Source organism: Streptomyces sp. C36, assembly GCF_040932295.1.
Lineage (GTDB): Bacteria > Actinomycetota > Actinomycetes > Streptomycetales > Streptomycetaceae > Streptomyces > Streptomyces triculaminicus.
Window position 1 is genome coordinate 282,988 of the sequence record NZ_JBFQGI010000002.1, and the last position, 57,671, is coordinate 340,658.

Sequence of the window (57,671 nt, forward strand, 5' to 3'; positions counted from 1 at the left end):
GAGCAGCACTACGCCGAGCACGTCGGCCGTGAGTTCTACGAGCCGCTGATGGGCTTCATGTCCTCCGGCCCGGTCGTGGCCCTGGTCGTCGAGGGCGAGCGCGTCATCGAGGGCGTCCGGGCGCTGGCGGGTCCGACCGACCCCATCTCGGCCGCTCCCGGCTCCATCCGTGGTGACTTCGGCACCATCACGCGCGAGAACCTCATCCACGCCTCGGACTCCGAGGAGTCCGCACAGCGGGAAATCAAGATTTTCTTTCCCGGCCTTGCCTGATAGCGGATCAGGGGAACATCTATTCTGATCAGGGGCGACCGATTTCTTTTCGGTCGCCCTCTGGCATATGCCGCGCCGAAGGAGGGAACCTCTCACTCCGACACGACGTCACCATTACTGGGGGCGGCTCGTGTTCCGCCGACAATGGCGGAGGAACCCTCGCGCCACGTTCGAGTGGGCGAGACTACGATGAAGCTCCGCGCCCCGCAGCGCACCACACCTGCCGACCTCAAGTAAGCATTCGCTCAAACTGGGAAGGCCAGACGTATCCTCATGGGGAACAACATGTCGTTCATCGGCCGTGACATGGCTGTCGACCTCGGGACCGCCAACACGCTGGTGTACGTCAGAGGCCGCGGGATCGTCCTCAACGAGCCGTCAGTCGTCGCGATCAATACCAACACCGGCGGGATCCTCGCGGTCGGGGCGGAAGCCAAGAAGATGATCGGCCGGACCCCCGGCAACATCGTCGCGGTCCGCCCCCTCAAGGACGGCGTCATCGCCGACTTCGAGATCACCGAGCGGATGCTCCGCTACTTCATCCTCAAAATCCACAAGCGCCGCTGGATGGCCCGTCCGCGCGTCGTCGTCTGCGTGCCCTCCGGTATCACCGGGGTCGAGCGGCGTGCGGTGATCGAGGCCTCCACCCAGGCCGGCGCCCGGCAGGTGCACATCATCGAGGAGCCCATGGCCGCGGCCATCGGCTCGGGCCTGCCCGTCCACGAGGCGACCGGCAACATGGTCGTCGACATCGGCGGCGGCACCACCGAGGTCGCCGTGATCTCCCTCGGCGGCATCGTCACCGCGCAGTCCATCCGGGTCGCCGGCGACGAGCTCGACAACGCGATCATCCAGCACATCAAGAAGGAGTACTCCCTCCTGCTGGGCGAGCGCACCGCCGAACAAATCAAGATCACCATCGGTTCGGCCTACGACCTCGAGCAGGACGAGCACACCGAGATCCGCGGTCGTGACCTCGTCAGCGGCCTGCCCAAGACCGTCGTCATCTCGGCCGCCGAGGTCCGCAAGGCCATCGAGGAGCCCGTCAACTCCATCGTCGACGCGGTCAAGACCACCCTCGACAAGTGCCCGCCGGAGCTCTCCGGTGACGTGATGGACCGCGGGATCGTTCTCACCGGCGGCGGCGCTCTCCTGCGCGGCCTCGACGAGCGGCTGCGCCGCGAGACCGGCATGCCGATCCACATCGCCGAGGACCCGCTGGACTCCGTCGCCCTGGGGTCCGGCAAGTGCGTGGAGGAGTTCGAGGCCCTCCAGCAGGTGCTGGACGCCCAGCCCCGCCGGTAGGGCGCACGCCCCCGGCTCCCGGCGCGCCGATGGCGCCGGAACAACCTGATATACAGGCAGAACGCTTCCGATGACCGCCCGGTCCCGCAGCCGGGCGGTCCCACGAGAAGGGCCCGCCGCCGCACGTGAGGGACACACGAGAGAGCCGGCTGCTGCTGGTGCTGCTGATCGCGATCGCCTTCGCGCTGATCACGGTCGACATCCGTGGCGGTGAACAGTCCCCGCTCGACGGCCCCCGGCACGCGGCCGCCTCCGTCTTCGGCCCGGTGGAGGAGGGCGTCGCCGCCGCCGTGGACCCGTTCGGCGACGCCATCGCGGCCGTACGGGACTCGGGCGACCGCAGCAGCCGGATCTCCGAGCTCGAGCGCGAGAACACCGCCCTCAAGCAACGGCTGGGCAGCAGCGACCGCAACCGCGGCCGGCTGCGCGAGCTGGACGCCATGCTCAAGACGGCGGGCCGGGGCCAGTACGGCATCAAGGGCGCCCAGGTCATCGCCATAGGAGCCGCGCAGGGCTTCTCATGGACCGTCACCATCGACGTCGGCGCCAACGACGGCGTCAAGCGCGACATGACCGTGCTCAACGGCGACGGTCTCGTCGGACGCGTCACCACGGTCGGCCCCTCCACCGCCACCGTCCTGCTCGCCAGCGACCCCAAGTTCACCGTCGGCACCCGCATGGAGAAGACCGGCGAGATCGGCTTCGCCGGCGGCCAGGGAGACCGGCTGCTGCGCGTCGAACTCCTCAACGGCAAGGCCGTCGTCCACGAGGGCGACCGCCTGGTCACCTTCGGCTCCAGCAAGGACAAGCCCTTCGTCGCCGGCGTTCCCGTCGGCGAGGTCACCCGCGTCGAGCCCGCCGGCGGCGGCCTGACCCGCACCCTGCAGGTCCGCCCCTTCGTCGGCTTCAGCAAGCTCGACCTCGTCGGCGTCGTCGTCGAGGCGCCGCGCGAGGACCCGCGCGACACCGTCCTGCCGCCCAAACCCGAGGCCCCCAAGCCCACCCCCACCGTGACCGTCACCGTCACCCCCTCCCCGAGCGCCAAACCCCAGGACTGACCGATGCGCCTGAACCGGATCCTGCTCTCGGCCGTACTCGTGATGGTGGCCCTCGTGGTGCAGGTGAGCGTCTTCGCCCGCCTCCACCTCCCCGGCGCCGTCCCCGACCTGCTGCTGCTCGTCGTCGTCGGCCTCGGCCTGGTCTACGGCCACACCGCCGGCGCCCTCATCGGCTTCTGCGCGGGCCTGCTGGCCGACATCGCCCCGCCCGCCGACCACGCCACCGGGCGCTACGCCCTCGTGCTGTGCCTGATCGGCTATCTGGTGGGCCTGGCCCGCCCGGACAACGGCCAGCTGCGCTCGGCCACGGTGCCCATGCTGGCGGTCGTCGGCGCGGCCGTGGCCTCCACGCTGCTGTACGCGGGCGTCGGCTCCCTCGCCGGCGACACCGCGGCCCGCCATGTGGGCCTGACCGGGCTGGTGTCCACCGCGGCGCTGTACGACCTGCTGCTGGCGCCCTTCACGGTGCCGCTGATCATGGCGATCGCCCGGCGCACGGTCGCCGACCCGCTCACCGGTGACGGCACGGCCGTCGCGGCCGGCGGCGACGGCGCGTACAAGCGCGGGTCCGGCGGCTTCCGGATGGGCCGGATGAGCCGCCCGAAGCGCAGAAGCCGCCTGGGCGGCCGGACGAGCCGGATGGGCGCCCGGCGCACCGGCCTGATGCCCAGGCCCGCGAAGCGGATCAAGGGGGTCAAGCGCCTGTGAGCAACCTCCCGGAGACCGGGCGGACCTCGCGCATCACCATCCGGCTGGTCGTCATCCAGATCCTCGTCTTCTCGCTGCTGCTCACCCTCGGCGGGCGGCTGTGGTACCTGCAGATCCGCAACGGCGACCAGTACACCGCCGAAGCCGCCGACAACCACATCCAGCAGGTCGTCGCCCCCGCCACCCGCGGCTCGATCCTCGACGCCCGCGGTGTGCCGCTCGCCGACAACGAGACCCGCCTGGTGGTCTCCGCCAGCCGCACCGACCTGATGAAGATGAAGGACAGGGGCCGGGCCGTCCTGGCCCGCCTGGCCGGCGTCCTGGGCCTCAAGCCCGAGGAGGTCGCCGCCAAGGTCCGGCTGTGCGACGCCAAGACCCCCAAGCCCTGCTGGGCCGGCTCGCCCTACCAGCCCATCCCCATCACCGACGAGGCCACCACCCAGCAGGCGCTGCAGATCCGCGAGCGCCAGGAGGACTTCCCCGGCATCACGGCCGAGCCCACGGCCGTACGCCGCTACGCCGGCCCGGGCGGCTCCAACACCGCCCAGGTCCTCGGCTATCTCTCGCCCGTCACCGACGAGGAGATCGCCAAGGCCAAGAACGGCCGCTCCCCGCTGCTGCGCTCCGACCAGATCGGCCGCTCGGGGCTCGAGCGGCAGTACGACACCGAGCTGCGCGGCAAGGCCGGCGTCACCCGCTACGAGGTCGACAACCTCGGCCGCGTCATCGGCAAGGCCAAGAGCGACAAGGCCGTCCCCGGCGCCAACATCGTCACCAGCATCGACGCCCGGGTGCAGGCCATAGCGGAACGTGAGCTGGACCAGGCGATGAAGGACGCCCGCAAGGAGATCGACCGCAACACCGGCGTCCCCTACAAGGCCGACTCCGGCGCCGTCGTGGTGCTGGAGTCCAAGACCGGCCGCGTCGTCTCCATGGCCTCCAACCCCACCTACGACCCCAACGCCTGGGTGGGCGGCATCTCGGCCAAGGACTACCAGGACCTCACCGGCAAGGACTCCGACTACCCGCTGCTCAACCGCGCCATCCAGGGCCAGGCCGCCCCCGGCTCCATCTTCAAGGTCATCTCCACCACGGCGGCCGTCAACGCCGGGTACGACTTCAACGGCAGCTACAACTGCTCCAGCGCGTACAACATCGGCGGACAGGTCTTCAAGAACTTCGAGTCCAAGGGCTACGGGCCCATCAACCTCGGGCGGGCGCTGGAGGTCTCCTGCGACACCGTCTTCTACGACCTGGCCTACCGCCAGTGGCAGAAGGACGGCGGCAACAAGCCCAAGCACCCCGGCGACTGGTTCTACAAGACCGCCCACCAGTTCGGTCTCGCCAAGGAGACCGGCATCGACCTGCCCAACGAGGTCCGCGGCCGCGTCCCCGACCGCCAGTGGAAGAAGTCGTACTGGGAGGCCAACAAGGACATCTGGTGCAAGCAGGGCGGCAAGGACGACAGTTACGCCGGGAAGATCGCCAAGGAGAACTGCGAGTCGGGCATGCGGATGCGCGCCGGTGACTCCGTCAACTACTCCATCGGCCAGGGCGACACCCTCGTCACCCCCATCCAGATGGCCACCATCTACGCCGCCATCAGCAACGGCGGCACCCTCTACAACCCCACCGTCGGCAAGGCCGTCATCAGCCCCGACGGCCGCAGCGTCCACGAGATCAAGCCCACATCCCACGGCAAACTGCCGTTCGGCCCCGGGACGCGGGACCAGATCGACGCCGCCCTCGCCGGGGTCGCCACCCGGGGCACCGCCGCCTGGCGGTTCGAGGGCTGGCCGCAGAAAGAGATCCCCATGCACGCCAAGACCGGCACCGCCGAGGTCTACGGCAAGCAGACCACCTCGTGGATCGCCACCTACACCGCCGACTACACGATCATCATGACGATCTCCCAGGGCGGCACCGGCTCCGGCGCCTCCGGCCCCGCCGTCCGCAAGATCTACAACGCCCTCTACGGAGCCGACGACAAGGGCAAGATCGACGCGAAGAGGGCCCTGCTCCCGCACCCCGAGAGCAAGCTGCCCACCATCGAGAAGGACGGCACCATCGAGGCCCAGCCCATCGCCTCGCCCACGCCCACCCCCTCGGCCTCCGCCTCCGACGGCTCCTCCGCCCCGCCCTCGGACGCGCCGGCCTCGGACGCCCCGGCCTCGCCGGAGCAGTCCCCGTACCGGAAGGAGGACGACGACCGGTGAGCACCGCCGGCGGCTACCCCGTACGCCGCTTCACCCCCGAGCGCGGCACCTGGTCCCGCCTCACCGCCCGCGACTCCGTCCTGCGCCGCCTGGACTGGGTCATGCTGCTCGCCGCCCTCGCCCTGTCCGGCATCGGCACCCTGCTCGTGTACTCCGCCACCCGCAACCGCACCGAGCTCAACCAGGGCGACCCGTACTACTTCCTGCTGCGCAACATCCTCAACACCGGCATCGGCCTCGCCCTGGCCCTCGGCGCGGTCTGGGTCGGCCACCGGGCGCTGCGCGGCGCCGTGCCGATCCTCTACGGCATCTCCGTGCTCTTCATCCTCGCCGTGCTCACCCCGCTCGGCGCCACCATCAACGGCGCCCGCTCCTGGATCCAGCTCGGCGGCGGCTTCTCCATCCAGCCCTCCGAGTTCACGAAGATCACCATCATCCTGGGCATGGCCATGCTGCTGGCCGGCAAGGTCGACGCCGGCGACCGGCGCCAGCCCGACCACCGCACCGTCATGGAGGCCCTCGGCCTCGCCGCCCTGCCCATCGTGATCATCCTGCTGATGCCCGACCTCGGCTCGGTCATGGTCCTGGTGGTCATCGTGCTCGCCGTGCTGCTGGCCTCCGGCGCCTCCAACCGCTGGATCGCGGGCCTCATCGGAACGGGCGTCATCGGCTGCGTCCTGGTCTGGCAGCTCGGCGTCCTCGACGAGTACCAGATCAACCGCTTCGCCGCCTTCGCCAACCCCGCCCTCGACCCCGCCGGCGTCGGCTACAACACCAACCAGGCCCGCATCGCCATCGGCTCCGGCGGCCTCATGGGCTCCGGCCTCTTCCACGGCTCCCAGACCACCGGCCAGTTCGTGCCCGAACAGCAGACCGACTTCATCTTCACCGTGGCCGGCGAGGAACTCGGCTTCGTCGGCGCAGGCGCCATCATCTTCCTGATGGGCGTCGTCCTGTGGCGCGCCTGCCGCATCGCCCGCGAGACCACCGAGCTCTACGGCACCATCGTGGCCGCCGGGATCATCGCCTGGTTCGCCTTCCAGAGCTTCGAGAACATCGGCATGACGCTCGGGATCATGCCCGTCACCGGCCTCCCGCTGCCCTTCGTCTCCTACGGAGGATCGTCGATGTTCGCGGCCTGGATAGCGGTCGGACTCCTCCAGTCGATCAAGGTCCAGCGCCCGATGTCCGCCTGACCCCGGGGCCCGGCGACCAGGTCCCGAAAGCGACCTGGTCCGCCCGCCCTCCGCGCACTAGATTCGGCTTCATGGCGGACACCGTGAGGGAGATCGAGCGGAAGTACGAAGCCAGAGCCGGCGCCGGCGGCACGCCCCCGCTCCCCGACCTGAGCGCGGCCGCGCCCGTCGCGAGCGTCACCGACCGGGGCACGGCCGAACTCGACGCCGTCTACTACGACACCGCCGACCACCGCCTCGCCGCGGCCGGCATCACCCTCCGCCGCCGCACCGGCGGAACCGACGCCGGCTGGCACGTCAAACTGCCGGTCGCCCCCGGGGTGCGGGACGAAGTCCGCGCCCCCCTCTCCAACGGCGTCCCCCGCACACTCGCCGCCCTCGTCCGCTCCCGCACCCGCGGCGCCCCCCTGACACCGCTGATCCGCATCGTCTCCCGCCGCGAGGTGCGGCACCTGCTCGACGACCACGGCACGCTGCTCGCCGAGGCCAGCACCGACGACGTCACGGCCACCCTGATCACCGGCGCCGGAGGCACCGCCTCCTGGACCGAGTTCGAGGTCGAACTCGCCCCCGACGGCGACCCCGCCCTCCTCGACGCCCTCGAACCCCACCTGCGCGCGGCCGGCCTGCGCCCCTCCAAGGCACCGAGCAAACTCGCCCGGGCACTGAAGGAGACGGGCGCGGGCGCCCCCGCGCCCGCCCCCAGGAGGCCCTCCCGGAAGGCCGGCGCCGGCGACCACGTCCTCGCCTTCCTCCGCGAACAGGCCGAAGCCGTCGCCGCACTCGACCCCGGCGCCCGCCGCGGCACCGAGGACGCCGTCCACCAGATGCGCGTCGCCACCCGCCGGCTGCGCAGCGCCTTCCGTACGTACCGCAAGGTCCTCGACCGCCGCGTCACCGACCCCGTCGGCGAGGAGCTCAAGTGGCTGGCCGCCGAACTCGGCGTCGACCGCGACCGCGAAGTCCTCGCCGAACGACTGAACGAGCGCCTCGACGAGGTGTCGCCCGACCTCGTGCACGGCCCCGTCCACGCCCGGCTGCGCACCTGGTCCGGCGACGGCCGCACCGGCTCCCGCCGCCACCTGACCGCCGTCCTCGACGGCAAGCGCTATCTGCGCCTCCTCGACACCCTCACCGCCCTCCTCGCCGACCCGCCCCTGCGCCCCGCCGCCGACCACCCGGCCCGCCAGGTCCTGGCCAAGGCCGTGCTCTCCGACTACGCGCGCCTCGCCGGCCGCGTCGAGCACGCCCTGAGCACCGAAGCCGGCCACGACCGGGACGTCGCCCTGCACGACGCCCGCAAGGCGGCCAAGCGCGCCCGGTACGGCGCGGAGGCGGCCACGCCCGCGCTGGGCAAGGACGCCAAGCGCTTCGCCAAGCGGATGAAGGCGGTCCAGTCGCTGCTGGGCGAGCACCAGGACAGCGTCATGGCCCGCGACGCCCTGCGCGCCATCGCCGCCGACGCGGAGGCGGCGGGGGAGTCCGCGTTCACCTTCGGGGTGCTCCACGGCCGCGAGGAACAGTGCGCGGAACGCTACGAACGGGAGTTCCCGGCCCTGTGGGCGAAGGCGTCGGACGCGCGGTGGCGGAAGGGGCTGGAGGCGTGAGAGGCCATTTCCCGGGCCTGTGGGGGTAGGCAAGATCGCGTACGAGGGACGATTCGCGGCACGTTACGCTTGAGAGTCGTCCCTTGCCAGCTCACGAAAGTTCGCCGAGATGCCTGTCGAGTCGATCTTCCCCCGCCTGGAAGCGCTTCTCCCGCATGTCCAGAAGCCCATCCAGTACGTCGGTGGAGAGCTCAACTCCACTGTCAAAGAGTGGGACTCGTGCGATGTCCGCTGGTGCCTGATGTACCCGGACGCCTATGAGGTCGGGCTGCCCAACCAGGGCGTCATGATCCTGTACGAGGTCCTCAACGAGCGCGAGGGCGTCCTCGCCGAGCGCACGTACAGCGTGTGGCCGGACCTCGAGGAGCTCATGCGTGAGCACAAGGTGCCGCAGTTCACCGTGGACAGCCACCGGCCCGTCGGCGCGTTCGACGTCTTCGGCCTGAGCTTCTCCACCGAGCTGGGCTACACCAACATGCTCACGGCCCTGGACCTCGCCGGCATCCCGATGGAGTCCAAGGACCGCACCATCGACGACCCGATCGTCCTGGCCGGTGGTCACGCGGCGTTCAACCCCGAGCCCGTCGCCGACTTCATCGACTGCGCGGTGATCGGCGACGGCGAGCAGGCCGTCCTGGAGATGACCGAGATCATCCGGGCGTGGAAGGCCGAGGGCCGTCCCGGCGGTCGTGACGAGGTGCTGCTGCGCCTTGCCCGGACGGGTGGGGTGTACGTCCCGCGCTTCTACGACGTCGAGTACCTGCCCGACGGCCGGATCGGCCGTGTCGTGCCCAACCGCTCCGGCGTGCCGTGGCGCGTGTCCAAGCACACCGTCATGGACCTTGACGAGTGGCCCTACCCGAAGCAGCCGCTGGTCCCGCTCGCGGAGACCGTTCATGAGCGGATGTCGGTGGAGATCTTCCGCGGTTGCACGCGCGGTTGCCGTTTCTGCCAGGCCGGCATGATCACGCGCCCCGTGCGGGAGCGAAGCATCACCGGCATCGGCGAGATGGTGGACAAGGGTCTGAAGGCCACCGGCTTCGAGGAGGTCGGCCTGCTGTCGCTGTCCTCCGCGGACCACACCGAGATCGGTGACATCGCCAAGGGCCTGGCCGACCGGTACGAAGAGGACAAGATCGGTCTGTCCCTGCCCTCGACCCGTGTCGACGCGTTCAACGTCGATCTCGCGAACGAGCTGACCCGTAACGGCCGCCGTTCCGGTCTGACGTTCGCCCCCGAGGGCGGCTCCGAGCGCATGCGCAAGGTCATCAACAAGATGGTCTCGGAAGAGGACCTCATCCGGACCGTCTCCACGGCCTACGGCAACGGCTGGCGCCAGGTGAAGCTGTACTTCATGTGCGGCCTGCCGACCGAGACCGACGAGGACGTGCTGCAGATCGGCGACATGGCGGTCAACGTGATCGCCAAGGGCCGTGAGGTGTCGAAGTCCAACGACATCCGCTGCACCGTCTCCATCGGCGGCTTCGTGCCCAAGCCGCACACCCCCTTCCAGTGGGCGCCGCAGCTCTCCGCCGAGGAGACCGACGCCCGCCTGGAGAAGCTGCGCGACAAGATCCGCGGCGACAAGAAGTACGGGCGTTCGATCGGCTTCCGCTACCACGACGGCAAGCCCGGCATCATCGAGGGCCTGCTCTCGCGCGGCGACCGCCGCGTGGGCGCGGTCATCCGGGCGGTCTACGAGGACGGCGGCCGTTTCGACGGCTGGCGCGAGCACTTCAGCTACGACCGCTGGATGAAGTGCGCCGAGCAGACGCTGCCCGAGCAGGGCGTGGACGTCGCCTGGTACACGACGCGCGAGCGCACGTACGAGGAGGTCCTGCCCTGGGACCACCTGGACTCCGGTCTGGACAAGGACTGGCTCTGGGAGGACTGGCAGGACGCGCTCGACGAGACCGAGGTCGAGGACTGCCGCTGGACGCCGTGCTTCGACTGTGGCGTGTGTCCTCAGATGGACACCTCGATCCAGATCGGCCCGACCGGCAAGAAACTGCTGCCGCTGTCGGTCGTCAAGTAGCACGTGTGCTCAGGTGAGGGTCCCGCCGGGTTGGCGGGGCCCTCACTGCACGTACGCTAGGTAGCAGAACGACCGCACTCACGAAGGACTGAGACAAACTGGGCAAGCGACAGCCCGAAGGCCCGCCGCCCGCACCCGCGGTGCAGCGCATTCGTCTGCGTTACACCAAGCGCGGCCGCCTCCGGTTCACCAGCCACCGCGATTTCCAGCGTGCCTTCGAGCGGGCGCTGCGGCGTGCCGAGGTGCCCATGGCGTACTCGGCGGGCTTCACCCCGCACCCCAAGGTTTCCTACGCCAATGCCGCACCCACCGGCACGGGCAGTGAGGCCGAGTACCTGGAGATCCAGCTCGCCGCGGTGCGCGACCCCGCCGTTCTGCGCACGCTCCTCGACGAGTCGCTGCCGGACGGTCTGGACATCATCGACGCCGTCGAGGCGCACACCTCCTCCTTCGCCGACCGGCTGCAGGCCTCCGTGTGGGAGCTGCGGCTGGAGGGCGTCGAGCCGGAGGACGCCGAGAAGGCCGTCGCGGCGTTCATGGCGGCGGAGACGGTCGAGGTCCAGCGCCGGACGAAAAACGGGTTGCGGACCTTCGACGCGCGTGGCGCGGTGACCCGACTCGAGGCGCTCGCGGCTCCGGCCGATAGGCCCGGCGACGGTGCCTGTGCGATACTGCGGCTGGTTGTTCGGCATTTGACACCTGCCGTTCGACCCGACGACGTCCTGTCCGGTCTCCGCGTCACGGCCGACCTGGCGCCGCCGGTCCCCGCTGCGGTGACCAGGCTGGCGCAGGGGCTGCTCGACGATGAGACCGGCACGGTGACCGATCCGCTCGCGCCCGACCGCGACGCCGCCCCGGCCGCTTCTACCACGGCCGCCGGGCCGAGTGCCGCGCAGCAGGTGTCGGAAGGTTCCGCGTAAGGACGGCCGTCGACGCGCCGCCGCGCCACCAGGGAGCCACCCGGTCCGGCAGGCGCACTGACCAGGAGACTTTTCGCCGGTGCCGTGACACTCGGACCCGGCGAGCGAGACGACAGCTCCCGTGCGGCGACCGCGCCCCGGACGGCGGTACCGCGCTCATTACGCGGACCGGCGGGTCGGAACACGACGCGGCGCCCGGGAGCGTGACGGGAGAACCGCCCGCATGCTCGAATCCATTGAGCCCACCGAGCCCGGGGCCGCGCAGAGCGTCCCCGGCAACAACGCCGACGAGAGCCCCAGCGACACGCTGCCTCCGCGACGCCGCCGCCGTGTGGCGTCCCGTCCGGCGGGTCCGCCGGTCGGCGAGGCGGCCGTGACGGCCGCCGCCGACACCGCCTCCGGGCCGGCCGCCGAGGCCGAGGCCCCGGAGACCCCCGCGCGGCCGCGCCGCCGGGCCACTCGTAAGGCCGCCGCGCCCGCCGCCGCTGCCGTCGCTGAGACGGCCGTGGCGCCCGAGGCCGCCGCCGAGGCTCCGGCCGCGGCGGAGACCCCGGCACGTCCGCGTCGCCGGGCCACCCGTAAGGCCACCGCGCCCGCCGGTGCTCCGCAGGCCGCCGAGGCCGCTCCGGAGCCGACCGTCGAGGCTGCCGAGGCCGTCGAGGCCGCCGCTCCGGCGGAGGAGAAGCCCGCCCGTACGCGTCGCCGTGCCACCCGCAAGGCCACCGCGCCCGCCGGTGCCCCGCAGGCCGCGGAGCCGGTCGCCGAGGCCGCTCCCGAGGCCGTCGAGGTCGCCGCGGAGGAGGCCCCGGCCGCCGCCGCGGCGGAGACCCCGGCACGTCCGCGTCGTCGCGCCACCCGTAGGGCGTCCGCGCCCGCCGGTGCTCCGCAGGCCGCCGAGGCCGCTCCGGAGCCGGTCGTCGAGGCCGCCGCCGAGCAGGTCGAGGTCGTCGAGGCCGCTCCGGTGGAGGAGAAGCCCGCTCGTACGCGTCGTCGCGCCACCCGCAAGGCCACCGCCCCGGCGGGTCCGCCGCAGGCCGCCGAGAGCGTCGTGGAGCCGGTCGTCGAGGCCGAGGAGGAGGCCGAGGTCGAGGCCGAGGCCGCGCCCGAGGTTCCGGCCGCCAAGCCGGCCCGTACGCGTCGTCGTGCCACCCGTGCCGTGAGCGCCCCGACCGGTGAGCCGCTGGCCGCCGCGTCGCTCGTGGCCGAGGAGACGGCGGCGGTCGCCGACATGGCCGAGACCGCCCCCGCGATCGTTCCGGTCGAGGAGGCCGCCCCGGCGCCGGCCAAGCCGGCCCGTGGCCGTCGCCGCGCCACCCGTCCGGCGGGTTCCACCGTCGGTGAGAAGCCCGCCGCCGAGGCGGCCGCCGAGGCCCCCGTCGAGGAGGCCGCGGAGCCGGTCGCCGAGCCGCGTGCCCGTCGTACGCGCCGCCGTGCCGCCGCCGAGGCCGCCGCCCCGGAGGCCGCCGCCGAGCCGGCTGCCGCCGAGGCCCCGGCGCGCTCGCGTCGTCGTGCCGTGCGCCCGCCGACCGCCGTGTTCCAGGCCCCGGTGTTCACCGAGCCGATGTTCCAGACGCCCGAGACCGCTGCCGCCGCCGCGGCCGCCGCCGCCGAGGTGCGGGAGGAGCGCGAGGAGCCGGAGGAGCCCGCCGTGGAGGCGGCGCCCGCCGCCGGTGGCCGTCGCCGCCGCCGTCGCCGTGGCGAGGCCGCCGAGGCCGCCCCGGTCCAGGCCGAGGTCCCGGCCGAGGTCCCCGCCGAGGTCGAGGAGGAGCCGGAGGCCGCCGAGGAGCCCGAGGGCGCCGCGTTCGAGGACGAGGAGCAGGGCGAGCGCCCGTCGCGCCGTCGTCGTCGTGGTGGCCGCCGTCGTCGCCGTGGTGAGGCCGCCGAGGCCGAGCTGGAGGCCGGCGAGGAGGAGGCGGAGGCCGAGGAGGCCGCCGAGGAGCTCGAGGCCGAGGAGGAGGAGCCGGAGGCCGAGGAGGCCGCCGGTTCCGCGTCCGCGGGCAGCCGCCGTCGTCGCCGTCGCCGTCGCCGCAGTGGCGAGGCGCTGGAGACCGAGCCGGGTACGGACGAGCCGGAGCGTACGGTCGTCAAGGTCCGGGAGCCGCGTGAGCGCGCCGCCCGGATGGAGGGCGGCACGGGCTTCGACGAGGTCCAGTCCATCAAGGGCTCGACCCGTATGGAGGCGAAGAAGCAGCGCCGCCGTGAGGGGCGTGAGCAGGGCCGTCGCCGGGTGCCGATCATCACCGAGGCCGAGTTCCTGGCCCGCCGTGAGGCCGTCGAGCGGGTGATGGTGGTCCGTCAGAACGGTGACCGCACCCAGATCGGCGTGCTCGAGGACAACATCCTCGTGGAGCACTTCGTCAACAAGGAGCAGGCCACCAGCTACGTCGGCAACGTCTACCTGGGCAAGGTCCAGAACGTCCTGCCGTCGATGGAGGCCGCCTTCGTCGACATCGGCAAGGGCCGCAACGCCGTGCTGTACGCGGGCGAGGTCAACTTCGAGGCGCTCGGCATGGGCAACGGCCCGCGTCGCATCGAGGCCGCGCTGAAGTCCGGCCAGTCGGTGCTGGTGCAGGTCACCAAGGACCCGATCGGCCACAAGGGCGCCCGTCTGACCAGCCAGGTGTCCCTGCCGGGCCGCTACCTGGTCTACGTGCCCGAGGGCTCGATGACCGGCATCAGCCGCAAGCTGCCCGACACCGAGCGCGCGCGTCTGAAGCAGATCCTCAAGAAGATCGTCCCCGAGGACGCGGGCGTGATCGTCCGTACCGCCGCCGAGGGCGCCAGCGAGGACGAGCTGCGTCGTGACGTGGAGCGGCTGCAGGCGCAGTGGGAAGAGATCCAGAAGAAGTCGAAGCAGATCTCGACGAGCTCGCCGAGCCTGCTGTACGGCGAGCCGGACATGACCGTCCGCGTCGTGCGCGACATCTTCAACGAGGACTTCTCGAAGGTCATCGTCAGCGGTGACGGCGCCTGGGAGACCATCCACGGCTATGTCTCGCACGTGGCGCCCGACCTGGTCGACCGGCTGCAGAAGTGGACGTCGGACGTCGACGTCTTCGCCACGTACCGGATCGACGAGCAGCTGATGAAGGCGCTGGACCGCAAGGTCTGGCTGCCCAGCGGCGGCTCTCTGGTGATCGACCGGACCGAGGCGATGATCGTCGTCGACGTCAACACCGGCAAGTTCACCGGCCAGGGCGGCAACCTGGAGGAGACGGTCACCAGGAACAACCTGGAGGCGGCCGAGGAGATCGTGCGCCAGCTGCGGCTGCGCGACCTCGGCGGCATCATCGTGATCGACTTCATCGACATGGTGCTGGAGTCGAACCGGGACCTGGTGCTGCGGCGTCTGCTGGAGTGCCTGGGCCGGGACCGTACGAAGCACCAGGTCGCCGAGGTGACCTCGCTGGGTCTGGTCCAGATGACGCGCAAGCGCGTCGGCCAGGGCCTGCTGGAGTCCTTCTCCGAGGCCTGTGTCCACTGCAACGGCCGTGGCGTGCTCGTCCACATGGACCAGCCCGCGACCACGGGCGGCGGCGGTGGCGGCGGCAAGCGCGGCAAGAAGAAGGGCAAGGGTGCCGCCGAGGCTCCCGAGTCCGTCGCCGCGCCGGAGGCCGTGGAGGAGGCTCCCGAGCTGGAGCCCGTGCCGGTGGCCGAGGCGGAGCTGGTGCCGACGGTCGGCGGTGACGAGGAGTGGTTCGGCAGCGCGGCCGAGGCCGAGGCGGCCGCCAAGCGCGGCGGTCGTACGCGTCGCCGGGCGACCCGTAAGGCGTCCGCTCCGGCGGGTGCGCCGCGGGCGGAGCGTGCGGCCGAGCCCGAGGTCGTCGTCGAGGCACCCGTCGAGGCCCCGGCGGTCGTCGTGGAGCCCGAGCCGGCGCCCGCGCCGGTGGTGGAGCCCGAGGTCGTCGAGCCCGAGGTCGCTCCCGAGGTCGCCGAGCCGGTGGCCGAGGCGGTCGTGACCGCGGAGGCGGCGGCTCCGGCCCGTCCGCGCCGCCGGGCGACCCGCAGGGTGTCCTCCCCGGCCGGTTCGCCCTCGGGCGCGGAGGACGCGGCCGTGGTCGTGGTCAGCGCGCCGGCGGCGGAGCCGGTGGCGGCCGAGGCGCCGGTCGTGGAGCCGGTCGTGGAGTCCGAGGAGGCGGCCGAGGAGGCAGCCCCCGCCAAGAAGACGGCCCGTAAGACGGCCGCCAAGAAGGCTCCGGCGAAGAAGGCCGCCACGGCCAAGAAGACGGTGGCGAAGAAGACCACCACCGCCAAGAAGACGGCGGCCAAGAAGACGGCCACCAAGACCGTCAAGAAGGCCACCACCAAGAAGGCGGCGGCCAAGAAGACCGCGGCCGCCGAGGCCTCCTCGGAGGACTGAGCAGTACCCGGTGGTCCGGGCCCCGCCACGGGGCCCGGACCCCGGTTTGACCCCCTGGTCAAGGCCCCGTAACCTTGACCGTCGGCGTCTGTGTGGCGCCACGCCACTGAGCAAACACCTCCCGGTCCGCGTTGTTCCGCGACGGGGAGAGGCCGCTCGTCCATTTGGATTCACGGGCCCTGCCCGTGTGAGCGGCTGGCATCAGAGGTCCCGTTTACTAGCGAGAGTGAGATCCGCGTGTACGCAGTTGTGCGTAGCGGTGGTCGCCAGCACAAGGTTGCTGTCGGCGACATCGTCGAGGTTGACAAGATTTCCGACGGCAAGGTGGGCGACTCGGTCGAGCTCTCCACGCTGCTCGTGGTCGACGGCGAGTCCGTCACCAGCGACCCGTGGGTCCTGGCGGGCATCAAGGTTCAGGCCGAGATCGTGGACCACCACAAGGGTGCCAAGATCGACATCCTGAAGTACAAGAACAAGACCGGTTACCGCAAGCGCATCGGTCACCGCCAGCAGTACACCGCGGTGAAGATCACCGGCATCCCGACGGCTGCGAAGTAAGGGACTGAGAACACATGGCACACAAGAAGGGCGCATCGTCCACCCGGAACGGTCGCGATTCCAATGCTCAGCGGCTCGGCGTGAAGCGCTTCGGCGGTCAGGTCGTCAACGCCGGTGAGATCCTGGTCCGCCAGCGCGGCACCCACTTCCACCCGGGCGCCGGTGTCGGTCGCGGCGGCGACGACACCCTGTTCGCGCTGCAGGCCGGTGCGGTGCAGTTCGGCACCCACCGTGGCCGCAAGGTCGTCAACATCGTTCCGGCCGTCTGATTCCATCTGAATCAGGCGCCGTAGAGCGATGAGCGAGGGCGGACCTTGCTTCCCTGCGGGGAAGCAGGTCCGCCCTTGTCGCGTTACAACAGAGACATTCCCGTACGTATCTGGAGGCACACCGCTATGACCACCTTCGTGGACCGCGTCGAGCTGCATGTCGCCGCGGGTAACGGAGGCCACGGCTGCGCCTCCGTACACCGTGAGAAGTTCAAGCCCCTCGGCGGCCCCGACGGCGGCAACGGCGGCCGTGGCGGTGATGTGACGCTGGTCGTGGACCAGTCCGTCACCACGCTTCTGGAGTACCACCACAGCCCGCACCGCAAGGCCACCAACGGCAAGCCCGGTGAAGGCGGCAACCGTTCCGGCAAGGACGGCATGGACCTGGTCCTGCCCGTGCCGGACGGCACGGTCATCCTGGACCGGAAGGGCAACGTCCTGGCCGACCTGGTCGGCGAGGGCACCACCTACGTCGCGGCCCAGGGCGGCCGCGGCGGCCTCGGCAACGCCGCGCTGGCCTCGGCGCGCCGCAAGGCCCCGGGCTTCGCGCTGCTGGGCGAGCCGGGCCAGGCGCAGGACATCGTCCTGGAGCTGAAGACCGTCGCCGACGTGGCGCTGGTCGGCTACCCGAGCGCCGGCAAGTCCTCGCTGATCTCGGTCCTCTCCGCCGCCAGGCCGAAGATCGCGGACTACCCCTTCACCACCCTGGTGCCCAACCTGGGCGTGGTCACCGCCGGCGCGACCGTCTACACCATCGCCGACGTCCCCGGCCTGATCCCCGGCGCCAGCCAGGGCAAGGGCCTGGGCCTCGAGTTCCTGCGCCACGTCGAGCGCTGCTCGGTGCTGGTGCACGTGCTCGACACGGCCACCCTGGAGTCCGAGCGCGACCCGCTGAGCGACCTCGACGCCATCGAGGCCGAGCTGAAGGAGTACGGCGGCCTGGACGACCGGCCCCGCGTCGTCGTCCTCAACAAGGTCGACATCCCCGACGGCCAGGACCTCGCCGACATCATCCGCCCCGAGCTCGAGTCCCGCGGCTACCGCATCTTCGAGGTCTCGGCCATCTCCCGGCTCGGCCTGAAGGAGCTCTCCTTCGCGCTGGCCGACATCGTCTCCCAGGCGCGCGCGGCCAAGCCGAAGGAGGAGGCGACCCGCATCGTCATCCGTCCGAAGGCCGTCGACGACGCGGGCTTCACGGTCACCCTGGAGGAGGACGGCATCTACCGCGTGCGCGGCGAGAAGCCGGAGCGCTGGGTGCGCCAGACCGACTTCAACAACGACGAGGCCGTCGGCTACCTGGCCGACCGCCTCAACCGCCTCGGCGTCGAGGACCAGCTGATGAAGGCCGGTGCCCGTGCGGGCGACGGCGTCGCCATCGGCTCCGAGGAGGACGCGGTCGTCTTCGACTGGGAGCCCTCGATGTCCGCCGGCGCGGAGATGCTCGGCCGCCGCGGCGAGGACCACCGCTTCGAGGAGCCGCGTCCCGCCGCGCAGCGCCGCCGCGACCGCGACGCCGAGCGCGACGAGGCGTCCCAGGAGTACGAGGGCTTCAACCCGTTCGGGTGAGCCCGGTCGCGTGGCCGCCGCCGGGAAGGGGCGGCCACGACGCGGGAGGCAGGACCGTGACGGCATGACGAAGGCCCCCGGGAGGAGAACCTCCCGGGGGCCTTCGTCATGTCCGTACGGGCGGGTACGCGCGCGATGTCCGCACGGGCGGGTACGCGCGCGTGGGCGCGCGTACCCGCCGGGCTACGCGGCGGTGACCGGCTCGTCCGCCGTGCCGGCGGCGGCACGCGGCGAGGGGATGTCCGAGGCGCGGTCCTCCATCCGGACCCGGCGCTCGTCCGCCTTCGCGCACAGCGCCTGCGCGGCCGCGTTGAAGCGGACCAGCGACGGCGGGTCGGCGGGGCCGAGCAGCTGGACCTTCAGCTCGGCGCGGGCCTCGGCGAGACCGTCCAGGGCGGGGTCGCGGACGGCGGCCAGCAGGCCCGCCACCTCGCCGGCCTCGGGCGTGAGGATGGTCGCGGCGCTGACCGTGGGGAAGTTCGCCCGGAACTCCTCCTCGGACATGCCGCTGGTGTTCGCCACGGCGTACGGCTTCTCGCTGATCAGGTAGTCGGAGACGACGCTGGAGACGTCGCTGATGAGCAGGTCCGACTCGTTGAAGCAGTTGAAGAGCGCCGGGCGGGCGGTCGTGATGATCTGGTGCTCCCACTCCGGCAGCGAGGCCCAGTAGGCGGCCTCCCAGGCGGCGGTGGCGGCCTCGACGGTCGCGGCGCGGCCCTTCTCCGGGGTGCCCTGCAGCAGCATCCGCTCGACCTCGTCGGCGCTGTCACGGAACGTGCTGGTGGTGAGCTCGTCCAGCTCGGCCGTGCGACGGGCGAGCTCGGCGGCCGCCTCGGCGCCCGGGCGGGGGCCGGAGCGGTGGGTGTTGGCCTCACGGATCAGGGCCTGGATGCGCTCGTCGGCGCGACCGGCGCGCGGGTCGACGGAGCCGGTCATCGGGTGCGGCTTGTACAGCAGGCGCACGCCCGGGTCGGCGAGCAGCGCGCGGACGATGTTCTCGCCGGCCAGGATGACCGAGGTGTTGCCGGGGTTGCCGTCCCAGCCCTCCCAGGTGGGGGCGTACAGCACGGTGGTGTACGTACCCGTGGGCGCGCCGCCGTACGGCGTGATCGGCGCCAGCTGCGGGCGGCCGACCTCGACGACGTCCTTGTCCTCGACGCCGATGTCGGCGAGCTGGTAGCGGTCGCGGGCGGCGGGGCCGGCGACCCAGATCTCGTCGTACGCCTTGGAGTAGGGGTTGCAGCTGGAGAGCTTGTCGCTCTCGCCGTGGTTGATGAAGGAGTGCTTGATCGACGGCATCCGCAGGACCTGCGAGGTCTTACCGGAGTTCGCCGGGTGCAGCATCATCTTGAGCGAGGACGTCTCCAGGGCCATCAGGTGGACGACCTTGGGGATGCAGATGATCGGCACGTCGGTGGCCTCGATCTTCTGCATCATGAAGCGCTCGCGGAGCACGATGACGGGGTTGCCGTCCAGCTCGGCGAGGGTGGAGAGCCACATGTTGGCCTGGTAGGCCGAGGTGGTGCCGCCGGAGAAGTACATGCCGACGGTGGGCTTGTAGTCGGCCAGCCAGCGGTCGAGCCACTCCAGGGCCTGCTGCTCGCGGGCGATGCGCTTCTTGGGGCGCAGCCAGCCGACGAGATAGAGCGTGCCGCCGAGGGCGAGCAGCAGCGAGGCGCCGACGCCGATCCCGGCCCACAGGGCGTTGTGGGTGCCCGCGGTGACCAGCAGGCCGGCCGTGGCGGGGACCGCGAAGCGCAGCAGCCGGCGGCCGTGCTGGCGGGCCAGCAGGCGCGGCGGGGCGGCGGTCAGGTGCAGGCCGCTGGTGTCGACGTTGCGCGTGAGGAACGGCAGCGTGCGGGTGCGGCGGACGAGGATCGCGGCGGCCTGGCAGGCGAGGTGGGCGGCGTAGAAGAGCACGAGCCCGGTGACCACGGGGACGTAGCCGCGCAGCGAGCCGTCGCCGTGCAGCCGCACGAGCCCGATCAGCAGCAGCATGTCGCGCAGCAGCTGGCGCACCATGACGTCGAAGCGGATCTTGCCGAGTACGGCGACGAGACCGGGGTCACGGTGCTGCAGATAGAGATCGAGCGCGAGGCCCGCCGCCGAGGCGGTGATGAGGAGCGGCACATTGGGCAGCAGCGAGCCGACGAGCTGGGTGGCGAAGAACACCAGCATCGCGAGCAGCGCCGCGAGCTGTACGGCTCGGCGGGAGGCTGTTCCGGCAGAAGGCACTGGACGGGCTCCTGGCAGGAGGACTAGGGATTCATGGAGGGGGGAACCGTCGTGGCGCGCGGAGCCCGCGGTGGACAACGGTCGACCACCGACCGTATGACGGTCGCCGGTCCGGGAGCAATCTTCCCCCATGTCAACCAGCACAAAATAGGGTCGAACGACCACAATCGTCAGGCGGTAGATTTGCGTCCCTGAGCAGGCGGTGAACAGCCATGGCGATCACAGGGGTGTACGTACGTTGACAGGGGCAGGCGAGCTGCACGAGGTCCGGCGCGAGGTCGTGGCCGCCCGACGGATCGTGGTCAAGGTGGGGTCGTCCTCCCTCACCACCGCGGGCGGGGGACTGGACGCGGACCGCGTTGACGCGCTGGTCGACACGCTGGCCAAGGCCGGCGGGGACAAGGAGATCGTGCTGGTCTCCTCGGGTGCCATCGCGGCCGGCCTCGCGCCACTGGGCCTGGACCGCCGCCCGCGCGACCTGGCCCGTCAGCAGGCGGCCGCGAGCGTGGGTCAGGGGCTGCTGGTCGCCCGTTACACCGCGTCGTTCGCCCGCTACGGCCGCCGGGTCGGGCAGGTGCTGCTGACCACGGACGACACCAGCCGCCGGGCGCACTACCGCAACGCCCGCCGGACCCTGGACCAGCTGCTGGTGATGGGGGCCGTGCCGGTCGTCAACGAGAACGACACGGTCGCCACGGACGAGATCCGCTTCGGCGACAACGACCGGCTGGCCGCTCTCGTCGCCCACCTGGTGCGCGCCGATCTGCTGGTGCTGCTGTCGGACGTCGACGGTCTGTACGACGGTGACCCCAGCCTCCCGGGCACGTCCCGGATCGCCGAGGTCGCGGGGCCCGGCGACCTCGAGGGCGTGTCGATCGGCAGCGCGGGCAAGGCCGGCGTGGGCACGGGCGGCATGGTGACCAAGGTCGAGGCCGCCCGGATCGCGGCCGCGGCCGGCATCCCGGTCGTGCTGACCTCCGCCAGCCAGGCCGCGGACGCCCTGCGCGGGCACGGCACCGGCACGTACTTCCACCGCACCGGCCGTCGCTCGGCCGACCGCCTGCTGTGGCTGGCGCACGCCTCCACCCCGCGCGGCGCCCTGACCCTGGACGACGGGGCGGTGCGGGCCGTGATCGAGGGGACCGCCTCGCTGCTGCCTGCGGGCATCGCCTCGGTCGAGGGCGAGTTCAGCGCGGGTGATCCGGTGGAGCTGCGGGACGGCGCGGGGCGGGCCGTGGCGCGCGGGCTGGTCACCTACGACGCGGCGGAGATCCCCCAGCTGCTGGGCCGCTCCACCCGTGACCTGGCCCGTGAGCTGGGGCCGGGCTACGAGCGCGAGGTCGTGCACCGCGACGACCTGGTCGTGCTGCGCCGCTGACGGGCGTCGCTGACGGGCGGCGCGCCACGGCGGCGACCGCCGGGCGGCGTGCCGCATCGCTGACGAGCGTTACGCAGGGGCGAGAAAAGCTCGGTAAGGCCAGCCTTTCCATGGAGCCTTTCCGTAAAACCGTCACGCGGCCGCCCCCGGACTGGTCAACTTTGATGCATGGGGCCGTGATGGACGCACGACCCCTCGGCACCACGGCTCCGCCGCACGCGCGCGGAGCAGCGAGCAAGGAGGCCGCCGGTGAGACGAGGGCGCCCAGGGGCGCTGCCCCGAGGGACGGCTGGGCGGACACTGACCAGCGTCGGGGCAGGCGACACGGGGGATCGGGCGGAGGAGGCCGCGCACGACGCGGCCGCGCGGCTGTGGCACGTCACCCTCAGCGTCTCGGGTGCCGAGGCGCCGCTGGGGGAGGTCCGGCGGGCGCTGGAACAGCTCGCCCACGACCATCCCTTCCTGCTGACCAGCCGCTACGCCAACGACCACGCCGAGATCCGCTACTGGGAGGAGGCGCGCGATCTGCACGACGCCGCGGCCGTGGCGCTGCGGCTGTGGGGCGAGCACCGCTCGACCGCCCGGCTGCCGCCGTGGGAGATCGTCGGGCTGGAGGTCATCGACCGCGAGACCTACCACCAGCGCATCGCCGAGGGGTGCGGCCCACTGCCGGCCACCCCGGTGGGAGTGCATCCCTTCTGACCCGTGTCTTCTGACCCGTGCCGGTCCCGTCCGACCGCTGACCCGTGTCCGAGCCGTACTGAACCGTGTCCGAGCCGTACCGACCCGTGCCGGTCCCGCGGGGGATCCGGCAGGCCCGCCGTGACCACGCCTTCCGTTCCGTCCGTCTCGCTCCGGTCATACCGGCCGTCCCGGAGTGTGGAATACCGGATGGCCGCGGCCTGCCCCACGGTTAGGCTGCGGTCATGAGCAGCGTTTTCCCCTCCCCCCTCGCCGACCCCATGCCGCAGTCCCCGGTCCTGCGCGCCGCGTATCGCGCCCGCGCCGCGGCCGCCGAGCTGGCGCCGCTGCCACGGTCGGCGAAGGACGAGGCGCTGCTGGCCATCGCCGACGCGCTGGAGGTGCGCACCCGCGAGATCCTCGACGCCAACGCCGAGGACGTCGCCAAGGCCCGCGCCGCCGGTACGAGCGAGAGCGTCGTCGACCGGCTCACCCTCACCCCCGAGCGGATCCGGGCCATCGCCCAGGACGTCCGCGACGTCGCCGCCCTGCCCGACCCGGTCGGCGAGGTGGTGCGCGGCTCCACGCTCCCCAACGGCATCGACCTTCGCCAGGTGCGGGTGCCGCTCGGCGTCGTCGGCATCATCTACGAGGCCCGGCCCAACGTGACCGTCGACGCCGCCGCCCTGTGCCTGAAGTCGGGCAACGCCGTGCTGCTGCGCGGCTCCTCCTCCGCGTACGCCTCGAACACCGCCCTGGTGCGCGTCCTGCGCGACGCGGTCGGCGGGGCCGGGCTGCCGGCGGACGCCGTGCAGCTGGTCCCGGGCGAGAGCCGGGAGTCCGTGCGGGAGCTGATGCGCGCCCGCGGCATGGTCGACGTGCTGATCCCGCGCGGCGGCGCCTCGCTGATCCGCACGGTCGTCGAGGAGTCCATCGTCCCGGTGATCGAGACGGGCACGGGCAACTGCCATGTGTACGTCGACGCCGAGGCCGACCTCGACATGGCCGTGGAGATCCTGATCAACTCCAAGGCCAGCCGGGTCAGCGTCTGCAACGCCGCCGAGACCCTGCTGGTCCACCAGGACATCGCCGAGCGCTTCCTGCCGCGCGCCCTGGCGGCGCTGGCCGAGGCGGGCGTGACCGTGCACGGCGACGAGCGCGTCGTCGAGCTGGCCTCGGCCGCGGACACCGCCGCCAAGGTCGTGGCCGCCACCACCGAGGACTGGGAGACCGAGTACCTCTCGTACGACATCGCCGCCGCCGTGGTGGAGGACCTGGACGCGGCCGTGCGCCACATCCGGCTGTGGACCTCCGGCCACACCGAGGCGATCGTCACCACGTCGCAGGCCGCCGCCCGCCGCTTCACCCAGCTGGTGGACTCCACCACGGTCGCGGTCAACGCCTCCACGCGCTTCACCGACGGCGGCCAGTTCGGCTTCGGCGCCGAGATCGGGATCTCCACGCAGAAGCTGCACGCCCGGGGGCCGATGGGGCTGCCGGAGCTGACGTCGACGAAGTACATCGTCACGGGCGACGGGCACATCCGCGGCCGGTAGCCCTAATTCCCGTACCGGCCGCGCGGATTGACCGGTTCGGGTCTACGCTGGACGGGTGCCGGACGACGTGGGGGGCAGGCCGTTCCCGGACGGCGAGGAGCCCGACAGCCACCGCCATGGAGACGCGGACGACGCGTTCGCCTCCGTGGTCTTCGACGAGGAGTTCGTGCGGTCCGCCGCGATCCACGAACCCTCCGCGGTCGAGCGGATGCTCGCCGCCGACCGGGCCCGCGCCGAGGCGGACGCCGCGTGGACCCGGGCCGGAGGCGGCTCCGCCGACGACGACCCGTACGACGACGACCGCGCGGTCGGCCCGGCCGGCGGCCTGGCAGGCCCCCACGCCGACCGGCTGGGGGAGCTGCACGGCCTGGCCCGCGACCTCGACCCGGACGACGCCTACGGCCCCTATGGGCGCTACGGCATCGTGCGCGGCCCCTACCGCGGCCATGCCCGCTGGCACCGCCCGGTGGCCTGGGTGCTCGCCGTCGTCATGGGCATAGGCGTGGTGGCCCTCGCCTTCACCGCGGTCTACCGCGGCGCCTCCTCCGGGAAGGGGCAGGAGCCCGCCCCGCCGCCCGCGAGGACCGGTGTGGACGCCCCGGTGGGGGAGCGTCAGGGGCCCCTGCCGTCGGTGTCCGCCGACTCCGAGCCGCCGGTGGCCTCGGCCGTACCACCCCAACACTGACGGTCACATTCGGCCGATTCCGATGACTTTCTGTCATTCGGTGACGGGCCGCGACAGCCTGGGCCAAGGCCGTCACGCTCCTGCGGGCAGCTTGGAATTTCGTCGGAAGTTGTCGCGTACCAGGGCGTTTACCAGGCGCTCCGCAGACCTACTCTTGAGATATGAACGGGCCTGGAGACCCCCCTGAGGGCACGCCCGAGGGCCCCCAGGGAGGCGGCGAGGAAGAGTACCGATCCGTCGTGTTCGACGAATCGTTCGTGCGTGCTGCGCGGCTCCAGGAGTTCTCCGCCCGGGAGCGCATGGACGACCACGCGCCCGCCGTCCGCACCCGGCACGCCTGGGCGCGGGTCAGTGCCTCCCGGCAGGTGCTGCTCCTGGTGATGCTGATCGCCCTCGCCTTCGGCACCGCCGTCTACATGGGCCTGCGGCACCCCTACAAGGAGCCCAGGCCGCCGTCCGCCGAGCCGCTGCGGATCACTCTCGTGCCCCTGGCGCCACGCGATCCGGTGCCCGGAGCGGCGCTGGCGAACGACCTCTTCGCCAACAGCCCGGCCGCCCAGTTCCGCGACGGCGCCGAGGGCGTCACCCTTCCGGCCGCACGGCGCACCCAGAATTTCTCCGAGAGCCTGGTGATGACCGCCCTCGCCACGGCCAAGGAGTACACCGTCAAGTCCGCGCTCGACCCGGCCGTGCTCACCGGCGGCGCCCAGCGCGGCGTCCGCCTGCTGCTCGCCCCCTCGCAGCTGGACCAGTTCGACCGCAGCCTGGCCCGCCCCGCCGACGACGGCCGGCACGCCGCCACCGGCTGGCTGGTGCGCTTCGACCCCGCCCAGGTGGCCCTCGCCGACCCCGTCGTCCGTACGCACGGCACCTTCTCGGTCGTCGAGGCGTCCCCGGCGGCGCTGGAGGTCACCTCCGACCACACGTTCGTCTACGCCGTGCGCGGGGCCAAGGGTGACCCCGCGGACGCCTCGCTGTTCACCGTGCGGCGTACGATGCACTTCCGCTTCGACCGGGACGACCTGCAGGAACACCATCTGCAGGTGCTGCAGAGCGCCCTGCAGGCCGGCCCCGAGTCCTGCGCGGCCGACGACGCGGCCTACCTCCGCCCGCTGCTGGCCGGCCAGAAGGCCGCGGCCGAGGGCCCGGCGGGCACGGACCCGTACGCCACGGGCCCGACGACGACCGCCGACCTCTGCGGCACCCTGGCCCCCGGCGCCCAGCCCAGCCCGCCGAAGCACTGAGCGGGCGTGAAGCACGTGAAGCAACTGATCGGGCCGTGAAGCACTGATCGGGCCGTACGGAGCGGTCCTACGCGTCCGGTCCGTCGCCCTTGGGCGCCCCGGGCCCCTCGCTCTTCGAAGGCCCGGAGCCCTCGCTCCTGGGGCCGCCGGAGCTCCGTCCTCCGCCGAACGTGTCCTTCAGCCGGCCACCCAGCCCCGACGCCCCGCCCGCGATGTCCCGCACCAGGCCCATCAGCGGGTCTTTGCTTGCGCGCACCGAGTCGGCGTAGTGGTTCGCCGACTCCCGGAAGGAGTCGGACACCGAGGCGTCCTTGTCCTCCGACCGGCGGGGGTAGTGGCCGTCCATCAGTCGCTGGTGGTCGCGGCTCTCCGACCACTTCTTCAGCTCCGCCGCCCGCACCGTGGTGAAGGGGTGGCTGCGCGGCAGCATGTTCATGATCTTCAGCACGGAGTCGCGGAGGTCGCCGCCCTTCTCGTACTCGTCCGCCTGCTCCAGGAAGGCGTCCACGTTCATCTCGTGGAGGTGGTTGCCGCCCGCCAGCTTCATCAGCCCGCGCAGGGACGCCTGCAGGTCCTGGCCCACCAGCAGCCCGGCCCGGTCCGCCGACAGCTCCGACTTGCGGAACCACTCGCGCAGCGCCGTCACGATCGCCGACACCGCGAGATTGCCCAGCGGGATCCAGGCGACCTTGACCGCCATGCCGGTCAGGAACAGCAGGACCGTGCGGTAGACGGCGTGACCCGACAGGGCGTGGCCCACCTCGTGGCCCACGACCGCCCGCATCTCCTCCTCGTCCAGCAGCTCCACCAGGCCCGTGCTCACGACGATGATCGGCTCGTCCAGGCCGATGCACATCGCGTTGGGCTTCGGGTCCTGCACGACGTACATGGCGGGGACGCGCGGCAGGTCGAGGACGGCGCAGGCGTCCAGCAGCAGCGCGTGCAGGTGCGGGAACTGCCGTTCGCCCACCCGCACCGAGTCCGAGAGATAGAGCAGGCGGAGGCTGCGCTCGGGCAGCAGCCCGCTGAGGGTCTTGAAGACCGTGTCGAAGCCGCTCAGCCGGCGCAGCGCCACCAGGGCCGAGCGGTCGGCGGGGTGCTCGTAGGCGCGCGAGGAGAGATCAGGGAAGCGCCTGCGGCCGGATCCCCACGGCTGCTCGCGGCCCTCGCCGTCGACGCCGCCGCCGTTGCCGCCGTCGCCGCTGTTGATGTCGGTCATGGAGACCCCCTCAGTGGGCTTGATCATGGCCCGTCCCCCGGCTTCAGGACCCCAGACTAGGCCGTACCACCGACACGGCTACCGTGGGGACATGGCAGTCATCGACCCCGTCACCGCGCATTCCGGATTCACCGAGCTCCTCGCCGTCTCCAAGGGCGACCAGGGGCCGGGTGTGGTGCTGCGCACGGTTTTGATCGTCGGCGTGGTGGGCATCGTGCTCGTGGCCTGGTTCCTGCTGCGCGGGTACCGCGACAAGGACTGACCGCCTCTCCGCGGAGTCGGCGTGAGCCCGCCGACGCGCCCCGCATACGATGTGGCAGAAGTCTCCACCCGATCCCATCCCGGATAGGTCCTGCCGTGATCATCGCCTCCGCGCACAACGCCCTCGTCAGCCTCGCCTCCGAGGGCGAGCACGTGGACACCCACGAGAGCATCAGCCCCTACATGACCGGTGGCGCCGCGCTGGTCATCCTGCTGCTCCTGCTGTGGGTCACCACCCGCTTCAACCGCGACCGCTGATCCCGCCGGTCCCCGAGGACCCGGGGTGTCACCGCGCCCAGTAGGGTCTGCACGCATGGGAGAGCAGACAGGGCCCGTGAAGCGGCGGCTCGGCGTGATGGGCGGAACGTTCGATCCGGTCCACCACGGCCACCTGGTCGCCGCGAGCGAGGTGGCCTCGCAGTTCCACCTCGACGAGGTGGTCTTCGTGCCGACCGGGCAGCCGTGGCAGAAGAGCCACAAGCTGGTGTCGCCGGCCGAGGACCGTTATCTGATGACGGTGATCGCCACCGCGTCCAATCCGCAGTTCTCGGTCAGCCGCATCGACATCGACCGCGGCGGCCCGACGTACACCACCGACACGCTCCGGGACCTGAGCGTCCTCAACGAGAACGCGGATCTGTTCTTCATCACCGGCGCCGACGCGCTGGCGCAGATCCTCACCTGGCGGGACACCGAGGAGCTTTTCTCGCTCGCGCACTTCATCGGTGTCACCCGACCGGGCCACATACTGGCCAACCCCGGACTGCCCGAGGACCGGGTCTCCTTCGTCGAGGTCCCCGCCCTGGCCATCTCCTCCTCCGACTGCCGCGCCCGCGTGGCGCAGGGCGAGCCCGTCTGGTACCTCGTGCCCGACGGTGTGGTGCGCTACATCGACAAGCGCAAGCTGTACCGTCACGACGGCTGAGAGCGACCGCGACGGCCGTCTCCGGCTCGAGGGGCAGCGAGGGGCGCTCGTGAACGACCGACAGGATTCGCGGCCGCGACAGCAGGTTCGTTACGACGCCTACGGGCGGCCCGTGTACCGCCCGGACGCCCCGGAGCGCGCGTACGACGACCGGTACGGGCAGCCGCCCGGGCCACGCCGCCCCGAGCCCGGCCCCGCCTCCGCTCCTGCCCCGGTCTCCGCTCCCGCCCCCGCTTCCGCCTCCGCTTCCGCTCCCGCTTCCGCGCAGATCCCCGAGCCCCGGCCGGCCCCGGACTACCGCACCGAACAGTTCTCCTTCGTGGAGGAGCCGGACGAGGAGTCCCAGGACGTCATCGACTGGCTCACGTTCAGCCAGAGCCGCGCCGAGCGCCGGGGCGAGCGCCGGCGCAGGAGCCGCAAGCGCGTGCGCGCCCTGGCCGCGACGCTCGGCCTCGCCCTCGTCGGCGGCGTCACCTGGCTCCTGCTGTCCGGGGGCGACGACAAGAGGGACGGCGCGGCGGCGGGCGCCGTGCGCGAGCGGAACGTGATCGTCGTCCATCTGCGGCAGACCCGGGGCGGCGACAGCTCCACCGCCCTGCTGGTCGACGACGAGGGCGCGCACAAGGGCACCACGCTCCTGCTGCCCGACTCGCTCGCCGTGTCCGGGGAGGGCGGCGGCGCGACGACGCTCGGCAGATCGGTGCTGGACGAGGGCACGGGCGGCACCCGCGATGCCCTGAACACCCTGCTCGGCACCGATATCAAGGGCAGCTGGCGGCTGGACACCCCCTATCTCGAGAACCTGGTCGAGCTCGTCGGCGGCGTCACCGTCGACACGGACACCGCCGTGCCGGGCCCCCGCCCCGGCGACCGCCTGCTGGTGACCCCCGGCGAGGGCCAGAGCCTCGGGGGCCGGGCGGCGGTCGCCTACGCCACCTACCGGGCGGCCGGTGAGGGGCGTACCCCGCAGCTCGCGCGGTTCGGGCGGGTCATGCAGGCGGTGCTGCGGAAGATGTCCGGCGACCCGCGGGCGGCCACCACGACCGTCGAGGCGCTCGCCCAGATCCCCGATCCCTCCCTCAGCCCCGAGCAGCTCGGCGCCTCGCTGGCCCGCCTGGCGACGAAGGCGAAGGCGGGCTCGTACGAGACCACCGTCCTGCCCGTGCGCGCGGACGGCACGCTCGGCGGCCGGGCGGCCGACACCCTGATCGAGGAGGTGCTGGGCGGCGCGGCCCGGGACGCCGCCCGGAACGCGCCGCCCCGGGTGAGCGTGAAGAACGCCACAGGAGACGGGGGAGCGGCCGAAGCGGCGCGGGTGACCCTGGCCAACGGCGGCTACACGTTCATCGGCGCGGGCTCGGCGAGGGCGCCCGAGGCGGCCTCCGCGGTGCTCTACGCGCAGGGGAGCCGGGCGGCCGAGGCCGGGGAGGTGGCCAGGACGCTGGGCCTTCCCGAGCGCGCGGTGCGCCGGGGCGAGATCCCCGCGCACGCCGACGTCGCCGTGGTCCTGGGCCGGGACTACCCGCCCCGCACGCGCTGAGCGGGCCCGGGGGCGGGGCGGAAAACACCGGGAGTGCTGTCGGCGGGTCGTGAGACCCTTGAGAGGTACTGACCCTCTTTACGAAAGCATGGCTTGTGACCGCCACGGACCGCTCCATCGAGCTCATCCAGGCCGCCGCCCAGGCTGCCGCCGACAAGCTCGCGCACGATGTCATCGCCTACGACGTCAGCGACGTACTGTCGATCACCGACGCCTTCCTGCTGGCCTCGGCCCCCAACGACCGCCAGGTCAAGTCGATCGTCGACGAGATCGAGGAGCGGCTGCTCAAGGACCTCGGCGTCAAGCCGGTGCGCCGTGAGGGCGACCGCGACGCCCGCTGGGTGCTGCTGGACTACGTCGACATCGTCGTGCACGTGCAGCACAGCGAGGAGCGCGTCTTCTACGCCCTCGAGCGCCTGTGGAAGGACTGCCCGGAGATCGAGCTGCCCGCCGACGCCGTCGCCACGCGTGGCAAGGCCGAGGCGCACGCCCAGGCCCAGGCCGCCGCGGGCGACGCGGACGGAGACTTCAGCTGAGCGCCGGCGGGGGCGCCCGCGGCCGCCGGATCGTCCTCTGGCGCCACGGTCAGACCGCATGGAACCTGGAGCGCCGCTTCCAGGGCTCCACGGACATCGAGCTGACCGGGACCGGCGTCGCCCAGGCGCGCCGGGCCGCCCGGCTGCTGGCCTCGATGCGGCCGGACGCGATCGTCGCCTCCGACCTCTCGCGGGCCAGGGCGACCGCGGCCGAGCTGACGGCCGTCACGGGCCTCGCCGCCTCCCACCACGCGGAGCTGCGCGAGACGTACGCGGGCGTGTGGCAGGGCCTGACGCACGACGAGATCATCGAGCGTTTCGGCGAGCAGTACGCGGCCTGGAAGCGCGGCGAGGCCGTGCGGCGCGGCGGTGGCGAGCTGGAGACCGAGGTGGCCGACCGGGCCGCTCCGGTCGTGCTGTCGCACGCGGAGAAGCTGCCGGACGGCGGCACCCTCGTCGTGGTCAGCCACGGCGGCACCATCCGCACCACCATCGGCCGGCTGCTGGGCCTGGAGTCCTCCTCCTGGGAGTCGCTGGGCGGCCTGAGCAACTGCTGCTGGTCCGTGCTGGGCGAGGGCGCGCGCGGTTGGCGCCTGATGGAGCACAACGCCGGGACGCTGCCCGAGCCGGTCCTCGGCGACGACGACTGAGGCCCCGCAGTGGCCTCCGTGGGGCTCCTGAGGCCCGATTTCACATCTGGGCAGGTCGCAGGCTAAAGTTCTTCTTGTTCGCGGGGAACGCGGGGGAAAACCTCCGGGGGAGCCGAGAACAGCGGGGCTATAGCTCAGTTGGTAGAGCGCCTGCATGGCATGCAGGAGGTCAGGAGTTCAATTCTCCTTAGCTCCACAGTTCGACGATCCCGTCTCCCGATCACAGGGGGGCGGGATTGTTGCTGTTCCCGCGTGGTCCCGTGGCAGAATCGGACCGGCGGGAGTGAACGCTGCCGAAGGGGAGGGGGTTGGAGCTGTCCCATGGGTGCTCACAGCCGGAAGTGCGACTGGTGCGGCAGTGGAACGCCGATCGTTCGCGACATGGAGCCGCTCAACTCCGAGTACCAGTACTGGTGTGTGGAGTGCGCGCGGGCGCTGATCATAAAAGGCGACCCGATCGAGACCTACCGTGAGCTCGAGGGCGAGCCGATCTACGGACGTCTGCTCGACGAGCACTGCGCTCTGAAGAGGTTCTACTCCTTCGCCACGGCCTGACGTCACGACCTGACGCCGCAGCCTGACGCCACGGTGAAAATCGGTCATATCGACCCGAGATGGGCCGTGATACCCACCGATTTGGCGGATGGGGGGGAGGTCCGTGTAATGTAATCCGTGTCGCCAGGGAGACCGCGAGGAAAACCCGGGCGGAAAACAGAACAAGGGGCTATAGCTCAGTTGGTAGAGCGCCTGCATGGCATGCAGGAGGTCAGGAGTTCAATTCTCCTTAGCTCCACAGTGAGAGAGCGGGTCGTCCGATGGACGGCCCGCTCTCTGCTTTACGTGTGCGGCGGTTTACGGCGCGCGGTCCAGTCGCAGGGCCAGCGCCGGGCAACGGCGTACGGCCCGTCGCACCCGGCTCCGTAAGTGATCCGGTACCCCGGCGTCCGCGAGCGAGGGAAATCCGTCCGCTCCCATGCGTACGAGTTCCGGCAGCAGCCCCGCGCACAGCCCGTGCCCCTCGCACAGCGTCCAGTCCACCGCGAGCCGCTCCCCGCCGCCGCCCCCGTCCCTGCCGCCCGCCGCCGCGCCGCCAGGTCCCGGCAGCGGCAGCACCCCGGCCGTGCCGCGCCCGCAGCCGCCGCCCAGGACGTGCGCGGCCAGGTCGTCGGTGAAGGCCGCCAGCGCGCTCAGCGCGAAGCGCGCCGCCCCGTCCGGGTGCCCGCACGCCCCCCGGCCGCGCACGGCCCCGGCGGCCTCCCGTACGGCCTCCAGGGCACCGCGCCCGCCCCCGGCCACCACGTCCGCCAGCGCCCCCGCCAGCGCGGGCAGGCCCGTCCGGCAGGGCCCGCACTGCCCCGCCGACTCCGCCGCCAGCCAGTGCGCCACCCGCACCGCCTCGCCCAGCGGGCAGGTCGCGGCGGGCAGCGGCAGCACCGCCCCGGCGCCCAGGCTCGCGCCGCGCGCCGCCAGGGCGTCCCGCGAGAGCACCGCCCCGGCCGTCGCCGCCGCGTCCAGCCATGCGCCGTGATAGCCGCCGACCAGCACCCCCTCGGGAGCGGGCTCGGCGCCGCACTGGGCGAGGACGTACGACAGCGCCGCCCCGCCCGGCACCTCCACCACGCGGGGCCAGGGCACCGCGCCGGAGACGGTGAGCAGAAGGGTGCCCGGCTCGTCGGGCGTGCCGGTCGCCGCGTAGCCGGGGGCGCCCAGGCGGGCGGCGAGGGCGAGTTGGGCGTAGGTCTCGGTGTTGGACAGCAGCGTGGGCAGACCGCCCAGGCCCGCCTCACTGGCCCGGGCGCGCCGGCCGGGAGGGAGCGCGGGGCCGCCGCCGAGGGCGCGCAGCAGCGCGGAGGACTCACCGGAGACCATGCGCTCGGGGACGCGCACGACCCGGGCGCGCAGCGCCCGCCCGCGCCGGTCGGTCAGGCCGCGCTCGGCCAGCGCCTCCCGCACGGAGGCCTCGGCGGCGGGCCGGGTCACCCCGACCACCAGGCTCGCGGCGCCGAGCGCCTCGGCGGCGAGCAGCGCGCCGTCCAGCACCAGGTGCGGGGCGCGCCGCAGCAGCACGGCGTCCTTGCGGCAGGCGGGCTCGCCCTCGCAGCCGTTGACCACCACGGCGGGCCGTTCCCCGCGCCGCCGGGCCGCCGTGCCCGTAGCGCGCAGCTTGCGGGCGAAGGGGAAGCCCGCGCCGCCGCGTCCCCGCAGGGCGACGGCCTCGGCCAGCCGGGTCAGCTCATCCTCGGTGAGCCGGGGCGCGGTGCCGTGCACCGCCAGATGGGCCCGGCGGTCCAGCCGCTCGGCCGTCTCGAAGCCGGCCGTCAGGCGGGGCAGCCCGAGGGTGAGGACGTGGGGCAACTCGGGCAGGGCGGCGGTCATGAGGGCCGTCCGGAGGTGATCCCGGCCCGCTCGGCGTCCGGGATCCGGGCGCCGGGGCGGCCCCCGGGTACGGGCAGGGGGCGGGACGGGGGCTCCTTGCCCGCCGCGTGCGCCCCTGCCGGGCGCGGACGCACCGGGGGGAGGCGCAGGAAGGACCGCAAGGGCCTGCGGGCCCGCCGTATCAGCAGCGCCGCGGCCACCGCGGCGAGGCTCAGCGCGTAGCACGCGGTGACCCAACCGGCGGCCGGGCGGCCCGCGTTCAGCCCGTGCAGGACGGCGGCGCACCAGGCGGCGTACGCGCAGCCGTGCAGCGCGTGCCAGCGCCGGGCGGCGCGGGCGCGCCCGGCGAAGGCGCTGCGCAGGGTGCCGGTCGCGGCGGCCAGCACCATCAGGTGGGCGGCGAGCGAGCCCAGCCCGACGAGACCGCCGGCTCCCCGCACCCCGCCGGCGAACGGCAGCAGGGCGGCGAGGACGGTGGCGTGCGCCTCGGCGGTCTTGACGCCGATGTGCACGAGCAGGAAGCCGAGCGCGCCGACGGCGGTGGCCCGGTGCACGGCCTGGGCGAGCAGCCGGCCGCGCGGCCCGAGCACCGTGCGGCCGGTGGCGACGAGCCCCCAGACGACGGTCGTGGTGAGGGAGACCAGGGTCAGCACGCCCGCCGTCTGGTCGGTGAAGCGTTGGAGGTCCATGCTCCGGCACGCTAGGCAGCTGTTCGAGTGCCGCGGTCCGGTTCGCGCAACCCCGGTGCGCGGCGGCGCCCCGCTGCTAGCGTCTGCAGGGCCCCTGCCTCTGTGCGGTACCTTCCGCCGCTGCGGTAATCTGACCCCATGCGTGCCGTACGCCTCCTGCTTAGCGAGCCGCGCTGATCAGCACCGACCGGTGACGTCCGGTCGGCATCGGCGCGGCTGTCCCCTCCTGTGCGAGGGGCTTTTTCATTTCTGAAGGACTCAGAAATCCGGAATATCGCAGCGCAGGCAGAGACGACGATCGATGGAGCTTAGAGGACGATGAGCGAGACCCCCACCGCCGCCGAGGTGGCCGCACCGCACCGCTATACGGCCGCTCTGGCCGCCGACATCGAGGCGCGCTGGCAGGACGTCTGGGACGCCGAGGGCACGTACGAGGCGCCCAACCCCAGCGGTGAGCTCGAGGGCGACGCCGAGGTCGTCGCCCGGCCCAAGAAGTTCGTCATGGACATGTTCCCGTACCCCTCGGGTGCGGGCCTCCACGTCGGCCACCCGCTGGGCTACATCGCCACCGACGTCTACGCGCGCTACCACCGCATGACGGGCCACAACGTCCTGCACACCCTCGGCTTCGACGCCTTCGGCCTGCCCGCCGAGCAGTACGCCGTGCAGACCGGCACCCACCCCCGGGTGTCCACCGAGGCCAACATCGACAACATGAAGGCGCAGCTGCGCCGTCTGGGCCTGGGTCACGACAAGCGCCGGTCGTTCGCCACGATCGACCCCGAGTACTACAAGTGGACCCAGTGGATCTTCCTGCAGATCTTCAACTCCTGGTACGACCAGGACGCGAAGAAGGCCCGGCCGATCAGTGAGCTGATCGCCCAGTTCGAGAGCGGGCAGCGCGACGTTCCGGGAACGCGTGCGTGGAGCGAGCTGACCTCCTCCGAGCGCGAGGAGATCCTGGGCGGCCACCGCCTGGCCTACGCCTCCGACTCGCCCGTCAACTGGTGCCCCGGCCTGGGCACCGTGCTGGCCAACGAGGAGGTCACCTCCGACGGCCGGTCCGAGCGCGGCAACTTCCCTGTCTTCAAGTCCAAGCTGCGCCAGTGGAACATGCGCATCACCGCCTACGCGGACCGCCTGCTCGACGACCTGGACGCCCTGGACTGGCCCGAGGCCATCAAGCTGCAGCAGCGCAACTGGATCGGCCGCAGCGAGGGCGCCCGCGTCGACTTCGCCATCGACGGGCACCCCGACGCCAAGGCCACCGTCTTCACCACCCGCCAGGACACCCTCTTCGGCGCGACCTACCTGGTCCTGGCGCCCGAGCACCCGCTGGTCGTCACCGAGGACCACGGCGTCGTCCCCGCCGCCTGGCCCGAGGGCACCCACGAGGACTGGACGGGCGGCCACGCCACCCCCGCCGAGGCCGTCGCCGCCTACCGCAAGGAGGCCGCCGCCAAGTCCGACGTCGAGCGGCAGGCCGACGCCAAGGAGAAGACCGGCGTCTTCACCGGCGCGTACGCCGTCAATCCGGTCAGCGGCGAGAAGCTCCCCGTCTTCGTCGCCGACTACGTTCTGATGGGCTACGGCACCGGCGCCATCATGGCCGTCCCCGCCCACGACAGCCGCGACTTCGCCTTCGCGCGCGCCTTCGACCTGCCGATGCGCTGCGTCGTCCGGCCGTCCGACGAGCGCGGCACCGACCCGGCCGAGTGGGCGGACTCGTTCGACTCGTACGACGCCGAGATCATCAACTCGTCGGGTGAGGGCGTCTCCCTGGACGGCCTGCTCGTCCCCGAGGCCAAGACCCGTATGGCCGAGTGGCTGACCGAGCGCGGCATCGGCGAGGCGACCGTCAACTTCCGCCTGCGCGACTGGCTGTTCAGCCGCCAGCGCTACTGGGGCGAGCCCTTCCCGATCGTCTACGACGAGGACGGCGTCGCCCACGCGCTGCCGGAGTCGATGCTCCCGCTGGAGCTGCCCGAGGTCGAGGACTACTCGCCGCGCACCTTCGAGCCCAACGACGCCGACACCTCCCCCGAGACCCCGCTGTCCCGCAACGAGGACTGGGTCAACGTGGAGCTGGACCTCGGCGACGGCCCCAAGACGTACCGCCGCGAGACCAACACCATGCCCAACTGGGCCGGCTCCTGCTGGTACGAGCTGCGCTACCTGGACCCGCACAACGGCGAGCGGCTGGTGTCCGCCGACGCCGAGCGGTACTGGATGGGCCCGCGCGAGGGGCAGCCGCACGGCGGCGTCGACCTGTACGTCGGCGGTGCCGAGCACGCCGTGCTGCACCTGCTGTACGCCCGCTTCTGGTCGAAGATCCTCTTCGACCTGGGCCACGTCTCCTCCGCCGAGCCGTTCCACAAGCTCTACAACCAGGGCATGATCCAGGCGTTCGTCTACCGCGACGCCCGCGGCATCGCCGTGCCCGCCGCCGAGGTCGAGGAGCGCGAGGGCGCGTACTACTACCAGGGCGAGAAGGTCAGCCGGCTGCTCGGCAAGATGGGCAAGTCCCTGAAGAACGCCGTCACGCCGGACGAGATCTGCTCCGAGTACGGTGCCGACACGCTGCGCCTGTACGAGATGGCCATGGGCCCCCTGGACGTCTCCCGTCCCTGGGACACCCGCGCGGTCATCGGCCAGTACCGCCTGCTGCAGCGCCTGTGGCGCAACGTGGTCGACGAGAACACCGGCGAGGTCACGGTCGTCGACGCCGAGGCCGACGAGGCGACGCTGCGCGCCCTGCACAAGGCCATCGACGGCATCGGCCAGGACATGGCGAACCTGCGCTTCAACACCGCCATCGCCAAGGTCACCGAGCTGAACAACTTCGTGACCAAGCTGCGCGAGGTGCCGCGCGCGGTCGCCGAGCAGATGGTGCTGCTGGTCGCCCCGCTGGCCCCGCACATCGCCGAGGAGCTGTGGCGCAAGCTCGGCCACACCGACTCGGTCGTCCACCGCGACTTCCCCGTCGCCGACCCCGCGTACCTGGTCGACGAGAGCGTGACCTGCGTCGTCCAGATCAAGGGCAAGGTCAAGGCGCGCCTGGAGGTCGCCCCGTCGATCTCCGACGAGGAGCTGGAGAAGGTCGCCCTGGCCGACCCGGCGGTCGTCGCCGCGCTGGGCGGCGCCGGCATCCGCAAGGTCATCGTGCGGGCGCCGAAGCTGGTGAACATCGTCCCCGCGTGACGCGCTAGGGGTTTGTCCCTACGGGCAGGTTGGGGGTTCCACAGGAACCCTCAACCTGCCCGCTTGCGTTTACGGTGGAGAGAGACGGGCGCCGCCCCGCTGACGACCTGTTGAGGAGCGCTTATGGAAGCCGCCGCCGCGATCATCGCCGTGATCTGCGCGCTTGTCGTCGCGTTCGCGGTGATCGCCATGGTCAGGGCGGTACGGGCGGTCAAGCGCGGCGTGGACCGCACGGTCACACAGGCGCGGCGCACGGTCGAGGACACCCGCCTCAAGGCCCGCCAGTACACGGCCCCCGGCGCGGCGGGCGAGGTCGCCCAGCTGCGCCTGTCGCTGCGCACGTCGATGCGCGCCACCCAGGAGGTGCTGCGGTCCGGGATGGCGGACGACTCCTCCCTGTCGGAGTCCATGGCCCTCTTCGAGCGGCTCAGCGCCCACGGCCGCGAGCTGGAGGAGGACCTGCGGAAGCTGGAGACCGAGCCCGACCGCGACCGCGTCGCCGCCCGCCTGCCGGACCTGCGCGAGCGCACGGAGCGCATCACGCACTCGGCCGACTCGCTGCGCTGGGCCGCCCAGGACCGGGCGCGGCAGTTCGCCGACGACGACCTGACGCTGCTGAGCGAGCAGATCCGCATGGAGGCGGGGGCGCTGCGGCACTGGGAGGACGAGGCCGAGGCGGCGTCGCCGGAGCCGCAGCCCGGGGCGAAGTCGCAGGCGCGGGCGACGGACCGGGCCGCTACGAGTGCGCCGGGGGCGGGCCAGAGCGCCGGACCGGGCGCCGGTCCGGAACGTCCGGCGATCAACGGCCGGAATGACCGCTGGCAGGCGGGGTACTCGTGGCAGAAGACGAAGCGCCCGGAGAGCACGGCCTGACGGGCGCGGCGGGTCGGGTGCGCCGTGGGCGCCACATGGTGGCCCACGGGTGGCGGCCCGATCAGAAACGGATCATGAGATTCCGGCTCGCACTGCCGTCCACACGGCACGGGAGGTAACCTCCGGGGCATGTCCCGCCATGTCGCGATCATCACTGATTCCACGGCCTACCTGCCGCAGCAGGAGATGGAGCGGCACGGCATCACGGCCGTGCCGCTGACGGTCGTCCTGGGCGACGAGGCGCTCGAGGAGGGCACCGAGGTCTCGGCCCGGTCGGTCGCCCAGGCCCTCCAGAAACGCAAGCCGGTGACCACCTCCCGCCCCGGCCCCGACGTCTTCGCCGCCGCCTACCGCGCCGCCGCCGCGTCAGGGGCGGAGGGCATCGTCTCGCTCCACCTGTCCGCCGAGCTCTCCGGCACCTACGACGCGGCCGTCCTCGCGGCACGCGAGGCGCCCGTGCCGGTCCGGGTCGTGGACACGGGCATGGTCGCGATGGCCCTCGGCTTCTGCGCCCTGGCCGCCGCCGAGACCGCGCGGGCGGGCGGCACCCTGGACGAGGTGGTCGCCGCCGCCGAGAAGCGCGCGCACGGCACGGCCGCCTACTTCTACGTCGACACCCTCGACTACCTGCGGCGCGGCGGCCGGATCGGCGCCGCGCGGGCCCTGCTGGGCTCGGCGCTGGCCGTCAAGCCGCTGCTCCAGCTGGACAGCGGCCGTATCGAGCCGCGCGAGAAGGTGCGCACCGCCTCGAAGGCGATCGCACGCCTGGAGGAGATCGCCACGGAGCGGGCGGGCGTCGCCCCCGTCGACGTCGCCGTCCACCACCTGGCCGCGCCCGAGCGGGCCGCCCTGCTGGCGGAGCGACTGCGGGAGCGGGTGCCCGGGCTGGTGGACCTGCACGTCAGCGAGGTGGGCGCGGTCATCGGGGCGCACACGGGGCCGGGTCTGCTGGGCGTGGTGGTCTCGGCGCGGTAGTCCGCGGGGACGTTCTGCCGAGACGGTCTGCCGTTCTGCCGAGACGGTCTGGCGAGGGGGTTTGCTTGGGTTTGCCGCCCGGTCGGTCCCTCGGCGGGGTGGCGGAGTTTTCCACAACCGGCCGGTTGTCCACGGAAATCGAGGCGCTCCAGCGGGGGTGGGCGAACGCGGCTACCGTCGCGTGTCATGACAGCTCGATCACTCTCCGTCACGAACCCCGTCGTGGCCGACTCCTTCGCGGCGGACCTCGGTTCGCTGCGCGACCGCGTCTCGGCTCCCGCGCCGGCGGCCGGTGCGCCCCGGCCGCCGGCACGTTGGCGGATGGCGCTGGCGGAGCGGTTGCCGGTGTGGGTGCAGGTGCGGTGCGGCATCGAGCCGCGCACGCTCGCGGCCCTCACTGTCGTGCTGATGGCGGCGGCGGTCCTCGCCGCCTACCACTTCTGGGCCGGGCGCCCGCAGACGGTGCGGCCGCCCGAGCGCGAGACACCGGCCGTGACGACACCGGCCGCCGACAGGCCTGCCGCTGCCCTGCCCGGCCCCTCGGCGGGTGCGTCGTCCGGCGCCGCCGCGCGGGAGGTGGTCGTCGACGTGGCGGGGAAGGTGCCGCACCCCGGTGTCCGGCGCCTGCCGGCCGGCTCCCGGGTCGCCGACGCGCTGGCGGCGGCCGGGGGAGCGCGGCCGGGGGCGGACACGACCGGGCTCAACAGGGCGAGGCTGCTCATGGACGGCGAGCAGATCCTGGTGGGAGCCACCGCTCCCGGGCAGGCGGCCGCACCCCCGGCCCCTCCCGGGGCCCCGGCGGGCGCCGGAGCGGCCGCCGGCGGCCCGCTGAGCCTGAACTCCGCGACGCTCGAACAGCTCGACGGCCTGCCCGGCGTCGGCCCCGTCCTGGCCCAGCACATCCTCGACTACCGCACCCGGCACGGCGGTTTCCGCTCGGTGGCCGACCTGCGCCACGTCGACGGCATCGGCGCCCGCCGCTTCACCGACCTCAAGCCCCTGGTCCAGCCATGACCGGTCCAGCCATGACCGGTCCAGTCACGACCGGGGAAGCGGCGGCGGCGCGCCAGGAGGGTCCGGCGGACCTGCGGCTGGCCGTGCCCGCGCTCGCCGCGTGGGCGGCGGCAGCGGCCGCCCTGACGGCGGACGGAAGGACGGTCACCGTCGGCTGCGCGGCCGCCGTGCTCGCGGCCTGCCTGCTCCTGGCGGCCGTGCGCGGGGGCACGGCGGTGGTGGTCGCGGCCGCGCTGCTGTGCGGGGCCGCCGGTGCGGCCGTCGGGGCGCTGGAGGGTGCCGACACGCGGCGGGGGCCGCTGCCCGAGCTGGCCCGGCGGTACGCCCGGGTGACCCTCGAGGTGACGGTCACCGGCGACCCACGGGCCGTCCGGCCGCACGTGCGCGGGGCGGTCCGCGACCGGCCCGCCGTGGCGGTGGAGGCCGCGGCGACCCGCGTCGTCACCGGGGACGGTCCGGCGGGTCCGGCGGCGGCCGCCGTCCGGACACCCGTGCTGCTGATCGCCCGTCAGTCCTGGGCGGGCCTGCTGCCGTCCACCCGGGTGCGGGCCGAGGGGAAGCTGGCCCCGCCGTCCCGGACGGGCGACCGCGTCGCGGCCGTCCTGCGCGTCGGGGACGACCAGGAGCGGCCCCACGTCATCGGCGGACCCACACGCCTCCAGCGCGCGGCGGCCCGGCTGCGGGCCGGCCTGCGCGAGGCCACCGACGACCTCGCGCCGGACGCCCGGGCGCTGCTGCCCGGACTCGTCGTCGGCGACACCTCCCGCGTGCCCCCGGACCTCGAAGCGGCCTTCCGGACCACGGACCTGACGCACCTCCTCGCCGTGAGCGGGGGCAACTTCACCGTGCTCCTCGCGCTGCTCACCGGGCCCGCGCACCTCGCCTCGCGGGCCGAGCGGCGAGGGCTCGCCGGACGGCTGGGCATTCCGCTGCGGCTCACGGCACTGCTGGGCGGCGGCCTGGCGCTGGGCTTCGTGGTGGTGTGCCGCCCCGAGCCGAGTGTGCTGCGCGCCGCCGCCTGCGGCCTGATCACGCTGCTGGCCATCGGCACGGGCCGGCGCCGGAGCCTGCTGCCCGCGCTGGCGGCGGCAGTCCTGCTGCTGGTGCTCTGGGATCCGTGGCTGGCCCGCAGTTACGGATTCCTGCTGTCCGTTCTGGCCACCGGCGCCCTGCTGACGCTCTCCCCGCGCTGGAGCGCGGCCCTGCGGCGGCGCGGCGTACCGCCCCGGATCGCGGAGGCCCTCGCGGCGGCGGGCGCGGCACAGGCCGCGTGCGCGCCGGTGATCGTCGTGCTGGCGGCGCGGGTGAGCCTGGTGGCGGTGCCGTGCAACCTCCTCGCCGAGCCCGCCGTCGCGCCCGCCACCGTGCTGGGCTTCGCCGCCCTCGCCCTCGCACCCGTGGCGATGCCCCTCGCCGAGGGCCTGGCCTGGGCGGCCGGATGGCCCGCGACCTGGACGGCGGCGGTGGCCCGTACGGGGGCGGAGCTGCCCGGCGCCGAGCTCGGCTGGCCGACGGGGCCGGCCGGCGGGCTGCTGCTGGCCGCGGCGACGGTGGCAGCGGTGTTCGCCGGACGCCGCCTTCTCCGCGGCCCCTGGTCCCGCGCCGCCTGCGCCCTGCTCCTGCTGCTGGCGCTTGTCCGCCCGGCCCCGCTGACCCGGGTCGTCACAGGCTGGCCGCCACCCGGCTGGCGGCTGGTGGCGTGCGACGTGGGCCAGGGAGACGCGCTGGCCCTCGCGGCGGGCCCGGGCGCCGCCGTGGTCGTCGACGCCGGTCCCGAGCCGCGGGCCGTGGACCGCTGCCTGCGGGAGCTGGGGGTGGCGAGGGTGCCGCTGCTCCTGCTCACCCACTTCCACGCGGACCACGTCGACGGCCTGCCCGGGGTGCTGAGCGGCAGGGCGGTCGGGGCGATCGAGACGACGCCGTTCGACCGGCCGGCGGGGCAGGCCGCGTTCGTACGCCGAGAGGCGAGGCGGGCGGGGATTCCGGTGACCGAGGCCGTGCCGGGGGAGCGGCGGCGCCTGGGCGAGCTGTCGTGGGAGGTGCTCTGGCCGCCGCCCGCCGGGACGTCGGCCGTCGCGGAGGAGGGGCCCAACGACGCCAGCGTCGCCCTTCTCGTCCGTGCGGCGGGCCTGACGCTGCTCCTGCTGGGCGACCTCGAACCGCCCGCCCAGCGCGAGTTGCGCGAAGCCCGCCCCGACTTGCCGCCCGTGGACGTCCTCAAGGTGGCCCACCACGGCTCCGCCTACCAGGACCCGGAGCTGCTCAGCGGGCCGCGCCCCCGCCTGGCCGTGATCTCGGTAGGCGCCGGCAACCCGTACGGCCACCCGGCGGCCCGCACGCTGGCCGCGCTCAGGGCGCGGGGCGCGGTGGTGCTGCGCACGGACACCGACGGGCCGGTCGCGGTGACGGACGCGGCGGTGGCCGTCACCCGGGGCCGGGGCCGGGGCCAGGGCCGGGGCCGTGGGCGTAGGACCAGGGGCCGATGCCAAGGACGCCCGGCCTGCGAGATAAATGATCTATGGATTCCACTGGCGTCGACGCCTACCTCCGCCGTATCGGCACCACCCGCCCGGCCGCCCCCGATGCCCGCGCCCTGCGGGAGCTGCAGTTCCGCCACCTCGTCGCGGTGCCCTTCGAGAACCTGTCGGTGCACCGGGGGGAGGAGATCACGCTCGAGAGCGCGGCACTGGTCGACAAGATCGTGCGGGATGGGCGCGGCGGCTTCTGCTACGAGCTCAACGGCGCGTTCGCGCACCTGCTGACGGCGCTCGGCTACCGGGTGAGCCTGCTGGCGGGTCGGGTGGCGGGGCCCGACGGCTCGTTCGGCATCCCGTACGACCACCTGGCCCTGCGGGTGGAGGCCGAGGGGGAGGAGGAGCCGTTCCTGGTGGACGTCGGCTTCGGCCGCAACAGCCACCACCCGTTGGTCCTGACGGGACGCGGGGAGCAGAGCGACCCGGCGGGCGTGTTCACGATCGCCGAGGCGGAGGGAGGGGAACTGGACGTCATCAAGGACGGCGCGGTGCAGTACCGCCTGGAGCAGCGGCCCCACCTGCTGCGGGACTTCGAGAGCGGATGCTGGTGGCACCGCACCTCGCCGAAGTCCCCGTTCACCCAGTCGCTGGTGTGCTCGCGGCTCACCGAGGACGGCGGTCGGATATCGATCAGCGGCCGTACGCTCCTGACCACCGGGGCCGACGGGCGTACCGAGCGCCGGGAGATGCCGGAGGACGAGGTCGTGGCCGCCTACCGGACGCACTTCGGGTTCGCCCTGGACCGGGCGCCCCAGGTGCGCCAGGGGTGGGTGGCCGCGCCGGGCCGGTGAGCCGCGTAAGGCCCGGGCCCTGGGGGTGACTCGGCGGCTCGGGCCGCGGGTCGCCCCGCCGGCCACTCCGCGCGTCACTCCACCTCGAGCCAGCCCTCGTACTCCTCGGCCAGCTCGCGCAGGGCGGCGACGTCCAGCTTGCCGTCGGGGTCCTCGAGGACGACCAGCCACTGGGCGTCCTCGGCGTCGTCCTCGCCGGCGAGTGCCTCGCGCACGAGCTGGGGCTCCTCGGGCAGGCCGAAGCGCTGCCCGGCCTCCTCCGCCACCTCTTCGGCGGCGTCGCGGTCGGGGAGCACCAGCAGGTGCCGTACGGAGTCGGAGGTGTCGGGGAAGGACGAAGCGCTGGTCACCCGCTCATTGTGCGATATGCGCCGGAGGCCGGGAGGAGGGGTCGGCGGGGAAGGGAGTGTCAGCGGGGCGTGGGATGCTGGACGCGATGGCCAGGAAGACTGCAACCGACGACCTGCTCGCCCCCGTCACGCTCGCCGTGGGACAGGAGGACCTCCTCCTCGACCGCGCCGTGCAGGAGGTGGTGGCGGCGGCCCGCGCGGCCGACGCCGACACCGACGTCCGTGACCTCACCTCCGACGCGCTCCAGCCCGGCACGCTCGCCGAGCTGACGAGCCCGTCGCTGTTCGCCGAGCGCAAGGTCGTGATCGTCCGTAACTCCCAGGACCTGTCCGCGGACACGGTCAAGGACGTCAAGGGCTACCTCGGCGCCCCCGCCGAGGAGATCACGCTCGTCCTGCTGCACGCCGGCGGCGCCAAGGGCAAGGGCCTGCTGGACGCGGCCCGCAAGGCGGGCGCCCGGGAGGTCGCCTGCCCGAAGATGACCAAGCCGGCCGACCGCCTGGCGTTCGTCCGGCAGGAGTTCCGGGCCACCGGCCGCTCCGCCACGCCGGAGGCCTGCCAGTCACTGGTGGACGCGATCGGCAGCGACCTGCGCGAGCTGGCGAGCGCCTGCGCGCAGCTGGTCGCCGACATCGAGGGCACCATCGACGAGTCCGTCGTCGCCCGCTACTACACGGGCCGCGCCGAGGCGTCGAGCTTCACCGTCGCCGACCGTGCGGTGGAGGGCCGGGCGGCCGAGGCCCTGGAGGCCCTGCGCTGGGCCATGTCCACCGGCGTCGCGCCCGTGCTCATCACCAGCGCCCTGGCCCAGGGAGTCCGCTCCATCGGCAAGCTGGCCTCCGCCCCGCGCGGCGCCCGGCCCGGGGATCTGGCCCGTGAGCTCGGCATGCCGCCGTGGAAGATCGACCGGGTGCGGCAGCAGATGCGGGGATGGACCGCGGACGGCGTGGCCGCGGCGCTCACGGCGGTCGCCGAGGCGGACGCGGGCGTCAAGGGCGGCGGGGACGATCCGGAGTACGCCCTGGAGAAGGCCGTGGTCGCGGTGGCCCGGGCGGCCCGTAGCCGCTCCTGATCCGAGGCCGCTGGACCCGAGGCTGCGTCGATCTTGGGGGCTGAGCCTTCGGGGCATCGGCCCCCCGCCCCCTGCCCGTACAAGTGCCCGTAAAAAGCCCGAAGGCCCCGCGTCGCCCTGGGAAGGGCGGGCGCGGGGCCTTCGGATCGTTCTGTGAGCCCTGGGGCTCGTGCCGCACCCGCGTGGCGAACGACCGGGGGCGGCGAGGGGTGCCGGAGAACGGAGCGGTTGAGAGGGTCCGCGTACCGTCCCGGCGGGGACCGGGGCTACGCCCCGGAGAGGCTTCAGCCCTTGAGGGCGGCAACCTGCTTGGCCAGCGCCGACTTCTTGTTGGCGGCAGCGTTCTTGTGCAGGACACCCTTGCTGGCGGCCTTGTCGAGCTTCTTGCCGGCGAAGGCGACGGCGGCGGTGGCCTTGACGGCGTCACCGGCGACGATGGCCTCGCGGGCCGCACGGACGGCGGTCTTGACCGAGGACTTGACGGCCTTGTTACGCAGGCGCGCCTTCTCGTTGGTCTTGATCCGCTTCATCTGGGACTTGATGTTCGCCACGAAAAGAGCCTTTTCAGGTTCGTTGGATTTCGATGTGTGTGCCGTATGCGTGTGAGAGGCACGACAGGCACAGTGGACCAGGCTACCAGTACGCCCTCCGGCCTCCCAAACCGGACCGTGGCCGCCGGTCATGGGACCATGGGGGAGTCGTATACCCGACTCCCGCCGAGACCAGCGTTCAAACGCCGAAGTCACCGAATGGATCCTGCGTGCCCGCGACCCCTACCAACGTGCCGGAGCCGAGCCGTACCGACCCGGCTCTGATCCGTAACTTCTGCATCATCGCGCACATCGACCATGGCAAGTCGACGCTCGCCGACCGGATGCTCCAGCTGACCGGCGTGGTCGACCAGCGGCAGATGCGCGCGCAGTACCTCGACCGGATGGACATCGAGCGCGAGCGCGGCATCACGATCAAGTCCCAGGCGGTCCGTCTGCCCTGGGCGCCCACCGAGGGCGAGGCCGAGGGCACGACCCACATCCTCAACATGATCGACACGCCGGGCCACGTGGACTTCACCTATGAGGTCTCGCGTTCCCTCGCCGCGTGCGAGGGCTGCATCCTCCTCGTGGACGCCGCCCAGGGCATCGAGGCCCAGACCCTCGCCAACCTCTACCTGGCGATGGAGAACGACCTCACGATCATCCCGGTCCTCAACAAGATCGACCTGCCGGCCGCCCAGCCCGAGAAGTTCGCCGCCGAGCTGGCCAACCTCGTCGGCTGCGAGCCCGAGGACGTCCTGCGGGTCTCCGCGAAGACCGGCATGGGCGTCGAGGCGCTGCTGGACAAGGTCATCCGCGAGGTCCCGGCGCCCGTCGGCGTCAAGGACGCCCCGGCCCGCGCGATGATCTTCGACTCGGTCTACGACTCCTACCGCGGCGTGGTCACCTACGTCCGAGTCATCGACGGCGAGCTCAAGAAGCGCGAGCGCATCAAGATGATGTCGACCGGCGCCACCCACGAGCTGCTGGAGATCGGCACCAACTCGCCCGAGATGACCCCGGCCGACGGCCTCGGCGTCGGCGAGGTGGGCTACATCATCACCGGCGTGAAGGACGTCCGTCAGTCCAAGGTCGGTGACACGATCACCTCCCAGCAGAACGGCGCCACCGAGGCCCTGGGCGGCTACAAGGACCCGAAGCCCATGGTCTTCTCGGGCCTCTACCCGCTGGACGGCTCGGACTACCCGGAGCTGCGCGAGGCCCTCGACAAGCTCCAGCTCAACGACGCCGCGCTGGTCTACGAGCCGGAGACCTCGGCCGCCCTCGGCTTCGGCTTCCGCGTCGGCTTCCTCGGCCTGCTCCACCTCGACGTGGTCCGCGAGCGGCTCGAGCGCGAGTTCGGCCTGGACCTCATCGCCACCGCGCCCAACGTGGTCTACAACGTGCGGATGGAGGACGGCGCCGAGTACGTCGTCACCAACCCGAGCGAGTTCCCCGAGGGCAAGATCGCCGAGGTGCACGAGCCGGTCGTCAAGGCGACCGTCCTCGCGCCCACCGAGTTCGTCGGCGCGATCATGGAGCTCTGCCAGTCCCGCCGCGGCACCATGATGGGCATGGACTACCTCTCCGAGGACCGGGTCGAGCTGCGCTACACCCTCCCCCTCGCGGAGATCGTCTTCGACTTCTTCGACCAGCTGAAGTCCAAGACCCGCGGCTACGCCTCCCTCGACTACGAGCCCACCGGCGAGCAGACCGCCGACCTGGTCAAGGTCGACATCCTGCTGCACGGCGACAAGGTCGACGCCTTCTCCGCGATCACGCACAAGGACAAGGCCTACGCCTACGGCGTGCGGCTGGTCGCCAAGCTGCGCGAGCTCATCCCCCGGCAGAACTTCGAGGTGCCGATCCAGGCCGCCATCGGCTCCCGGGTCATCGCCCGTGAGACCGTCCGCGCCATCCGCAAGGACGTCCTCGCCAAGTGCTACGGCGGTGACATCTCCCGTAAGCGGAAGCTGCTGGAGAAGCAGAAGGAAGGCAAGAAGCGGATGAAGATGGTCGGCAGCGTGGAGGTGCCGCAGGAGGCCTTCATCGCGGTGCTGTCCAGCGACGAGAGCGGCGAGAAGAGCAAGAAGTAGCCCTCGCCCGCGCGAGCCGCGGATGACGCGGATGACGCGGAAGTGCCCGTCCCCGGGAGGGGGCGGGCACTTTTCGTATCCGGTTCCGTATCCGGCTTCGCGCCCGCTGGAAAGGATGTTTCCGGCGTGGTGGGGCGCAGGGCGCACAACCGTTCACGGGGCACTTACGCAAAAGGCTCTTCGGCTCTAGTCTGATCTCTGCTCAAAGGTTACTCGCGAGTCACCAGCAACGAAGCTTGGCCCCGGAGGATGCCGTGACCGACACACAGACTTTGATCGAGAGCCGGCCGCCCTCCGTGGCGAACCTCCTCGTCGAGCGGGTCGAGGCGACACCCGACGCGGAGGCCTACCGCCGCCCCGTGCCGCCCGCCTCCGGTCAGGGTCCGGACGACTGGGCCTCGGTCACCTGGCGCGAGGCCGGCGACCGGATCTTCGCGATCGCCGCCGGTCTGATCGACCTCGGCATACTCCCGCAGGAGCGGGTCGCGCTCGCCTCCGCCACCCGCCTCGAGTGGATCTTCGCGGACCTCGGCATCATGTGCTCCGGCGCCGCCACCACCCCGGTCTACCCCAGCACCAACGCCGACGAGACCGCGTTCATGCTGTCCGACGCCGAGTGCCGGATCCTCATCGCCGAGGACGCCGGGCAGCTCGCCAAGGCGCGCCTGCGCCGCTCCGAGCTGCCCGGCCTCGAGCACGTCGTGGTCGTCGAGGCCGCCGACGCGGTGGCGGCCGAGGGCGATCCGGAGGGCTGGGTGCTCTCCCTCGCCGAGCTCGAGAAGCGCGGCGCCGCCCTCCTCGAGCGCGACCCCGGCGCCGTCCGCGCGCGCATCGACGCCCTGCGCCGGGAAGACCTCGCCACGCTCATCTACACCTCCGGCACCACCGGCCGCCCCAAGGGCGTACGGCTGCGCCACGACGCCTGGTCGTACATGGGCCGCGCCATCGAGGCCACCCAGCTGATGCGCTCCGACGACCTGCAGTACCTGTGGCTGCCGCTCGCGCACGTCTTCGGCAAGGTGCTGACGGCCGGCGGCATCACCGTCGGCCACGTCACCGCCGTGGACGGGCGGGTCGACAAGATCGTGGAGAACCTGCAGGTCGTCCGGCCCACCCTGATGGCCTCCGTGCCCCGCATCTTCGAGAAGGTCTACAACGGCGTCGCCGCCAAGGCCCGGGAGGCCGGCGGTGCCAAGTACAAGATCTTCCGCTGGGCCGCCGAGGTCGCCCGCGAGTACGCCAAGGTCTCGCAGGACAGCTACCGCCGCACCGGCAACAGGACCGTGCCCTTCGCGCTCGCCGCCAAGCACCGCGTGGCCGACGCGCTCGTCTACACCAAGATCCGCGACGCCTTCGGCGGCCGGCTGCGCGCCAGCGTCTCCGGCGCCTCCGCCCTCGCCCCCGACATCGGCTACTTCTTCTCCGGCGCCGGCATCCACATCCTCGAGGGCTACGGCCTCACCGAGACCAGCGCCGCCAACTTCGTCAACCCCGGCGAGGCCTACCGCACCGGTACGGTCGGCAGGCCGCTGCCCGGTACCGAGGTCCGCATCGCCGACGACGGCGAGATCCTGCTGCGCAGCCCCGGCGTCATGGAGGGCTACCACGGCCAGCCGGAGAAGACCGCCGAAGTCCTCGAGTCCGACGGCTGGTTCCACACCGGCGACATCGGCGAGCTGTCCCCGGACGGCTATCTGCGCATCACCGACCGCAAGAAGGACCTGATCAAGACCTCCGGCGGCAAGTACGTGGCGCCCGCCGAGATCGAGGGCAGGTTCAAGGCCGTATGCCCCTACGTCTCCAACGTCCTGGTGCACGGCGCCGACCGCAACTTCTGTTCGGCGCTCATCGCCCTGGACGGCCCGTCGATCCTCGACTGGGCCAAGGAGCACGGCATGGCCGGCCGGTCGTACGCCGAGGTGGTCGCCGCCAAGGAGACCGAGGAGCTCATCGAGGGCTATGTGCGGCAGCTCAACGAGGGGCTGCAGCGCTGGCAGACGATCAAGAAGTTCCGGCTGCTGCCGCGCGACCTGGACATCGAGCACGGCGAGCTCACGCCCAGCCTCAAGCTCAAGCGGCCCGTGGTCGAGCGCGAGTACAAGGACCTGATCGAGGAGATGTACGAGGGCGCGCGCGAGGCGTGAGCGCGGTGCGCGCGTAGCTTCGCGCGTATCTACACGTGCGTCTCCGCTCGTATCTCCGCGTGCGCCTCCGCGTGCGTCTCCGCTCGTATCTCCCCTCGTATCTCCGCTCCTCTCCACTCGTACGGCTCACTTGCCCAACTCGGCGCACCTGAGCCCAGTTGGTCTGTCACTCTGTCGGTGGTGAATTCCGCACTATGCCGTAAGCGGTCAGGAGCACCACCGTGAGGACATCACCAAGCGGCGGTAAGGATCAGGCGGTTGCCCGTGCGCCCGCCTGCGGAACGAACGCGGCCGCCGGGCCGCACGACAAGGGGCCGCCGCCCGGCACCGGGCCGGGCGCGGCGGGCGAGGGTCCGCCGACGGCCCGTACCAGCCTGCCCGGCGACGCCCGCGCGCCATCGGCCGCGCGCCGGTTCGTGCGCAGCGTCCTCGCCGGCTGGAACGCCCACGACATGGTCACCGACGATGCGACGCTGCTGGTCAGCGAGCTGGTGACCAATGCCGTGGTGCACGCGGGGACGTCCGTGGACCTCGAGTGCCGGCTGGACCCCGCCCGGGGCGGCAATCTCGTCGTGGAGGTCACCGACCACCACCCCGCCCGCGAGTTCCGCGCCCGCCCGCGCCGGGGGAGGGGCGAGCGCGAGGGGGCCGCGCACGGCGGCCGCGGGCTGCGGCTCGTCGCCGAGCTGGCCGAGACGTGGGGCACGGCCTACCGCCGCACCGACAAGACGGTCTGGTTCCACCTGCCCACCTGCCCGGGAGAGGACGCCCCTGGAGCCCCTGGAGCCCTCGGTACCTCCGGTGTCCCCGGCGCCCTCGCCACCCCGCTCCGCGACCCGGCCCTGCCGGACGTCCTGGGCGCCGCCGAGGCCCTCGCCCCCGGCCCGTCCCCCGCACCGCCCGCCCGCCGCGCCGCCGAGCGCGGCCACCACCGCGCCCTGTCCTTCCTCGCCGAGGCGTCCGAACTGCTGGCCGGGCAGTTCGACGAGGACATGGTCGCCTCCCTCGCCGCCCAGCTCGCCGTCCCGCGCCTGGCCGACTGGTGCGCCGTCTGGCTCGACACCGACGGCCATCCCGGCGCCGTCCGCCCCGCCCCACGCCTGTCCTGCGTCTGGCACGCCCGCGAACACCGCGTCGACCCCCTCCGCCTCGCCCTGCTGCGCACCCCGCCCGTCCTGCCCGCGGCGGGCCGGGCCGTCCCCTGGCCGTACGGGCCCGACGGCGGCACGGCCCTGGCCTGCCGGCTGGTCGCGGGCGGCCGCGGCGTCGGCACCCTCCTGCTGGGCCGCGCCGGGCCGTCCGCCGTGGCCGGCGACGTCTCCGCCCTCGCCGAGGACTTCGCCCGGCGCGTGGCCCGCGCCCTCACCTCCGCCCGCCAGTACACCCGGCAGGCCACCATCAGCCGCATCCTCCAGCGCGGCCTGCTGCCCCGGGGCGTCGCGGCGATCCCCGGCGTCGAGGCGGCCGTCGTCTACGAACCCCGGGGCGACGCCTCCGCCGGCGGCGACTTCTACGACGTCTTCGCGGCCGGCGACGGACGCTGGTGCTTCGCCCTCGGCGACGTCTGCGGCAGCGGCCCCGAGGCCGCCGTGACCACCGGCCTCGTCCGCCCCTGGCTGCGGCTCCTGGCGAAGGAGGGGTACGGCGTCGCCGGGGTCCTCGACCGCCTCAACCGGATGCTGGGCGAGGAGGCGGCCGAGGCGGAGGCCGGAACCGGGCCGCGCTTCCTGTCCCTGCTGTACGGGGAGCTCGTGCCCCACGGCGGCGGCGTGCGCTGCACGCTCGCCAGCGCCGGGCATCCACTGCCGCTGCTCCTGCGCCCCGACGGCTCGGTACGGCCCGTGGCCGCGCCCCAGATGCTGCTGGGCGTCGTCGAGGAGGTCGGCTACGGCAGCGAGACCTTCGACCTGGCGGCCGGGGAGACGCTGCTGTGCGTCACGGACGGGGTCACCGAACGCAAGTCCGGGGGCCGCCTGCTCGACGACGGCGACGGCCTGGCCGCCGTCCTCGCCGACTGCGCGGGCCTGAGCGCGGAGCAGGTCGCCGCCCGCGTCCGTCACGCCGTGCACGGCTTCGCGCCGGGCCCGCCCGACGACGACATGGCGCTGCTGGTGCTGCGGGCGGAGTGATCGGCCGGGGCGAGTGCTCTGAGTGAGTGCTCTGAGTGAGCGCGCCGAGCAATCCGGCGCGTGCTGGACAATGGAACGCATGCCTTCCGTACTGCCCGATGGTGAACCCATGCCCGAGGACGGGGCACTGCCCCGCCATGCCCTCGACGGCTCCGGGCAGCGGCCCCTCGGCTTCTACCTGCACGTTCCCTACTGCGCCACCCGCTGCGGCTACTGCGACTTCAACACCTACACCGCGAGCGAGCTGCGCGGCTCCGGCGGCGCCCTCGCCTCCCGTGACAACTACGCGGAGACGGTCGCCCAGGAGATCCGGCTGGCCCGCAAGGTGCTCGGCGACGACCCGCGCCCGGTCGAGACGGTCTTCGTGGGCGGCGGCACGCCCACCCTGCTGCCCGCCGCCGACCTGGGCCGGATGCTCGCCGCCATCCGTGACGAGTTCGGGCTCGCCGAGGACGCCGAGGTGACCACCGAGGCCAACCCCGAGTCCGTCGACCCCCGCTACCTGGAAGAACTGCGGGCCGCGGGCTTCAACCGGGTCTCCTTCGGCATGCAGAGCGCCCGCCAGCACGTCCTGAAGATCCTCGACCGTACGCACACCCCGGGCCGCCCCGAGGCCTGCGTGGCCGAGGCCCGCGCGGCGGGCTTCGAACACGTCAACCTCGACCTGATCTACGGCACCCCCGGCGAGAGCGACGACGACTGGCGGGCCTCGCTGGACGCCGTGCTCGGCGCCGCCCCCGACCACGTCTCCGCGTACGCCCTGATCGTCGAGGAGGGCACGCAGCTCGCGCGGCGCATCCGGCGCGGTGAGGTGCCGATGACGGACGACGACGCGCACGCGGACCGCTATCTGATCGCCGAGGAGATGCTCTCGGCGGCGGGATTCTCCTGGTACGAGGTCTCGAACTGGGCCACGAGCGAGGCCGGCCGCTGCCGCCACAACGAGCTCTACTGGCGCGGCGCCGACTGGTGGGGCGCGGGGCCCGGCGCGCACTCCCACGTGGGGGGCGTGCGGTGGTGGAACGTCAAGCATCCGGGCGCGTACGCGCAGGCCCTGAGCGAGGGGCGCTCGCCGGGGGCCGGGCGTGAGGTCCTCTCCGAGGAGGACCGGCGGGTCGAGCGGATTCTTCTCGAGCTGCGGCTCGAGGAGGGGTGCCCGCTGGCGCTGCTGAAGCCGGCCGGGTCGAAGGCGGCGGCTCGGGCGCTTGAGGACGGCCTGCTGCGGGCGGAGGCGTACGCGGAGGGGCGTGCGGCCCTCACCCTGCGCGGGCGGCTGCTGGCGGATGCGGTGGTCCGCGACCTGGTGGACTGATTACCTGTTCGAGTGAACACGCGCGCATAGACTGTGGGCCTGCCTACGCTCTTCACAGGCTGCCGCCAAATGCACTGCGGCGGATGTGGAGGGCCACGGAGATGACCGCTGTGGATGACCGGACGAAGATCGAGTTCTTCGAGAATCTCGAGGTTCCCGAAGGCTGGCGGGTCGAGCTGCTGCGGGGGGACATCGTGATGATGGCGAGCCCTGACCGAATCCATAACTGGATCGTTCAGGACGTCCAGGACCAGATCCCTCGTGACCGCTGGGACCGGCTGCAGACTCAAGACGTCGACATTCCGGGCGAACCGAGCGAGCCTGTGCCGGACCTGGTCGTGTACGAGCGCGGCATCATCACGGGGCCGGGACGCCTCATCCCCGCACCTGCCGTCACGCTGCTGCTCGAGGTCGTGTCCAAGACCAGCGCAAGCCGTGACTACACGGACAAGAGGTCGATCTATGCGGCCGGCCAGGTGCCCGCCTACCTGATCGTCGACCCTTTCGAGGCGAAGTGCGTGCTGTTCACCGAGCCGATCGGGGTCGGCGCGGGTGCCGACTACAGCGTGCAGCGGACCACGAAATTCGGGGACCCCGTGCCACTCGACCTGCTCGGGGTCACGCTGGACACGTCCGGATTCCAGACACTGGAGCGCTAACCCCCCACCGTCACGAAGTCGATCAACTCTTCGACGCGTCCCAGCAGCGCCGGCTCCAGGTCCTTGTACGACCGGACGCCGGACAGGATCCGCTGCCACGCCGCCCCCGTGTTCTCCGGCCAGCCCAGGGAGCGGCAGACGCCTGTCTTCCAGTCCTGTCCGTGGGGGACGCGGGGCCAGGCGGGGATGCCCAGGGAGGACGGCTTCACGGCTTCCCAGACGTCCACGTAGGGGTGGCCGACGACCAGGACGTCCGTGCCCGTGACGGCGGCGGCGATGCGGGACTCCTTGGAGCCCGGCACGAGGTGGTCGACCAGGACGCCCAGGCGGGCGTCCGGGCCGGGGGCGAAGGAGTCGACGATCGCGGGCAGGTCGTCGATGCCCTCGAGGTACTCGACGACCACGCCCTCGATGCGCAGGTCGTCACCCCAGACGCGCTCCACGAGCTCCGCGTCGTGGCGCCCCTCGACGTAGATGCGCCCGGCGCGCGCCACGCGGGCCCGTGCGCCCGGGACGGCGAGGGAGCCGGAGGCCGTGCGCTGCGGCCCGCGTGCGGCGGGGGCCGAGGGGCGTACGAGGGTGACGACGCGCCCCTCCAGGAGGAAGCCCCGGGGTTCCATGGGGAAGACCCGGTGCTTGCCGAAGCGGTCCTCCAGTGTCACCGTCGGCCCCTGCGCGGTCTTCTCGCAGCGGATCACCGCCCCGCAGAAGCCGGTGGTGACCTCCTCCACCACGAGATCCACCTCGGCGGGCACCTCGGGCGCGGGCGTGCTCCGCTTCCACGGGGGCGTCAGGTCGGGGTCGTACTGTCGGCTGCTGCGCATGCGCGCCATTGTGGATCACGACACGCCGAACCGGGCCCGCAACGCCTCTCCCTGCCGCCGTACGAAGGCCGCGTCCACCACGGCCCCGTGCCCCGGCACGTACACCGACTCCTCGCCGCCCAGGGTGAGCAGCCGGTCCACCGCCGTCGGCCAGGCGTGCGGCAGCGCGTCCGGCCCGGCCTGGGGCTCGCCCGACTCCTCGACCACGTCGCCGCAGAAGACGACCTCGGGCGCGCCGTCCTCGCCGGGGACGAGCACCGCCAGGTCGTACGCCGTGTGCCCGGGGCCCACGTTCGCGAGGAGTACGCGCCGCCCGCCGCCCAGGTCGACGGTCAGCTCCCCGGAGACGGCGTGCTGGGGCGGTACGAGCATCTCCACGGCCTCGGCGGCGGCATCGCGCGGGACTCCGTAGCGCACCGCGTCCCGTCGCAGCTCCTCGCGCTCGTGCTCGTGGCGCAGCAGTTCGCCGAGCCCCACCGCCCCGTACACCTGCACGCCGGAGAAGGCGGCCGTGCCCAGGATGTGATCGAAGTGGGGGTGGGTGAGTGCGATGTGCGTCACGGGGAGGCCGAAGATCTGCTGCACCTCGCGGCGGATCACGGCGCCCTCGCGCAGCGACGATCCGGTGTCCACGACGAGGACGCCGTCCGTCCCCGCGATCGCCCCGACGGTGGCGTCCCAGCCCGGCAGCCTGCGGCGTACGACGTGTGGAGCGAGCCGTTCCCAATGCGCCCCCGCGGCGCCGGATTCCCCTTGAGTCTCCATACCGCGACGCTATCCGGACGGGGGTGCCGTTGCCCGCCCGGACGCGGGTCCGGGGGCACGCGGCGGGGACTGCCCTTGCCCTGTCCGTGGTGCCCGGCCGTACACTGGCTTGAGGGTTCTGGCACTCGTGACCTTTGAGTGCCAAGGGCGGGGGTCCGGTGAGACCCCCGCGCATGCGACCCTCGTACAACAGGTACGACGTACAACGCGTACGACGTACAACAGGTACGACCCGTACGACGGCTGAACCTTTTGGACCGATGGAGGTGCGCGCGGTGCTGAGCGAACGCAGGCTCGAGGTGTTGCGCGCGATCGTCCAGGACTACGTGGGCACCGAGGAGCCCGTCGGCTCCAAGGCGCTCACCGAGCGGCACCGGCTGGGGGTGTCCCCGGCCACCGTGCGCAACGACATGGCGGCGCTGGAGGACGAGGGCTTCATCGCCCAGCCCCACACGAGCGCGGGCCGCATCCCGACCGACAAGGGCTACCGCCTCTTCGTCGACAAGCTGGCGGGCGTCAAGCCGCTGTCCTCGCCGGAGCGGCGTGCCATCCAGAACTTCCTGGACGGCGCGGTCGACCTGGACGACGTGGTGGCCCGCACGGTGCGGCTGCTGGCGCAGCTGACCCGGCAGGTCGCGGTGGTGCAGTACCCCTCGCTGAGCCGTTCGACCGTGCGTCATGTGGAGTTGCTCTCGCTCGCTCCGGCCCGGGTCATGCTCGTGCTGATCACGGACACCGGCCGGGTGGAGCAGCGCATGATCGACTGCCCGGCGCCGGTGGGCGAGAACGCCCTGGCGGACCTGCGGGCGCGGCTGAACAGCCGTGTCGTGGGACGTCGGTTCACGGATGTGCCGCAGTTGGTGCAGGATCTTCCGGAGTCCTTCGAGCAGGACGAGCGCGGAACCGTTTCGACGGTTCTCGCCACGCTGCTCGAGACCCTGGTCGAGGAGACCGAGGAACGGCTGATGATCGGCGGCACCGCCAACCTCACTCGTTTCGGTCATGACTTCCCGCTGACGATCCGGCCCGTGCTGGAGGCGTTGGAGGAGCAGGTCGTGCTGCTCAAACTGCTCGGTGAGGCCAAGGACTCGGCGATGACCGTGCGCATCGGTCATGAGATCGCCCACGAGGGTCTCAACTCCACATCGGTCGTCGCCGTCGGCTACGGTTCGGGCGACGAGGCAGTCGCCAAACTCGGCGTGGTCGGACCGACCCGCATGGACTACCCCGGAACGATGGGAGCGGTACGCGCAGTGGCACGTTACGTCGGACAGATCCTGGCGGAGTCGTAGTGGCCACGGATTACTACGCGGTCCTGGGCGTACGGCGCGATGCCTCGCAGGACGAGATCAAGAAGGCCTTCCGCCGTCTCGCGCGCGAGCTGCACCCGGACGTCAACCCGGACCCGAAGACGCAGGAGCGGTTCAAGGAGATCAACGCCGCTTACGAGGTCCTCTCCGACCCGCAGAAGAAGCAGGTCTACGACCTCGGCGGCGACCCCCTTTCCGCCTCGGGCGGCGCGGGTGCGGGCGCCGGCGGCTTCGGCGCCGGCTTCGGCAACTTCTCCGACATCATGGACGCCTTCTTCGGCCAGGCCTCGCAGCGGGGACCGCGCTCGCGTACGCGCCGCGGCCAGGACGCCATGATCCGGCTCGAAGTCACCCTGGCGGAGGCCGCCTTCGGCACCACCAAGGACATCCAGGTCGACACGGCCGTCGTCTGTACGACCTGCAGCGGCGAGGGCGCGGCCCCCGGCACGTCCGCGCAGACCTGTGACATGTGCCGCGGCCGTGGCGAGGTCTCCCAGGTCACCCGGTCCTTCCTGGGCCAGGTCATGACCTCCCGCCCGTGCCCGCAGTGCCAGGGCTTCGGCACGGTCGTGCCGACCCCGTGCCCGGAGTGCGCCGGCGACGGCCGCGTCCGGTCCCGGCGGAACCTCACCGTCAAGATCCCCGCAGGTGTCGACAACGGCACCCGCATCCAGCTCGCGGGCGAGGGCGAGGTCGGCCCCGGCGGCGGCCCCGCCGGCGACCTCTACGTGGAGATCCACGAGACCCCGCACCCGGTCTTCCAGCGTCGTGGCGACGACCTGCACTGCACGGTCACCATCCCGATGACGGCGGCCGCGCTCGGCACGAAGGTGCCGCTGGAGACGCTGGACGGCGTCGAGGAGATCGACATCCGCCCGGGCACGCAGTCCGGCCAGTCGATCCCGCTGCACCAGCGCGGCGTCACCCACCTGCGCGGCGGCGGGCGCGGCGACCTCATCGTGCACGTCGAGGTCATCACGCCCACCAAGCTGGACCCGCAGCAGGAGGAACTGCTGCGCCAGCTGGCGAAGATGCGGGGCGA

At 72.6% G+C, this 57,671-nt stretch carries 47 protein-coding genes and 2 tRNA genes (2 of these 49 only partly in view); 41 read left to right on the forward strand and 8 right to left on the reverse strand.

What is annotated here, in order from left to right:
- The 13 genes from ndk to obgE form a co-directional block, all read left to right on the forward strand.
- A protein-coding gene (ndk, locus tag AB4K12_RS06790) for a nucleoside-diphosphate kinase (RefSeq protein ID WP_086575476.1) crosses the window boundary here: on the forward strand, positions 1–273 show its 3' portion. The gene continues 141 nt to the left of window position 1, outside the view; the window shows 273 of its 414 coding nt (coding positions 142–414); the start codon falls outside the window, past its left edge; it ends in the stop codon at positions 271–273.
- A 285-nt stretch (positions 274–558) separates the two neighbouring features.
- Positions 559–1,578, forward strand: coding sequence for a rod shape-determining protein (locus tag AB4K12_RS06795; RefSeq protein ID WP_004950903.1), 1,020 nt, complete (start codon positions 559–561; stop codon positions 1,576–1,578).
- A 125-nt stretch (positions 1,579–1,703) separates the two neighbouring features.
- Positions 1,704–2,636: a rod shape-determining protein MreC gene (gene mreC, locus AB4K12_RS06800; protein WP_368433353.1), complete on the forward strand. Its 933-nt coding sequence runs from the start codon at positions 1,704–1,706 to the stop codon at positions 2,634–2,636.
- A gap of 3 nt (positions 2,637–2,639) precedes the next feature.
- Positions 2,640–3,344 carry a rod shape-determining protein MreD gene (mreD, locus tag AB4K12_RS06805; RefSeq protein ID WP_368433354.1) on the forward strand — a complete coding sequence of 235 codons (705 nt, stop codon included), beginning with the start codon at positions 2,640–2,642 and terminating at the stop codon, positions 3,342–3,344.
- Positions 3,341–5,560 carry a penicillin-binding protein 2 gene (mrdA, locus tag AB4K12_RS06810; RefSeq protein ID WP_368433355.1) on the forward strand — a complete coding sequence of 740 codons (2,220 nt, stop codon included), beginning with the start codon at positions 3,341–3,343 and terminating at the stop codon, positions 5,558–5,560. Before mreD ends, mrdA begins: the two co-directional genes overlap by 4 nt.
- On the forward strand, positions 5,557–6,756 hold the full coding sequence (gene rodA / locus AB4K12_RS06815) for a rod shape-determining protein RodA (RefSeq protein ID WP_086568914.1): 1,200 nt from the start codon (positions 5,557–5,559) through the stop codon (positions 6,754–6,756). Before mrdA ends, rodA begins: the two co-directional genes overlap by 4 nt.
- Before the next feature lie 71 nt (positions 6,757–6,827).
- Complete coding sequence (locus AB4K12_RS06820; RefSeq protein ID WP_368433356.1) at positions 6,828–8,363, forward strand: CHAD domain-containing protein; 1,536 nt, start codon at positions 6,828–6,830, stop codon at positions 8,361–8,363.
- Positions 8,364–8,472: 109 nt separating this feature from the next.
- On the forward strand, positions 8,473–10,398 hold the full coding sequence (locus AB4K12_RS06825) for a TIGR03960 family B12-binding radical SAM protein (RefSeq protein ID WP_368433357.1): 1,926 nt from the start codon (positions 8,473–8,475) through the stop codon (positions 10,396–10,398).
- Between the two features lie 140 nt (positions 10,399–10,538).
- Positions 10,539–11,318: a TIGR03936 family radical SAM-associated protein gene (locus AB4K12_RS06830; protein WP_368433358.1), complete on the forward strand. Its 780-nt coding sequence runs from the start codon at positions 10,539–10,541 to the stop codon at positions 11,316–11,318.
- A gap of 223 nt (positions 11,319–11,541) precedes the next feature.
- Positions 11,542–15,678 carry an Rne/Rng family ribonuclease gene (locus AB4K12_RS06835; RefSeq protein WP_368433359.1) on the forward strand — a complete coding sequence of 1,379 codons (4,137 nt, stop codon included), beginning with the start codon at positions 11,542–11,544 and terminating at the stop codon, positions 15,676–15,678.
- Between the two features lie 237 nt (positions 15,679–15,915).
- Entirely contained in the window at positions 15,916–16,236 is a 321-nt protein-coding gene (gene rplU, locus AB4K12_RS06840) for a 50S ribosomal protein L21 (RefSeq protein WP_086568924.1), read from the forward strand.
- Between the two features lie 14 nt (positions 16,237–16,250).
- Positions 16,251–16,505, forward strand: coding sequence for a 50S ribosomal protein L27 (gene rpmA / locus AB4K12_RS06845; RefSeq protein WP_071963337.1), 255 nt, complete (start codon positions 16,251–16,253; stop codon positions 16,503–16,505).
- 126 nt (positions 16,506–16,631) lie between these two features.
- Positions 16,632–18,071: a GTPase ObgE gene (gene obgE, locus AB4K12_RS06850; protein WP_368433360.1), complete on the forward strand. Its 1,440-nt coding sequence runs from the start codon at positions 16,632–16,634 to the stop codon at positions 18,069–18,071.
- 183 nt (positions 18,072–18,254) lie between these two features.
- Here the strand turns inward: obgE and AB4K12_RS06855 are convergent, their stop codons facing one another.
- Positions 18,255–20,306 (reverse strand): hypothetical protein, encoded by a 2,052-nt coding sequence (locus AB4K12_RS06855; RefSeq protein ID WP_368433361.1) that lies wholly within the window; start codon positions 20,304–20,306, stop codon positions 18,255–18,257.
- Between the two features lie 238 nt (positions 20,307–20,544).
- Here AB4K12_RS06855 and proB point away from each other — a divergent pair, with 238 nt between their 5' ends.
- The 5 genes from proB (at position 20,545) to AB4K12_RS06880 (ending at position 25,850) form a co-directional block, all read left to right on the forward strand.
- On the forward strand, positions 20,545–21,684 hold the full coding sequence (proB, locus tag AB4K12_RS06860; protein WP_368433362.1) for a glutamate 5-kinase: 1,140 nt from the start codon (positions 20,545–20,547) through the stop codon (positions 21,682–21,684).
- A 249-nt stretch (positions 21,685–21,933) separates the two neighbouring features.
- Positions 21,934–22,386: a hypothetical protein gene (locus AB4K12_RS06865; protein WP_368433363.1), complete on the forward strand. Its 453-nt coding sequence runs from the start codon at positions 21,934–21,936 to the stop codon at positions 22,384–22,386.
- Positions 22,387–22,610: 224 nt separating this feature from the next.
- Entirely contained in the window at positions 22,611–23,921 is a 1,311-nt protein-coding gene (locus AB4K12_RS06870; RefSeq protein WP_368433364.1) for a glutamate-5-semialdehyde dehydrogenase, read from the forward strand.
- Positions 23,922–23,976: 55 nt separating this feature from the next.
- Entirely contained in the window at positions 23,977–24,606 is a 630-nt protein-coding gene (locus AB4K12_RS06875) for a hypothetical protein (RefSeq protein WP_368433365.1), read from the forward strand.
- Positions 24,607–24,767: 161 nt separating this feature from the next.
- Positions 24,768–25,850 (forward strand): hypothetical protein, encoded by a 1,083-nt coding sequence (locus AB4K12_RS06880; RefSeq protein ID WP_368433366.1) that lies wholly within the window; start codon positions 24,768–24,770, stop codon positions 25,848–25,850.
- Between the two features lie 67 nt (positions 25,851–25,917).
- Here AB4K12_RS06880 and AB4K12_RS06885 read toward each other — a convergent pair whose 3' ends face one another.
- On the reverse strand, positions 25,918–27,069 hold the full coding sequence (locus AB4K12_RS06885) for a M48 family metallopeptidase (RefSeq protein WP_368433826.1): 1,152 nt from the start codon (positions 27,067–27,069) through the stop codon (positions 25,918–25,920).
- Between the two features lie 91 nt (positions 27,070–27,160).
- On the opposite strand from AB4K12_RS06885, the gene AB4K12_RS06890 reads away from it, so the two are divergent.
- The 9 genes from AB4K12_RS06890 (at position 27,161) to AB4K12_RS06930 (ending at position 31,774) form a co-directional block, all read left to right on the forward strand.
- On the forward strand, positions 27,161–27,331 hold the full coding sequence (locus AB4K12_RS06890) for a hypothetical protein (protein WP_179198851.1): 171 nt from the start codon (positions 27,161–27,163) through the stop codon (positions 27,329–27,331).
- 95 nt (positions 27,332–27,426) lie between these two features.
- Positions 27,427–27,588 carry a hypothetical protein gene (locus AB4K12_RS06895; RefSeq protein ID WP_190065195.1) on the forward strand — a complete coding sequence of 54 codons (162 nt, stop codon included), beginning with the start codon at positions 27,427–27,429 and terminating at the stop codon, positions 27,586–27,588.
- Between the two features lie 55 nt (positions 27,589–27,643).
- A complete protein-coding gene (gene nadD, locus AB4K12_RS06900; protein ID WP_086568940.1) occupies positions 27,644–28,255 on the forward strand; it encodes a nicotinate-nucleotide adenylyltransferase in 612 nt (203 codons plus the stop codon).
- 49 nt (positions 28,256–28,304) lie between these two features.
- Positions 28,305–29,795 carry an LCP family protein gene (locus AB4K12_RS06905; protein WP_368433367.1) on the forward strand — a complete coding sequence of 497 codons (1,491 nt, stop codon included), beginning with the start codon at positions 28,305–28,307 and terminating at the stop codon, positions 29,793–29,795.
- A 95-nt stretch (positions 29,796–29,890) separates the two neighbouring features.
- Complete coding sequence (rsfS, locus tag AB4K12_RS06910) at positions 29,891–30,331, forward strand: ribosome silencing factor (protein ID WP_086573554.1); 441 nt, start codon at positions 29,891–29,893, stop codon at positions 30,329–30,331.
- Positions 30,328–30,981 (forward strand): histidine phosphatase family protein, encoded by a 654-nt coding sequence (locus AB4K12_RS06915; RefSeq protein ID WP_368433828.1) that lies wholly within the window; start codon positions 30,328–30,330, stop codon positions 30,979–30,981. The genes rsfS and AB4K12_RS06915 overlap by 4 nt, the downstream gene beginning before the upstream one ends.
- A gap of 123 nt (positions 30,982–31,104) precedes the next feature.
- A tRNA-Ala gene (locus tag AB4K12_RS06920) sits at positions 31,105–31,177 on the forward strand.
- A gap of 185 nt (positions 31,178–31,362) precedes the next feature.
- On the forward strand, positions 31,363–31,536 hold the full coding sequence (locus AB4K12_RS06925) for a hypothetical protein (RefSeq protein ID WP_207248642.1): 174 nt from the start codon (positions 31,363–31,365) through the stop codon (positions 31,534–31,536).
- Between the two features lie 165 nt (positions 31,537–31,701).
- Positions 31,702–31,774 (forward strand) — tRNA-Ala (locus tag AB4K12_RS06930).
- A gap of 59 nt (positions 31,775–31,833) precedes the next feature.
- Here AB4K12_RS06930 and AB4K12_RS06935 read toward each other — a convergent pair.
- Together AB4K12_RS06935 and AB4K12_RS06940 are read right to left on the reverse strand one after the other, a co-directional pair.
- Positions 31,834–33,357 carry an NADH-ubiquinone oxidoreductase-F iron-sulfur binding region domain-containing protein gene (locus tag AB4K12_RS06935; RefSeq protein ID WP_368433368.1) on the reverse strand — a complete coding sequence of 508 codons (1,524 nt, stop codon included), beginning with the start codon at positions 33,355–33,357 and terminating at the stop codon, positions 31,834–31,836.
- Entirely contained in the window at positions 33,354–34,046 is a 693-nt protein-coding gene (locus AB4K12_RS06940; protein WP_368433369.1) for a hypothetical protein, read from the reverse strand. The genes AB4K12_RS06935 and AB4K12_RS06940 overlap by 4 nt, the downstream gene beginning before the upstream one ends.
- A 318-nt stretch (positions 34,047–34,364) precedes the next feature.
- Here AB4K12_RS06940 and leuS point away from each other — a divergent pair, with 318 nt between their 5' ends.
- The 6 genes from leuS (at position 34,365) to AB4K12_RS06970 (ending at position 43,434) form a co-directional block, all read left to right on the forward strand.
- Positions 34,365–37,247: a leucine--tRNA ligase gene (gene leuS, locus AB4K12_RS06945; protein ID WP_368433370.1), complete on the forward strand. Its 2,883-nt coding sequence runs from the start codon at positions 34,365–34,367 to the stop codon at positions 37,245–37,247.
- Between the two features lie 123 nt (positions 37,248–37,370).
- Complete coding sequence (locus tag AB4K12_RS06950; protein WP_368433371.1) at positions 37,371–38,120, forward strand: hypothetical protein; 750 nt, start codon at positions 37,371–37,373, stop codon at positions 38,118–38,120.
- 129 nt (positions 38,121–38,249) lie between these two features.
- On the forward strand, positions 38,250–39,095 hold the full coding sequence (locus tag AB4K12_RS06955) for a DegV family protein (RefSeq protein WP_086570334.1): 846 nt from the start codon (positions 38,250–38,252) through the stop codon (positions 39,093–39,095).
- 186 nt (positions 39,096–39,281) lie between these two features.
- A complete protein-coding gene (locus tag AB4K12_RS06960; protein ID WP_368433372.1) occupies positions 39,282–40,109 on the forward strand; it encodes a ComEA family DNA-binding protein in 828 nt (275 codons plus the stop codon).
- 11 nt (positions 40,110–40,120) lie between these two features.
- A complete protein-coding gene (locus tag AB4K12_RS06965) occupies positions 40,121–42,871 on the forward strand; it encodes a ComEC/Rec2 family competence protein (protein ID WP_368433373.1) in 2,751 nt (916 codons plus the stop codon).
- Entirely contained in the window at positions 42,757–43,434 is a 678-nt protein-coding gene (locus tag AB4K12_RS06970) for an arylamine N-acetyltransferase (protein WP_368433829.1), read from the forward strand. Before AB4K12_RS06965 ends, AB4K12_RS06970 begins: the two co-directional genes overlap by 115 nt.
- Before the next feature lie 74 nt (positions 43,435–43,508).
- Here the strand turns inward: AB4K12_RS06970 and AB4K12_RS06975 are convergent, their stop codons facing one another.
- Positions 43,509–43,784 (reverse strand): hypothetical protein, encoded by a 276-nt coding sequence (locus tag AB4K12_RS06975; protein ID WP_368433374.1) that lies wholly within the window; start codon positions 43,782–43,784, stop codon positions 43,509–43,511.
- Between the two features lie 86 nt (positions 43,785–43,870).
- Here AB4K12_RS06975 and holA point away from each other — a divergent pair, with 86 nt between their 5' ends.
- The gene (gene holA / locus AB4K12_RS06980) at positions 43,871–44,857 is read left to right on the forward strand and encodes a DNA polymerase III subunit delta (RefSeq protein WP_368433375.1); all 987 of its coding nucleotides are present in this window, start codon (positions 43,871–43,873) and stop codon (positions 44,855–44,857) included.
- A 284-nt stretch (positions 44,858–45,141) separates the two neighbouring features.
- On the opposite strand, the gene rpsT is transcribed toward holA, so the two are convergent.
- Entirely contained in the window at positions 45,142–45,408 is a 267-nt protein-coding gene (rpsT, locus tag AB4K12_RS06985) for a 30S ribosomal protein S20 (protein ID WP_362251308.1), read from the reverse strand.
- Between the two features lie 209 nt (positions 45,409–45,617).
- On the opposite strand from rpsT, the gene lepA reads away from it, so the two are divergent.
- The 5 genes from lepA (at position 45,618) to AB4K12_RS07010 (ending at position 53,730) form a co-directional block, all read left to right on the forward strand.
- Complete coding sequence (lepA, locus tag AB4K12_RS06990; protein WP_368433376.1) at positions 45,618–47,486, forward strand: translation elongation factor 4; 1,869 nt, start codon at positions 45,618–45,620, stop codon at positions 47,484–47,486.
- A gap of 254 nt (positions 47,487–47,740) precedes the next feature.
- Positions 47,741–49,630, forward strand: a complete 1,890-nt coding sequence (locus AB4K12_RS06995; protein WP_368433377.1) for a long-chain fatty acid--CoA ligase — start codon at positions 47,741–47,743, stop codon at positions 49,628–49,630.
- Between the two features lie 374 nt (positions 49,631–50,004).
- Positions 50,005–51,759, forward strand: a complete 1,755-nt coding sequence (locus AB4K12_RS07000) for a SpoIIE family protein phosphatase (RefSeq protein ID WP_368433830.1) — start codon at positions 50,005–50,007, stop codon at positions 51,757–51,759.
- A gap of 79 nt (positions 51,760–51,838) precedes the next feature.
- The gene (gene hemW / locus AB4K12_RS07005) at positions 51,839–53,071 is read left to right on the forward strand and encodes a radical SAM family heme chaperone HemW (protein ID WP_368433378.1); all 1,233 of its coding nucleotides are present in this window, start codon (positions 51,839–51,841) and stop codon (positions 53,069–53,071) included.
- A gap of 101 nt (positions 53,072–53,172) precedes the next feature.
- Complete coding sequence (locus AB4K12_RS07010; protein WP_368433379.1) at positions 53,173–53,730, forward strand: Uma2 family endonuclease; 558 nt, start codon at positions 53,173–53,175, stop codon at positions 53,728–53,730.
- Here AB4K12_RS07010 and AB4K12_RS07015 read toward each other — a convergent pair.
- Together AB4K12_RS07015 and AB4K12_RS07020 are read right to left on the reverse strand one after the other, a co-directional pair.
- Positions 53,727–54,554: a DUF3097 domain-containing protein gene (locus tag AB4K12_RS07015; RefSeq protein ID WP_368433380.1), complete on the reverse strand. Its 828-nt coding sequence runs from the start codon at positions 54,552–54,554 to the stop codon at positions 53,727–53,729. The genes AB4K12_RS07010 and AB4K12_RS07015 overlap by 4 nt on opposite strands.
- Before the next feature lie 15 nt (positions 54,555–54,569).
- A complete protein-coding gene (locus AB4K12_RS07020; RefSeq protein WP_368433381.1) occupies positions 54,570–55,319 on the reverse strand; it encodes an MBL fold metallo-hydrolase in 750 nt (249 codons plus the stop codon).
- A gap of 275 nt (positions 55,320–55,594) precedes the next feature.
- On the opposite strand from AB4K12_RS07020, the gene hrcA reads away from it, so the two are divergent.
- A complete protein-coding gene (gene hrcA / locus AB4K12_RS07025) occupies positions 55,595–56,611 on the forward strand; it encodes a heat-inducible transcriptional repressor HrcA (RefSeq protein WP_362251500.1) in 1,017 nt (338 codons plus the stop codon).
- Positions 56,611–57,671, forward strand: partial view of a molecular chaperone DnaJ gene (gene dnaJ, locus AB4K12_RS07030; protein WP_368433382.1) — the 5' portion only. Its footprint extends 79 nt past the window's final position; the window shows 1,061 of its 1,140 coding nt (coding positions 1–1,061); it begins with the start codon at positions 56,611–56,613; the stop codon falls past the right edge of the window. The genes hrcA and dnaJ overlap by 1 nt, the downstream gene beginning before the upstream one ends.

Excerpts from the sequence above, each read along its gene's own strand:
- AB4K12_RS06940 (WP_368433369.1), bottom strand. The coding sequence starts at position 34,046 with ATGGACCTCCAACGCTTCACCGACCAGACGGCGGGCGTGCTGACCCTG.
- AB4K12_RS06925 (WP_207248642.1), top strand. The coding sequence starts at position 31,363 with ATGGAGCCGCTCAACTCCGAGTACCAGTACTGGTGTGTGGAGTGCGCG.
- nadD (WP_086568940.1), top strand. The coding sequence starts at position 27,644 with ATGGGAGAGCAGACAGGGCCCGTGAAGCGGCGGCTCGGCGTGATGGGC.
- holA (WP_368433375.1), top strand. The coding sequence starts at position 43,871 with ATGGCCAGGAAGACTGCAACCGACGACCTGCTCGCCCCCGTCACGCTC.
- AB4K12_RS06825 (WP_368433357.1), top strand. The coding sequence starts at position 8,473 with ATGCCTGTCGAGTCGATCTTCCCCCGCCTGGAAGCGCTTCTCCCGCAT.
- AB4K12_RS06870 (WP_368433364.1), top strand. The coding sequence starts at position 22,611 with ATGAGCAGCGTTTTCCCCTCCCCCCTCGCCGACCCCATGCCGCAGTCC.
- mreD (WP_368433354.1), top strand. The coding sequence starts at position 2,640 with ATGCGCCTGAACCGGATCCTGCTCTCGGCCGTACTCGTGATGGTGGCC.
- AB4K12_RS06960 (WP_368433372.1), top strand. The coding sequence starts at position 39,282 with ATGACAGCTCGATCACTCTCCGTCACGAACCCCGTCGTGGCCGACTCC.
- AB4K12_RS06955 (WP_086570334.1), top strand. The coding sequence starts at position 38,250 with ATGTCCCGCCATGTCGCGATCATCACTGATTCCACGGCCTACCTGCCG.
- AB4K12_RS06950 (WP_368433371.1), top strand. The coding sequence starts at position 37,371 with ATGGAAGCCGCCGCCGCGATCATCGCCGTGATCTGCGCGCTTGTCGTC.
- AB4K12_RS06890 (WP_179198851.1), top strand. The coding sequence starts at position 27,161 with ATGGCAGTCATCGACCCCGTCACCGCGCATTCCGGATTCACCGAGCTC.
- rpmA (WP_071963337.1), top strand. The coding sequence starts at position 16,251 with ATGGCACACAAGAAGGGCGCATCGTCCACCCGGAACGGTCGCGATTCC.
- AB4K12_RS06935 (WP_368433368.1), bottom strand. The coding sequence starts at position 33,357 with ATGACCGCCGCCCTGCCCGAGTTGCCCCACGTCCTCACCCTCGGGCTG.
- AB4K12_RS06835 (WP_368433359.1), top strand. The coding sequence starts at position 11,542 with ATGCTCGAATCCATTGAGCCCACCGAGCCCGGGGCCGCGCAGAGCGTC.
- leuS (WP_368433370.1), top strand. The coding sequence starts at position 34,365 with ATGAGCGAGACCCCCACCGCCGCCGAGGTGGCCGCACCGCACCGCTAT.
- obgE (WP_368433360.1), top strand. The coding sequence starts at position 16,632 with ATGACCACCTTCGTGGACCGCGTCGAGCTGCATGTCGCCGCGGGTAAC.
- AB4K12_RS06965 (WP_368433373.1), top strand. The coding sequence starts at position 40,121 with ATGACCGGTCCAGTCACGACCGGGGAAGCGGCGGCGGCGCGCCAGGAG.
- AB4K12_RS06880 (WP_368433366.1), top strand. The coding sequence starts at position 24,768 with ATGAACGGGCCTGGAGACCCCCCTGAGGGCACGCCCGAGGGCCCCCAG.
- AB4K12_RS07020 (WP_368433381.1), bottom strand. The coding sequence starts at position 55,319 with ATGGAGACTCAAGGGGAATCCGGCGCCGCGGGGGCGCATTGGGAACGG.
- AB4K12_RS07015 (WP_368433380.1), bottom strand. The coding sequence starts at position 54,554 with ATGCGCAGCAGCCGACAGTACGACCCCGACCTGACGCCCCCGTGGAAG.
- AB4K12_RS06820 (WP_368433356.1), top strand. The coding sequence starts at position 6,828 with ATGGCGGACACCGTGAGGGAGATCGAGCGGAAGTACGAAGCCAGAGCC.
- AB4K12_RS06885 (WP_368433826.1), bottom strand. The coding sequence starts at position 27,069 with ATGACCGACATCAACAGCGGCGACGGCGGCAACGGCGGCGGCGTCGAC.
- AB4K12_RS07010 (WP_368433379.1), top strand. The coding sequence starts at position 53,173 with ATGACCGCTGTGGATGACCGGACGAAGATCGAGTTCTTCGAGAATCTC.
- AB4K12_RS06795 (WP_004950903.1), top strand. The coding sequence starts at position 559 with ATGTCGTTCATCGGCCGTGACATGGCTGTCGACCTCGGGACCGCCAAC.
- hemW (WP_368433378.1), top strand. The coding sequence starts at position 51,839 with ATGCCTTCCGTACTGCCCGATGGTGAACCCATGCCCGAGGACGGGGCA.